The 57671-nt window shown below is 50.2% G+C and carries 47 protein-coding genes and 1 tRNA gene (1 of these 48 running past the window's edge); 6 read left to right on the forward strand and 42 right to left on the reverse strand.

Annotated features, from left to right (window positions below; genetic code table 11):
* Positions 1 to 429: 429 nt before the first annotated feature.
* The 41 genes from ACR0QV_RS00005 to ACR0QV_RS00205 all read right to left on the reverse strand — a co-directional run bounded on the left by ACR0QV_RS00005 (position 430) and on the right by ACR0QV_RS00205 (position 51661).
* Complete coding sequence (locus ACR0QV_RS00005) at positions 430 to 4290, reverse strand: hypothetical protein (RefSeq protein WP_432633993.1); 3861 nt, start codon at positions 4288 to 4290, stop codon at positions 430 to 432.
* A 178-nt stretch (positions 4291 to 4468) separates the two neighbouring features.
* Entirely contained in the window at positions 4469 to 5974 is a 1506-nt protein-coding gene (locus tag ACR0QV_RS00010) for a hypothetical protein (protein ID WP_432633994.1), read from the reverse strand.
* Between the two features lie 48 nt (positions 5975 to 6022).
* Positions 6023 to 7468, reverse strand: coding sequence for a hypothetical protein (locus ACR0QV_RS00015; protein WP_432633995.1), 1446 nt, complete (start codon positions 7466 to 7468; stop codon positions 6023 to 6025).
* Positions 7469 to 7479: 11 nt separating this feature from the next.
* Positions 7480 to 7752 (reverse strand): hypothetical protein, encoded by a 273-nt coding sequence (locus ACR0QV_RS00020; protein WP_432633996.1) that lies wholly within the window; start codon positions 7750 to 7752, stop codon positions 7480 to 7482.
* A 13-nt stretch (positions 7753 to 7765) separates the two neighbouring features.
* Entirely contained in the window at positions 7766 to 9292 is a 1527-nt protein-coding gene (locus ACR0QV_RS00025; protein ID WP_432633997.1) for a hypothetical protein, read from the reverse strand.
* Positions 9293 to 9321: 29 nt separating this feature from the next.
* Positions 9322 to 10947: a hypothetical protein gene (locus ACR0QV_RS00030; RefSeq protein ID WP_432633998.1), complete on the reverse strand. Its 1626-nt coding sequence runs from the start codon at positions 10945 to 10947 to the stop codon at positions 9322 to 9324.
* 137 nt (positions 10948 to 11084) lie between these two features.
* On the reverse strand, positions 11085 to 11633 hold the full coding sequence (locus ACR0QV_RS00035) for a hypothetical protein (RefSeq protein ID WP_432633999.1): 549 nt from the start codon (positions 11631 to 11633) through the stop codon (positions 11085 to 11087).
* A gap of 3 nt (positions 11634 to 11636) precedes the next feature.
* Complete coding sequence (locus ACR0QV_RS00040; protein ID WP_432634000.1) at positions 11637 to 12767, reverse strand: hypothetical protein; 1131 nt, start codon at positions 12765 to 12767, stop codon at positions 11637 to 11639.
* 1 nt (position 12768) lies between these two features.
* Positions 12769 to 12942: a class III signal peptide-containing protein gene (locus tag ACR0QV_RS00045; RefSeq protein ID WP_432634001.1), complete on the reverse strand. Its 174-nt coding sequence runs from the start codon at positions 12940 to 12942 to the stop codon at positions 12769 to 12771.
* A gap of 3 nt (positions 12943 to 12945) precedes the next feature.
* Complete coding sequence (locus tag ACR0QV_RS00050; RefSeq protein ID WP_428054047.1) at positions 12946 to 13638, reverse strand: response regulator; 693 nt, start codon at positions 13636 to 13638, stop codon at positions 12946 to 12948.
* Positions 13639 to 13665: 27 nt separating this feature from the next.
* A complete protein-coding gene (locus ACR0QV_RS00055) occupies positions 13666 to 14787 on the reverse strand; it encodes an ATP-binding protein (RefSeq protein WP_428054045.1) in 1122 nt (373 codons plus the stop codon).
* Positions 14771 to 16675: an ATP-binding protein gene (locus tag ACR0QV_RS00060; protein WP_432634002.1), complete on the reverse strand. Its 1905-nt coding sequence runs from the start codon at positions 16673 to 16675 to the stop codon at positions 14771 to 14773. Before ACR0QV_RS00060 ends, ACR0QV_RS00055 begins: the two co-directional genes overlap by 17 nt.
* Before the next feature lie 120 nt (positions 16676 to 16795).
* Positions 16796 to 17746: a DsbA family protein gene (locus ACR0QV_RS00065; RefSeq protein ID WP_432634003.1), complete on the reverse strand. Its 951-nt coding sequence runs from the start codon at positions 17744 to 17746 to the stop codon at positions 16796 to 16798.
* 18 nt (positions 17747 to 17764) lie between these two features.
* Positions 17765 to 18034, reverse strand: coding sequence for a hypothetical protein (locus tag ACR0QV_RS00070; RefSeq protein ID WP_432634004.1), 270 nt, complete (start codon positions 18032 to 18034; stop codon positions 17765 to 17767).
* A 15-nt stretch (positions 18035 to 18049) separates the two neighbouring features.
* Positions 18050 to 19159, reverse strand: coding sequence for a HAMP domain-containing protein (locus ACR0QV_RS00075; protein ID WP_432634005.1), 1110 nt, complete (start codon positions 19157 to 19159; stop codon positions 18050 to 18052).
* A 16-nt stretch (positions 19160 to 19175) separates the two neighbouring features.
* Positions 19176 to 20615: a hypothetical protein gene (locus tag ACR0QV_RS00080; RefSeq protein WP_432634006.1), complete on the reverse strand. Its 1440-nt coding sequence runs from the start codon at positions 20613 to 20615 to the stop codon at positions 19176 to 19178.
* A gap of 11 nt (positions 20616 to 20626) precedes the next feature.
* A complete protein-coding gene (locus ACR0QV_RS00085) occupies positions 20627 to 21517 on the reverse strand; it encodes a type II secretion system F family protein (protein ID WP_428054032.1) in 891 nt (296 codons plus the stop codon).
* Positions 21518 to 21519: 2 nt separating this feature from the next.
* Positions 21520 to 23145, reverse strand: coding sequence for a type II secretion system F family protein (locus tag ACR0QV_RS00090; protein ID WP_432634007.1), 1626 nt, complete (start codon positions 23143 to 23145; stop codon positions 21520 to 21522).
* Positions 23146 to 23171: 26 nt separating this feature from the next.
* Positions 23172 to 25493: an ATPase, T2SS/T4P/T4SS family gene (locus ACR0QV_RS00095; RefSeq protein WP_432634008.1), complete on the reverse strand. Its 2322-nt coding sequence runs from the start codon at positions 25491 to 25493 to the stop codon at positions 23172 to 23174.
* A gap of 5 nt (positions 25494 to 25498) precedes the next feature.
* Positions 25499 to 26245, reverse strand: a complete 747-nt coding sequence (locus ACR0QV_RS00100; protein WP_432634009.1) for a hypothetical protein — start codon at positions 26243 to 26245, stop codon at positions 25499 to 25501.
* 13 nt (positions 26246 to 26258) lie between these two features.
* Entirely contained in the window at positions 26259 to 27020 is a 762-nt protein-coding gene (gene cpaB, locus ACR0QV_RS00105; protein WP_428054024.1) for a Flp pilus assembly protein CpaB, read from the reverse strand.
* Positions 27021 to 27061: 41 nt separating this feature from the next.
* Entirely contained in the window at positions 27062 to 27547 is a 486-nt protein-coding gene (locus ACR0QV_RS00110; RefSeq protein WP_428059965.1) for a TadE family protein, read from the reverse strand.
* A gap of 11 nt (positions 27548 to 27558) precedes the next feature.
* Positions 27559 to 27780, reverse strand: coding sequence for a hypothetical protein (locus ACR0QV_RS00115; RefSeq protein ID WP_428054020.1), 222 nt, complete (start codon positions 27778 to 27780; stop codon positions 27559 to 27561).
* 26 nt (positions 27781 to 27806) lie between these two features.
* Positions 27807 to 27992 carry a hypothetical protein gene (locus ACR0QV_RS00120; protein WP_428054018.1) on the reverse strand — a complete coding sequence of 62 codons (186 nt, stop codon included), beginning with the start codon at positions 27990 to 27992 and terminating at the stop codon, positions 27807 to 27809.
* Between the two features lie 3 nt (positions 27993 to 27995).
* The gene (locus ACR0QV_RS00125; RefSeq protein ID WP_432634010.1) at positions 27996 to 28970 is read right to left on the reverse strand and encodes a hypothetical protein; all 975 of its coding nucleotides are present in this window, start codon (positions 28968 to 28970) and stop codon (positions 27996 to 27998) included.
* A gap of 98 nt (positions 28971 to 29068) precedes the next feature.
* On the reverse strand, positions 29069 to 33724 hold the full coding sequence (locus tag ACR0QV_RS00130; protein ID WP_432634011.1) for a hypothetical protein: 4656 nt from the start codon (positions 33722 to 33724) through the stop codon (positions 29069 to 29071).
* Between the two features lie 814 nt (positions 33725 to 34538).
* The gene (locus ACR0QV_RS00135; protein WP_432634012.1) at positions 34539 to 34826 is read right to left on the reverse strand and encodes a GIY-YIG nuclease family protein; all 288 of its coding nucleotides are present in this window, start codon (positions 34824 to 34826) and stop codon (positions 34539 to 34541) included.
* Positions 34827 to 34955: 129 nt separating this feature from the next.
* Complete coding sequence (locus ACR0QV_RS00140; RefSeq protein ID WP_432634013.1) at positions 34956 to 36497, reverse strand: GGDEF domain-containing protein; 1542 nt, start codon at positions 36495 to 36497, stop codon at positions 34956 to 34958.
* 4 nt (positions 36498 to 36501) lie between these two features.
* Positions 36502 to 37707: an extracellular solute-binding protein gene (locus ACR0QV_RS00145; RefSeq protein WP_428054010.1), complete on the reverse strand. Its 1206-nt coding sequence runs from the start codon at positions 37705 to 37707 to the stop codon at positions 36502 to 36504.
* Positions 37708 to 37721: 14 nt separating this feature from the next.
* Positions 37722 to 38741, reverse strand: coding sequence for a tRNA (adenosine(37)-N6)-threonylcarbamoyltransferase complex transferase subunit TsaD (gene tsaD, locus ACR0QV_RS00150; RefSeq protein ID WP_432634014.1), 1020 nt, complete (start codon positions 38739 to 38741; stop codon positions 37722 to 37724).
* Positions 38738 to 40123, reverse strand: coding sequence for a S41 family peptidase (locus ACR0QV_RS00155; RefSeq protein ID WP_432634015.1), 1386 nt, complete (start codon positions 40121 to 40123; stop codon positions 38738 to 38740). The genes tsaD and ACR0QV_RS00155 overlap by 4 nt, the downstream gene beginning before the upstream one ends.
* Before the next feature lie 16 nt (positions 40124 to 40139).
* Complete coding sequence (locus ACR0QV_RS00160; protein ID WP_432634016.1) at positions 40140 to 41309, reverse strand: murein hydrolase activator EnvC family protein; 1170 nt, start codon at positions 41307 to 41309, stop codon at positions 40140 to 40142.
* On the reverse strand, positions 41294 to 42079 hold the full coding sequence (locus ACR0QV_RS00165) for a hypothetical protein (protein ID WP_432634017.1): 786 nt from the start codon (positions 42077 to 42079) through the stop codon (positions 41294 to 41296). The genes ACR0QV_RS00160 and ACR0QV_RS00165 overlap by 16 nt, the downstream gene beginning before the upstream one ends.
* Positions 42080 to 42082: 3 nt before the next feature.
* Positions 42083 to 43453: an alkaline phosphatase gene (locus tag ACR0QV_RS00170; RefSeq protein ID WP_432634018.1), complete on the reverse strand. Its 1371-nt coding sequence runs from the start codon at positions 43451 to 43453 to the stop codon at positions 42083 to 42085.
* A gap of 8 nt (positions 43454 to 43461) precedes the next feature.
* Positions 43462 to 44913: a glycogen synthase gene (locus ACR0QV_RS00175; RefSeq protein WP_432634019.1), complete on the reverse strand. Its 1452-nt coding sequence runs from the start codon at positions 44911 to 44913 to the stop codon at positions 43462 to 43464.
* Between the two features lie 2 nt (positions 44914 to 44915).
* Entirely contained in the window at positions 44916 to 45947 is a 1032-nt protein-coding gene (gene scpB / locus ACR0QV_RS00180) for an SMC-Scp complex subunit ScpB (RefSeq protein ID WP_432634020.1), read from the reverse strand.
* A 15-nt stretch (positions 45948 to 45962) separates the two neighbouring features.
* Positions 45963 to 46724, reverse strand: coding sequence for a segregation and condensation protein A (locus ACR0QV_RS00185; protein ID WP_428053994.1), 762 nt, complete (start codon positions 46722 to 46724; stop codon positions 45963 to 45965).
* Positions 46725 to 46740: 16 nt separating this feature from the next.
* On the reverse strand, positions 46741 to 47379 hold the full coding sequence (locus tag ACR0QV_RS00190; RefSeq protein ID WP_432634021.1) for a site-2 protease family protein: 639 nt from the start codon (positions 47377 to 47379) through the stop codon (positions 46741 to 46743).
* A 259-nt stretch (positions 47380 to 47638) separates the two neighbouring features.
* Positions 47639 to 48901: a hypothetical protein gene (locus tag ACR0QV_RS00195; RefSeq protein WP_432634022.1), complete on the reverse strand. Its 1263-nt coding sequence runs from the start codon at positions 48899 to 48901 to the stop codon at positions 47639 to 47641.
* Positions 48902 to 49895: 994 nt separating this feature from the next.
* Positions 49896 to 51023, reverse strand: coding sequence for a hypothetical protein (locus ACR0QV_RS00200; RefSeq protein ID WP_432634023.1), 1128 nt, complete (start codon positions 51021 to 51023; stop codon positions 49896 to 49898).
* Positions 51020 to 51661 (reverse strand): CpXC domain-containing protein, encoded by a 642-nt coding sequence (locus tag ACR0QV_RS00205; protein WP_432634024.1) that lies wholly within the window; start codon positions 51659 to 51661, stop codon positions 51020 to 51022. Before ACR0QV_RS00205 ends, ACR0QV_RS00200 begins: the two co-directional genes overlap by 4 nt.
* A gap of 90 nt (positions 51662 to 51751) precedes the next feature.
* Between ACR0QV_RS00205 and ACR0QV_RS00210 the strand changes: the two genes are divergently transcribed.
* The 3 genes from ACR0QV_RS00210 (at position 51752) to ACR0QV_RS00220 (ending at position 54510) form a co-directional block, all read left to right on the forward strand.
* A tRNA-Arg gene (locus tag ACR0QV_RS00210) sits at positions 51752 to 51824 on the forward strand.
* A gap of 174 nt (positions 51825 to 51998) precedes the next feature.
* On the forward strand, positions 51999 to 53555 hold the full coding sequence (locus ACR0QV_RS00215) for an NAD(P)/FAD-dependent oxidoreductase (protein ID WP_432634025.1): 1557 nt from the start codon (positions 51999 to 52001) through the stop codon (positions 53553 to 53555).
* Between the two features lie 10 nt (positions 53556 to 53565).
* Positions 53566 to 54510: a UDP-glucuronic acid decarboxylase family protein gene (locus ACR0QV_RS00220; protein ID WP_432634026.1), complete on the forward strand. Its 945-nt coding sequence runs from the start codon at positions 53566 to 53568 to the stop codon at positions 54508 to 54510.
* A 27-nt stretch (positions 54511 to 54537) separates the two neighbouring features.
* Here the strand turns inward: ACR0QV_RS00220 and ACR0QV_RS00225 are convergent, their stop codons facing one another.
* A complete protein-coding gene (locus tag ACR0QV_RS00225) occupies positions 54538 to 56145 on the reverse strand; it encodes a hypothetical protein (RefSeq protein WP_432634027.1) in 1608 nt (535 codons plus the stop codon).
* A gap of 121 nt (positions 56146 to 56266) precedes the next feature.
* Between ACR0QV_RS00225 and ACR0QV_RS00230 the strand changes: the two genes are divergently transcribed.
* The 3 genes in view from ACR0QV_RS00230 to hflX are tightly spaced (at most 8 nt apart) and all read left to right on the forward strand, a layout consistent with a single transcriptional unit that may run on beyond the window.
* A complete protein-coding gene (locus ACR0QV_RS00230) occupies positions 56267 to 57028 on the forward strand; it encodes a YebC/PmpR family DNA-binding transcriptional regulator (RefSeq protein WP_432634028.1) in 762 nt (253 codons plus the stop codon).
* An 8-nt stretch (positions 57029 to 57036) separates the two neighbouring features.
* Complete coding sequence (gene ruvC / locus ACR0QV_RS00235; protein WP_432634029.1) at positions 57037 to 57606, forward strand: crossover junction endodeoxyribonuclease RuvC; 570 nt, start codon at positions 57037 to 57039, stop codon at positions 57604 to 57606.
* A gap of 3 nt (positions 57607 to 57609) precedes the next feature.
* Positions 57610 to 57671: the start of a GTPase HflX gene (gene hflX, locus ACR0QV_RS00240; protein WP_432634030.1), read on the forward strand. It continues 1183 nt past the right edge of the window; the window shows 62 of its 1245 coding nt (coding positions 1-62); its start codon is at positions 57610 to 57612; its stop codon lies off the right edge, out of view.

Below are 57671 nucleotides of genomic sequence, written 5' to 3' on the forward strand. Positions count from 1 at the left end.
AAATGTCCTTTTTTTGTCATTCCCGAGTGTCGTAGTCGGGAATCTGTTGTGGCTGTTGTCCCTCTCTTACTAAACGACAGATCCCCGACAGAAACCTTCGGGGATGACGACAACGGCAAACGACAGATCCCGTATAACAACACTACGGGATGACGACAAAAACAAAAAAGGCCGTTATAAAAATTGGAGGTCATCCTGAATTTAGTTCAGGATCTACCGATTGGGATGTTTGTCGTTTCTGTTGTTTTTTAACAACCTATAAGGTAGATTCTGAAAACCTTGCGGGCCGCCAGTTCAGAATGACCCCTATTATAATAACGACGGTTCCCCGAACCCTGCGGGCCGCCAAACACTACGGGATGACGGCAAAAAGAACAAAGAAAAAACCCCGGGAGGTTTTATCCCCCCGGGGTATTTGATATTCACTACTTACTCTATATCAATTTTATCCACATCAAGCGTGTCATTAGAATCATAGGTACTGGTCGTGGATTCACCAGCCACACCGTAATATTTGCCACACACTCTATTGTTGCTGTTGCTCGGTTTTGCATTTTTACCGTTAATGCACAGCGCACCAATATAGCGCAAAGCATCTTCTACGGGCATTACACCATCTCCTAAACCGCACGGGTCTGCCGCACTTTCGTTAAACAAGTGCATATACTTCGTTAAATAGGCTCTGCGGTTCAAGGCGTCAATCGTCTTGTTGGAACTAGCCGCCAATTCCTGCTTGGTTACGGATTCTTTGCGTTGGAAACCAACCGCTTCCGCAATGGCGTGCAACGGATAGGCTTTTGGAGCACTGGCGTTGGTTACCCAACCACCGCGTTCCAAGGCAGACAAATAACCGTCGCGGCCAGTCTGGCCAATAAACGGCACATCCGCCTTATCGCCCGTTCTCATTTCGTTCCAGTTGTAGCGGCCATAGTGGTACGGTCTTACACTATCCATAGCCTTCACGGTTGCGCCGTTACCCTGCTTTACTGCACCGCAACCCAAGAAGCGTCTATCGGCAATAATCAACTTTTTAAGTTGAGCCTCAGACATATTGGCTAAGTCCAAGTTCTTGGAGTTCTGCAACGTAAGCGGAGCCGGGAAATACGAGGAATCAGCGCTCGTATAGGCGGCAAACGCACCAAACGTATTTCTCCACGGAGCGCGCAATTTCATCATTTGCGGGTCGTAAGAGTTATACCCAATGGTTTTACCCAAAGAGCAGACTACTTCCAACGGAACCTTTGCATTTTTATCCTGCGCGTAGGCCACCGTCATAGCGTCCACCAACTGCGGCACACTTACTTTGCCGGAGTGTACGAACTTGGTATTCGCCGCCTTAAAGGCTTGGGAAGCGTTCGTGCTGGCAATTACGCTGTTAATATAATCTGCCGCCACATCTTGCTGTAACAAGGGGGCAGAACCGCCACCACGGGCCACCCCCACCGCCAAGCACTCTTTGGTGTTTACGGCGTCGTTAAACGGACGGGCACCGCCTTTACCGTTCACAGAAAGCGTCGGGATGTTAAGTAAGCCCGTGCGTTCTTGGTATTTAGACGGAATACCTTTATTGCCGTTCATATTATCCGCAAACTGCAAGATTTTTTCTTGCGGGTTCTGCGGTTCAGGTTTCGGGTCCTGCTGAGGCGGTACAGGTTCCGGGTCGTTTTTATCATCCAAGTTCACCGGGAAACCGACATAATTGTTACCGCCGTCGTCATACACGCAGGTAGCGGTGCTGACTACACGGCCCGGGCGGTCTTGGCCCAAGACTTTCGTAACATTACCCTTCTCGTCGCGCTGTTTGATAACACCGTTTTGGCAACCGCCTTTATTAATGCTTTCGCCGTCCACGGACAGGCTGTCGCACTGGCGGATTTCCCACGTGATAATCGTGCGGCGGGACGGGTTCGTTCTATCACCGCGCAACGCTTTGATATTGGCGGAGTTAGCAATTACTTGGTAACCCGTGGCCAAATCCTTGGCCTGGCGTTCCGTACCCAACGAGTTGGTTACAAAACCGTTACCCGTCATTTGCTGGCTCCACGAACCTTTATACGGTTTGATATCCATATGCGGGATATCGTAATACTGGCCTTGCGCCATACCCGTAGAGGTGGTAATCGCGGACGCTACGTCGTTATCGTCGCCCTGAATCATATACGAAATCAGGAAGCGGGACTTCATAGCATTGTAAGCCTGTTCACCCGTCATACCGTTGGTAAACGTCAGGTGAGCATACGGCATACCGTCAATCTTGGCGCCTTGGCTGGAAACCGTGGCGTGGTTTTCGCAGGTGATACGCACCAGCGGATACGGGCAGCGCGCACCGGTTACAAAGCCTTTGCCCTGTTTGGCGCCTTTGGTGGAAACCGTCAAGGAATCTTTGGCGTCGGTTTCGCCCGCATCTTTCATTACGCCGCCTTTGCGCAACACACCCAAGAATTTGGTGTATGCAATAGGCGTATTCAACTCATCTACATCTTCGGGGGCTACTTCGTTGCCGGAAGCGGCTTCGGCAGTCGCCGTGCCCGTGGAGGCCTGGGTAGCCGCGGGTTTATCTTTTCTAATCTTTTTATTCTTAATAGCAACGCTTTCCACAAACAACGGCACAAAATCAGTGCGTTTCGTCATTGCCGGGATGTTGCTGTTAAACGTGGTACCTCTATCAATGTAACCCACCACCAATTCTTGCGCTTGTTTGGTAGGCGTCATTTGATAATAGGCCGCCAATTTGGCAGTAGGAATACCTACTACATAGTGGAACACGGTCCATTTGCCGGCATCTTTGGTGCTGTCAAAATCAGCCTTATAAATACCGTCTTTGGCAAAGGTGTTGCAGTCGCCTGCTTCGGCAAACGTGCCTTTGTTTTTACCAAAGAGTTTGCTCCACATTTTGCCAAACGCACCGCCAAAGCCGTTACTCAGGCAGTCCACACGCTGGGCAATCGGGCCCAAGGTTGCTTCGTTCGGGCTACCGGAACTCCACGGGTTCTTTTGACCGTCAGAGCCAGTATAGTTAAACAAAGCCCAGCAAGAAGCCTTGCCGAATTTACCCTTGTTCATACAATCAGGGCACTGTTCCCAATCCTTGGCCGTATATTTACCGCATTTAGATTCTTTCCCTTCGCCAGCGGCCGCACCGAACATTTTACCCATAGACCAATCGTCGGTACCCGTCAGCAAGCAGGAGAAAATACCGTTCAGGAAGCCCTGCAACAGTTTATCTTTCCATTTAATCCAGTCCCATTTGCGGTTAAAGTTGGCTTCCCACTCTTTCTGGGCGCGGGTTTTCATCATATCCCACCACCAGGGTTCTTTGCCGTTGTAGGTAAATTTGCGGTCCAAATCGCCTTTACCGCCGCCGGGGCCAAAACTACCGCCGCCCAAACCGCCGATTTTGCCGGGTTGGACAGGCTTCATCTGCGCGTCCATCAACGCCTGCATAGCGTTGGCTTTGGACATAGCGTCTTTGGAGCGTCTGGCTTCGGCCGCGGACCCATTACCAAAAGAGGTTCTGGACGGTTTACCCGCCGCCTGCAAGGGCTGCAAGGAAACCGGCTTGGGGCTGTTGCGCTGGCCGGAGGCACCCACTTTGCGGGCCGCCGTTTTCATACCGCCGCCCCACATACCTACGCCCAATCTGCTACCGCCGCGGGTGGCTAAACCAGCGGAAGAAAGCGGATTGATTTTCGTAGCCGCACGGCGGAAAGCCGCACGCGTGGCAGGAGCCGCGGCACGTTTATAAATGTTGGTGTTATTCTCTTCCACTTCCGTGCTGGTAGAGGATTCTTGCGAAGCATCGTACCCGTCGTGGTAAGGCGGAATAGAATCATTGGTTACTTCGTCCGAAGCGGTGGTGTCGTCGCCCATTTTAATCAAACTGAGCGAATCGCGCCCCGCAAACTGGGCGATTTGACCGTCCGGGTTGCCCGTGGCGGTATCAAAGCCGTACCGTTCGGGGTCAAACACGGATTCCTCACTCCCGGGAGTAACCATAGGTTCTTCGCTCACTTGTCCGCTGTACTTGTACAAGAACGGCAGTAACAAGAGCGCCACCAAAGCGGCGATGAAGAACGGCGCGTCCCGTCTGGTTCTCTCAAAGAGAGTTTTTCTGGGTTTGCCGTCGCTCCCGATTTTGGAGGAAACACGATTAGCAAAAGATTTAGAACCCATAGGCTTGCTGTTCTTAATCTTATCGCTAAAGGTAAAACTGTCTTTATTATCCTTCTTGGCGTCAGACGGGCCTAAAAAGGGGAATAAAGACTTCTTTTTATCTTTTTCCTCTGGCATAAGTGCCTCCTATTAAAATAAAACTGCTGGGCTGAGGCCCCTTTTTACAGGGCCGGGGGATATTTTTATCCCGATACATAAATAAAGAAATCCGTTGTTCGGAACTGGATACCCATTCCGTAACAACTTTCTTTATGCGTACTCCCTTACTTCTATTATACAATTAAATCCGCCTTTTTCAAGGGGTTAATTTTGTATCCTGCAAATGGCCCCCGATAGACGAGCCCCACTCCGGCTCCGGGAAGAAATCCGCCCCGCGGGCGAAAGTGTCATTAACCGTGGCTTCAATGTCCGACGGGCGGACGCCCTCGTAATCGGCCGATTTTTTGCGCGCCGCCATACAGGCTTCCTGCTCTTCCAGCGTGGCCAAGGTTTGGCAGCGTTCCTTTTCCTGCTCGCAATAATTGGAATACGTATCGTATTTATCTTCCAAGCGCAGGGTGGTGCATTTTTCGGTTTGGGCGTTCTTCATTTTTACGCCGCAGGTGCTGTTCAAATTGGAATAGGCCTTTTCAACCGCCTTGCAACTGTTGCGGATACCCGCCAAATTATTGGTAAAATTGCCGTTTACGTCGTCGCAACTGGCGGGAAAGGAACCGGGCAAACTTTTAATGGCTTCGTAGGAACTGGAAATTTGCGCGTCAATGCTCCCCCCCGTATCTTTCAGGGAAGCGTTGCACATTTCTTCCTGGTGCAGGGCCATTTTGATACTGTCCATTTCCGCCACTACGCTATCGGGGTCAATGCCCATCCCTCCGGCCATACCCGAGGAATCAAACACGCGCTTGGGCATTTCCGCCCCGTTAAAGCCCGCGCCCGCCAGCATTTTGCTAAGCCCGGGGTTCTTGGCGCGTTTGGCCGCCATACTCGTTAGCCACACATAATATAAGTCCTTGCGGGCCTTGTTGGTGTCAAAATCCGAATTAATGTTAAGCGGGGTCATTGCACCGCCGTTTTTGAGCGTTTGCGTAAGCGCGGTAACGCCCGAATCCACACTGCGGGCTTTATCCACGGCGTGCATAAACCAGTCTGACCCGCTACCGCCCGCAATATTGGCGTTGGCAATTTTTTTAAGCGTTTGGGTGGAATCAAACCCGTCCTTGGGGTTGCGCGCGAGGGCGGAGGAATCCGTGCCGAAATACACCTCGGCCTGCTGGGTGGAATTGGCCTGCGTTTTGGCTACGCCGTTACCGGGGACCACCACGCCCGGGCGCTTGATACCGTCGCCCGTATCCACCTGGCTGTATGCGGTGGCGAGGGCATCGCCCGTGCGGCCTTGGCGGGCCAAAGAAGCATTTAAGGCACGCAAATTGAACAGTTGGGAGGCCTTAGCCTTTTCCAGTTGTTCCTTTAACGAGCCCGAATCACCCGCGAACACATTGGAACCGTCGGGGTCCGGGCGTTCGCCGTTCATAATTTTACTATGCTCGTTCCAGGTTAAAAGCGCCTTTAAAAAGGATATATTTTCCGTTTCCTCGGCGGAGTAGCCCATTGCCCACGCCAAATTGCGCAGGAACGGGATTTTGCCCACGGGAACCACGGAACCTAAAAACAGTAAAACCAAAAAAACCGCCGCCACAATACGCACATTTTTGGAGCGCGCGAGATTTTTAACCTCTTGCCATAAAAGCGGCAAGGGTTTTATTTCTTCTTCTTGTTCGGTCGGTTTATTTGGTTCTGCCATAATTTTCACGCAAAAGGGCGGGGACGGTTTACGCCCCCGCCTATAAGGTTATTTTAAAAGTTTGGAACCTTGCTGACGAGCCACATTTATTGCTTCGGCTTTCAGCATTGTTTTGCCTTTCGTCATAGCAAACTTTTTCATTACGCCCGTTACTTTGCCCATAAATTTGGTAAGAGGGCTGTTTTTACCTGCAAAAGCGGCTACAATCGTAAAGCCCAATGCGGCTGTACACAAGCCTGCCAAAATCCCCGCCACCAAGGGGAGCGAACCGCCCCCAAAGCGAGAAGCAAACTGCCCGGCTTTTACCAAGGTGGTAATACAACCTGCCATTGCCGCCGCAATAATACCCAAACCAGCGACAATAGACCACACTCCCACAGGAGTAGCATTTCTTCCAGCCCGAATTAAACTATACCCAAAAGTAATAGCTACCGCTGTGGCGGCCACGCTGGCCAAAAGCAAGGCTGTAAGCGTATTGCGGGCTTTTTGGCGTTTTTTGGCTTCATCTTCGGTTTTTTTGGTTGCCTGTCCGACGGCTTTCAAGCGTTGGTTGGTCGGCGTGCTAAAATCGGCAGAACCCGTCGTGCCGACATCTACGCCGCCCTCTACGCGCATACCGCCCGAATTATTGGAGCCCGCTAGAAAGGCCGTGGCCCCCTCGTTCGCGCCGCGGTGGCTGTTTCCGGCCACATCGGCAGAGCGTTTGGCAATCGCTTGTAAGTCGTTTCCGCCGCGGGAAAATTTACCGTTGGAAACGGTCGTTCTTCTGCCACCGGCCATAAAGCCGGAATTTTGCACGCGGGCGCCGGAACCCGTATCCATCGCGGATACCAAGTTGGAACCGCTGGGCATTGCGCCCGAAAATTGGTAATCGCTTCCGCCAGCCGCGCCGTTCGCACGGGCACCACCCAAGGCGCCGGAGGCTTGGTTAAACACATTTCCGCCGGAAACGGTGCCCATAGAGGCGCGCGTTAAGGTATTTACCGGGCGGGAAGCATTATTAGCCGCACCCGCGCGGCGGGCCGCTTCGTTCACCGCCCCACCCGCAGAATAGCGGCGCGCTTCGCCGGTGGCGCCAGTTTCCTGCACGGTGGCGACGTTGGCGTTCATATTTAAGCCGTCGGAGCCGGATAATTGCACGGCCTGCCCCAAGGAGCCTGCCACATTGTCCACTTTATCCAGGCCAAAACGGCTGGCCGAGCCGTTATCGCCCAAGCGGGCTACATCGTCGGGGTTGGCCAGTTTGTTGCTGGAATCCACAATGTTAATAGAGGTCAGTTGTCCGTTTCTTTCCTGCAATCCCTCGTAGGACGAAGCCGAGCCCGCCACCGAGGACAAGGAACGGACCGCCAACTCCTGCTTGCCCTGTTCGGCACCCACGCCAAACAAGGTAGCCGAAGCCAAGCCGCCCACAGCAAGTGCGGTAACGGAGGTATTCAGCACCGTCAGTTGCACCTTGCCGGAGACGCTTTTTAAAAATTTAAACAAGTTCATAATTTTTCTCCTTACCGTTTAAACGCGTCCACAGCGTTTTGCACGCCGGACGGCTGCGCTTGCCGTTGCAAAGCGGCACGGCGGTAAGAGGCCGCTCTTTCCAAGCGTTCCTCCTCGCGCTGTTGCTCTTCTTTTTGAGCGCGCACCTTGGCGGTCAGTTGGGCACTTTCGTAATAAATTACGGCCCCCCACACCGCCCACAACGCTACCAGCAAAAGCGCAACTATGCGCCAAACAGCATTGTGTTTATTCCACGGCTCAATAATCAAATTTCCAATTTGCATAAGTCAAAATCCATTAATAAATTGGTGGCGGAGCCCCAGGCACGCCAGCCTGAAACGCACTGGAACCAGCCAACTGGGAACCACCCGCGGCACCACCGGCTCCACCGGAAGCGGACGAAGCAGAAGCACCCGACAAGCCCAATTTCTGGCCAATGAGTTTATAGAATTTCGCAAAAGCATTATGCAAAATAAACGAGACAGCCACACCTGCGGCCATTAGGCCGCCTACGATTATCACGGCTGTGGACATACCCGAGCCGCCCCATTTATGGGCAAACTGTCCGCCCTTAACAATCGCAGTAGCCGCAACAGCCAAAGCGGCAACCATCACAGCAACTGCCAAAATCGTTCCCCAAAGCGGGATTTTTTTGAGCAGAGGGATTGCAATCATTGCGGCCAAGCAGGTGGCAATCGCCTTCCAAAGCCATTTTTGCAGGTTTTGGCGGTCAATCATACGCTGGGTGGCTTCGTCCACCGCGCTTTGGGTCCAACTGCCAATACCGCGCAGGTTGGCTGCGTGTACATTGTCAAAATCCTTAGAGCCCTGCCCTTGGCCGATAGCCACGGTGTCGCCCACAATGCGCATACCGCCCGAAACCTTGGTGCTAGCCAAGAACGCGCGGGAGCCTTCGTTGGCGGAGCGGTTTTTGTTGCGGGCCGCATCGGCGGAACGCTTTTGAATAAAGACCAAATCTTTCCCCTCTTTGGAGGAGCGGGCATCACCTACGGATACTTCTTTATCCCCAGCCAAAGAGTTATCGCCCGGGCCAAAGTTGGCGCGGGAGCGCATTTGCATCCCTTCTACGGTGCGGTTGGCCTGCGCCTGCGCGGAAGCAAAAATGTTGCCTACTTCTGCGGGCGAACCTGCCGCGGCGGCGGCGCGGGAACTGGCGGATTTACCGCTGTCCTGAATTACAAAAGAAGAATTAAACGCCTGACCGTGCCCCGCGTTAGAGGAGCCTGCGCTGGTGCGTTTGGCACTCGCCAAGGTAGGAGTCCCCGGCTTGTCCGCTTCGCCTTGTGCATTGGCCTGCGCTTGGGCTTGCTCCTGCGCGCGGCTGATAACGTCCTTCATCCCGTTCATCGTACCCTGTATGGCCGCTAAGGGGTTGTTGTCTATCCGTTCCCCTTTACCGTCGTTGGCGTTCATCCCCAAGCCCTCGGTTGCGCCCATTTGATAGGCGGACGGCGTGGGAGACACGGACACAGAAGGAATTACGTCATCCTCCATAGCCTGCGCCTGTTTTTGCGCCAAGGTCATTTTTTCGGTCATTTCAATCGCCTTGGAGGGTTTGGCGCGGAAAGCGGATTCCACTTCGCCATTGGCCCCATAGGAACCGCCCGACGCACCCGCGACGTAAACCACCTCGCCCGGGTCGTACTGGGCGGCGGGATTGAAGGCCGTGTTGTCGGAGGGCGTATCCAAATATTGCCAAGCGGCAATACCCGCCACCCCCACCACGGCGGAAAGCCCCACCGCTTGCGCGGCGGAAAGAGCCATTTTTCCGGCCCGGCCTGTCAGCCATTTAAAGATATTCATAAATTCCTCCTAACTTAAAAACTAAATTTTTATACACGTTGCAACGGCGGATTTTGCAAGAACTTCATAAGTTCTTCGTGATCTTTCTGTTGCTGCTGTTGGCGATACTCTTCTGCTCTGCGCTTCATATTCTCTTGTCTTTTCTTTATCTCGTCCGTCCACCGCGACGTATCAAGTCCCCCGTCAGACGATTTTTGCATTGGCGTTACTTCCACCACTTCCTGCTTGCTATGTTTAGCACGGGAATTATACGCCGATACACGCGTGCTTTGGTATTGGCGGGACATTTTATCCGACCCTTGGGCCAAAGTAGGCTTCATCATTTTACCAAAGGCAACAGCCTCATCTTTCCGATCCGAGTTATATTGGTCATATTTTTGTTTATCTTTCTGATATTGCTCTTTGGCCGCGTTCCAACGCTGTTTATCCAACACCTGTTCCGAACCGTTGTCCGAAGAAGAGGTCATATAATCTTGTTTGCTAGGTTTCGTGGGCATCGTGGGCGCTGGTTTTTCCGGCTGTTTTTTCCCACCATTTTTCCACGCGTCGCGCACCGTACCTGTTCCTAAATCCGACTTACCCAAAGCGGAGGAAACCAAGGCTTTTTCATCGGGGGTCAAGGCGGAAACATCTTTGTTTAAAAGTTCTTTGCCCAATTCCGACGCATAATTATTGCCCGCCTTGTTGGCCGAGATATTGGCCATCCAAGTATCAATGCCTTGGCTTAACTGCTGCATACCGATATCCACCATCTTGGTAAGAACCTGTTTCCACAAATCGTTAGCCAAGGAGTTGCCAAATTTTTCTTCTTCCTTCTTTTTTTCGTCTTTACCTTTTTGATTGGCATCGTCAATCTTTTTATCCAAATTGCTCAAATCGGCAGACGATACGGGGGCGTTGGTATCCAAATTAAGGCCGCCCGCTTTGCTCAAATCCACGCCGCCGGTTTCGGAAAACGCTTCGCTGCCTTTAATCCCGGCACCCATTAACGCGCGTTTGGCGTTGATACTTTTGCCGTCCTTCAACCCGGCCGCCGCCGCACTGCCGCGCGCAAACTGGGACAAGGCCTTTTTGGCGTCCGTGTTCTTTAATTGCAAGGGCGCTTCGGTGCCTTTATCTTGGCTTTTATAGGGAGAAAAGTCCCCTTTGGGCGCGCCCCAAGTGGCACTGATACCGCTTCCGCCCGTGCCCCGCATACTGGCCGAACCCAACTGGCCGATTTGCGTAGGCGTTCTGGCTCCGCCACGGCCCGAATAACCGCGCCCGGAATAGCCGGAATAAGACGAATCCACAGCCGAAGATTCCGCCGAAGTATCGCTGGCCGCTTCTTCCTCGGCCTGTGCGGCATCCTCCGCCTGGCGTTCCTCTTTTTCGGACGAACTGTAAAGCATAGTAGAATTGTTGCCCTGCATATCGGGATATTTGGAGGCTAACAAATATTCTTCGGCCTCGTCGTTTACAAAGGGCATTTGCGCCAAATCGTACCCGCGGGAATTATAATCCTCAAAGGACGAATCGTCCGCCTTGCCCAAAAAGGAAGCTATTGTAATTAATGCCACAAACACCACCACCACAATCGCCCCCAAGGTATAGGCCTGTTTGCGGTCCATTTTATTCATCTTTTGGAAGACATTTCCCGGTTTTAACTTAAACATACAAAACCCCTTAACATAATAATAAAAACTACTCTTGTTGACCCGCACCCGGGGGTGCGCTCAAACACAGAGTTACATTTACCTACTTTTAGTATAGGCAGAAAATACCCCCTTGTCAAGGGTATTTTCCTATACCGTTACCGTCCTTCCGGGCGTTGGTACGGCGAAGGACGCTCGTTCGCACCTACATATTTGGTGCTGACGACCTCGCCCCCAGTCTCGCACAAATAGTTATAACCTTTTACGCATTTGGCGTCCTGCTGGCAAATTTGGTCGCGGTTGTATTTGCACAAAAAGCGAATCCGCGGCGGGCGCGTGCGGGCGGTAATAACCACCTTCGTCCAAGTGCCCGAGGTGTTAATGTCCAGTTTGAGTTCGTTTAAACTCAAAAATTTCCGCATACCGGGGTTATCAAAACCCAAGTAGTTTTCCACCTTTTTTTGGATGTCTTTCTGCAAAAAGCGTTTATCCCACGTGTTGGCGTAATAGTCCGTAACGTGCGACTGCAACTGAAAACGCCGCCCGGCGTAATACCCCGCGATTTCCATTTTTTGGCTCAAAATCAGCAACCCGAAGATTTTGATAATAAACAAAATGAAAATAACAAAAATGGGAAACAGCAGTACCACTTCGGTAGTGGCCTGCCCGCAGCGGGAGCGGAAGAGAGAAAAGTTCTTCATCATCATAAATTAAGGCGCCAGCGTTACGTTGTACTTAGGCAACGGGTTCGGCCACACGCAGTTGTTATTGGCGCGCGGGCACTGCAATTTAACGGTGGTACGCACAAACGGTTTATATTTTTGTTCCAAGTTAATATTAAAATGGTTTTTCGGCAACGTATAGTTTTGTTTCAGCAAGATACCGTGCCCGAACTGGCGCAAACGCGTGCGGGAGCCCGGGTCCAAATAGGCAAACTGGAACATCTTGGTCTTTACGTTTTCTTCCATATTAAAGTCCAAGTTATACGCGCCGTAGTGTGCGCCGGAACGGGACGAATCGGATAAGAAGAAGCGAACGTTATTTAAGTAAAAGGGTTGTGCGTTAAGCGGCAAATAGTTGCGCAGTTTAGCCGCGCTTTGGCGGGCGCAGTCGGAACGTTTGCAGTTGCTTACGTTTAAATAATAAACAGAGCGGTACATAACAGCGTTTTTGCTGTTTTGCTTATATACATACGTCTGGGAATCGTATGTAGAACCCACATACAAAAACATTTCCAAATAGTATTGGATGACGTTTTTGGCAAAATCCACACCCGGGATGTAATAATTTTCCACCAGTTCGCGGCTCATTACCGGCACCCACTCGCCGGACGACGGTTCCTTGGGTGATTCCTTTTCCCAATCCGCGCGGGGATAGTGGTTTTCGTCCTTGGTGGTAATGGCCGGGTCATAGTGCAGGCCCCAGTCGGTAGATTCGGCCTTAGGCGGCGCGTTTATGCCCGTGTTGTAATCCGGCCCGATAGCCGGGATACCGCCGCCGTGGTAAAAAAGTTCAAATACGCTCACCTTGGCGGGGCGGCCCTGGCGTTTGGCTTCGTCGGTGGCGTTGACCTGCTGGTCCTTGTAATACAGCATTACACGGTACGGGAGCGGGCCGTTTACCATACCAAGCGCGTTCAAATAAGTGCTGGCGGCAGATACCTGCGTATAGGCGGCGTTATCCAAGGCAAACTGCTCGCGCACCTTGGCCATAGATACCTTGGCGGTTTCAAACAGCAAATAAATAACCAAAATGAAAATAGGCGCAAGAAGCACCGAAGGCAACAGAATTTGTGCCTTTTTCTCTTGGAGTTTGTGTCTTATACGCTGCCAATTAAACATTTTAACTTGCCAGTAACTGCCCGATAAAGATAAACAAAAACCGCACAATGTGCGTGTGAAACGCCGTTAAAAAGGCCGAAAGCACCACCACCACCGTGGCAAGCATAAGCACATATTCAATAGTGGCTTGCCCGCGGCGGCGCAGTAATAAAACAGACGGCCTCTTTACCGGCATAGATTATTCCCCGTCCATATCGTCGGATACGGTTCTGCCTTCCGACGAAATCAGCCCCTTTTCAATGGCTTTTACCACCGCTTCCGTGCGGCTGCTTACGCCCAATTTATGAAAAGCGCTGTTCAAGTGGTTTTTAATCGTTTTTACGCTGCAACCCAACTCTTTGGCGAGTTCCTTATTGCTTAACCCTTTGCCCAAATAGTCCATTACCTTAATTTCGGTCTTCGTCAATGTGGCCTGGGAGGGCATACCGTTATCGCCCATTTTGCGCAGGCCGTGGAGGAGTTTGCCCATTAACTGCTGGGGAATCATTAACCCCTCGCTGGTAAATGTTTTAATAGAATTGACGAGTTCGGCGGCCGGGAGCATTTTGGACAAATAGCCGTTGGCCCCCGCCTGGATAGCGTCCAAGACGTGTGCTTCGTCCTCAAAACTGGAAAGCATCAGCACATTTACTTCGGGGCACTGCTGGCGGATTTGGCGCGTAGCGTTAATACCGTCCATCTTCGGCAGTTTGATATCCATTAAAACCACATCGGGTTTTAATTTTTTAGCCTTGGCAACCGCTTCCAATCCGTCGGCGGCTTCCCCCACCACCTCAATCCATTTCTCCCCGGTTAATACATCTTTAATCCCTTCCCGGAAGAGCGTTTGGTCGTCCGCAATCAGTACCGTTACTTTTTTCTTCTTGTTCATAGCAACTCCCCTACACGTTGTAAAATGTTACGAATTCATAATAGGCAGCGTAAAATTAAACGAAGCCCCTTTCCCCAAGCCCTCGCTATGGGCCCAAATGCGCCCGCCGTGGTTTACGACGATATCCTTAGCAATGGATAAGCCTAACCCCAAGCGGCCGACACGGCTTTTGTCGCCTACTTGCGTAAAACTGGTAAACAAATTGGGCGCCTGCTGGGGGTCAATACCGTCCCCAGAGTCCGCTACTGACACTTTAACATTTTTTTCATCTATTTTGCTAACAACAATTTCAATCGTGCCGTTGTCGGGCGTGTGGCGCACGGCGTTTTCCAAGATGTTGGAGATAACTTGGCGGATACGTTTTTCGTCGGCAAACACGGGCACGGCGCCGCAACTTTCAAACGTAACGCGGATGTTGCGCTTGGCCCCCTTGGCGCGGAAGATTTCCGCCGTCTTCTTTAAACTTTCCGTTAGTTCAAAGCGGGCTTTTTCAATGCGCAGTTTGCCCTTTTCAATGGCGGCCCAGTCCACCAGGTCCTTAATCAAATGCTCAATTTGGCCGATAGACTCGTCCATAAACATCATTTTTTTCTTTTGGTCGTCGTCGGGCGTGAGTTTCTTTTTGAGCATATCAAAACTCATTTTAAGCGTCATTAACGAGTTGGACAAGTCGTGCGACACAATGGAAAAGAATTTGGACTTCATATTATTCAGGCGGTCCAAATCGTCGTTACGCGTTTTTAATTGGGCGAGTAATTCCTTGTTGCTCTGTTCCAAGAAATACTTATCCAACGCGCGGTTAATGGTACGCTTTAAATAGTCAAAATCCACCGGCTTAATCAAAAAGTCATATACGGACTCCTGCATAGCCTCCATAATAGCGTTTAGCGAGGCGTAGGCCGTAATCATAATAATCTGCGTATCTTGGTTAAAGGAGCGGATTTTGCGGATGAGTTCCATACCCGTTTCGTCGGGCAGGTTGTAGTCCATTAAAATCACGTTAAAAAACTCGCTGGCGCACAATTCCAAGCACTCCGCCGCCGTGCCGGCCTGATAGACTTTATAGCCCTCAATTTCCAGCAAATCCACCAGCGTTTCGCGCAGGTTGTTATCGTCATCCACTACCAAAATTTTAACTTGCTTCTCCATAACTCGTGTCTCCGGGTTTTTTATAAATTTTCAGATAAATCTGGAAGCAGGTTCCCTTGCCTACCTCACTTTGAATAAACAGTTTGCCCTTGTGGCGGCTGATGGCCTTGCCCACCACCGCTAAGCCAAGCCCGGTTCCGCGGGCCTTGGTGGTAAAGAACGGCGCAAACATTTTATGGCGGACTTCCTCGCTGATGCCAGGGCCCGTATCGGCGATGTAAATGCACACCACGCGGCGGCCTACCTTGGTGCCCACGGTCAGCGTGCCCCCGCCGTTCATTGCTTCCACCGCGTTGGAAACAATGTTGCGGATGGCCTGTTTGATTTCCTCCGCATCCACCTTAATACGCACCGATTCCGGGTCCAGTTCGTCTTTAAGCGTAATGCCCGGGATAAACGGATACGAGAGCAAAATTTCACGCAGATAACTGTTCAAATCAATCGTACTTAAAATCAAATCGCGCGTGCGGGCATAGCCCAATACCTCGCTGATAATACTGTTGGCCTGCTTAATTTCCGCCTCAATAATGCCAAACTGTTTAAGCAACTTGGCATCGGGCGTGCGCACCAGCATTTTGATGAGGCGCGTGGCGTTGCTGATAACAGCCAGCGGGTTGCGGATTTCGTGGCTGATGATAGACGCCATTTGCCCGATAGCGGCCAAACGTTCGGTTTTTACCAACTCGCGTGTGGCGGCCTTTAATTCGTGCGTGCGCTCCTCTACGCGTTTTTCAAGTGCTTGGTTCATTTGCGCCAGTTCCGTTTGCGCGCCGATCAGTTCCTGCCTTCTGGCGTGCAACGCACCCGACATATCCACAAACGCCTGTGCCAGTTCGCCAATTTCGTTATTGGGGATATCCAAATCCTCTTGGCGCACAACATAATCGCCATTTTCGCGCTGTTTGACCGCCGCCCGGCGCAACCGCTCCAAGGGGCGAGTAATCGGTTTAATTACCCAATAACTCACCACCACCACAAACAGCAACATTACCAAAACCAAAAGCGTTACATCCCACAGAGAGTGGAAGGTGCTCTCTTTAAGCAACTGCAAGGTTACATCGGCGGGTTGGTCCACATACACCCGCCAACCGGAAAGCGGTAATTCCGCCGAGGCTACCAAAATCTTTTCGCCGGAGGATAACGTCAGTTCCCGGCTGTGCGCACTGCCCAACAGTTTGCTGATTTCGCGTACGCGGGCCGTCATTTCGGGCTGGGAATCGGTGGCTAGGCCGCCGGGAGCCCCGTTAAACGAAATAATCTGCCCTTCGCGCGTAGCAATCACGGCGTTCATATCCATTGGATAGACCTGCAACAACATCCGGCCCAGTTCCGCAAGGCCCGTTTCCGCCACCAAAACGCCCGATACGCGGCTGTCGTTTAGCCGCTGGCGGATAGGGAACGCCATTAACATAAAAAGCCCGTCTTCGGACGGATAAACGCCGCCCAGGTAATACGGCTTTTGCTCTTTTACGCACGCTTGTAAAACGGATTTGATTTCCTGCGCCCAATTTACGTTTTCCGCCCGCTCGCCGGAGGACAGCAACAACTTGCCCGCCGGGTCCAATGCCGCCAAATACAGGACGGACGGATCGCTGCGGCGCAGGTATTTTAAATCGGCACCGTTAATAAAATTGTGCCCGCCAAAATCGCTATGCAAATCCACAAAGACGGAAAAATACTGCGTGTTGTGCGTAATGTTAAAGCGCACCACCGCCGCCAAACGGCTGGCGACCGTTTGCTGTTTTTGCGAAATTTCATTTTTCAGCACGCGGCTGTTCACATCCATTAAGTGGTACCCGATAACGAGCACCGGAACAATGGAGATTAAAATCAGCACAAAAACCGCGTTGGAAAATAAACCGCGAAACAGACTTCCCTTTGTCTTCATAGAATTTGCATTTGTCCTTCAAAATATCCGGGCCGTAAGCCAAAAGCCAACCGCCGGGGTACTTTGCAAAACGGGGGCGGGGAAGTGTTTTCCCTGCCCCCGTAGATTGTAAAAATCAGGTTAGCAACTGCCGGCAGGAGCCGCGGCGGCCGCACCGGATTTGGCGGCGTTGGGGTTCAAGAACCCAAAGCCTTCAATTTCCGCGGCGGAACCGAAATCCAACTGAACTTTGCCTTCCCATACAAAGGACGGAGAGGCGTTAATGCCGTATTCCTGCGTATATTTGGCTTCGGCCTTCAAAAGTTCCACACCTTCGGTATCAAATTTCTTCATAATTTTTTTGGAGTTGATACCGGCTTCGTCCATCGCTTTATCCCAGCGGCTGGAACGGTAGTCTTTGTTGCGGATTTCCAAATATTTCCAGAATTTTTCCGGGTAGTATTTGGCAATTAACAGTTGGCGGATGTCTTCCTCCCACTCGCCGGAACCGTGCAGGCTGGAAAAGCCGTCTTTATCGCCGTGATTAACGATATAGCGCACGCGGATTTCTTTGCCCGCAGGCATTTTGCCGTCTTTTTGGGCTTGGATAACCAAGTTTTCGGCCATAACGCCGTAGGGGCATTGGGACATTACAAAAATTTCCATTACGCCCGGTTTGGCGGTTTTGTTGTTAAACACGCCTTGGCGGGTTTGGTGCGGCAAGATGATGTAGTCCGCATTTTCTTGGGCATAACCGTATTGCAGGTGTTTTTCCAATTTGGTGCGGATAGCATCGGTCTTTTTAATCAAATAAAGCGGCAGGAAACTGTAATCCAAGCCGGCCAATTTTTCATCAGCCGCGGCATCTTTATAAGATACCTTGGTTACAGACGGTTCCATTTCCAAAAACTGGGCAATACCGGCCGTCAGTTGGGGGGCTTCCTGACCCGCTTTGTATTCGTCCGATTCAATAATGACGAATTCCGCCTTTGCAGACGCTTTTTTAGCGGTTTTGGCCGCTTTTTTGGCCGGGGCGGCAAACGCAAGTCCCGCGACGGCACAAACTACTAAAATGGCAATGAGTTTTTTCATTAACCCTTGTTCTCCTTTTTATTTATCTTCCAACTCTACGTGTACCCCGCGGATACCGATAGAGCACAACAAATTGTAAGCCAGTGCAAACAGCACCGACGAAACCAAGAACAACAGCGTGCCTTGGATAGCGCGCATAATCAGGCCCATTACATAGGCAACCGTAAAGGAAGCGTCGGGGTTGAACATTTCCATAAACGCGCTTAACAGCATCACCACGAATACAGCCAATGGGAAAACAGAAAACAACAACGCTGAAATATTAATTTTTTTGATTTCTACTTTCATATCTTCTCCTAAATCTTATTTTTCGGGTTCCAGCACCAGCACAATGCGGTTTTTGCCGGCATCGTCGGGCAGTTGAACGGCTTTTACCAAACATTTTACATTTTTATTTACTACCGTGCCGCGCAGGACCTTGGTCGGGTTTTCAAGCGCTTCGCCCACGACTTGGATGATTTCCTGCTGGCGTCCGTCAAAAATATCCAACAAGTGTACTTTTTCTTTGCCCGGCACTTTCAGTTCAAAGTTAGTATATAAGATGTTGTTGTTTTCGTCAATAACCAACGCGCGGGAACCTTTCGGCACCGTTACGGCCAAAATGGTTTTCCACCAGCGCTGTTCCTTTTCCAACGTCATAATTTCCACGTTTTCCATACTCTTGATGTCTTCGCGGATTTTGACGAGTAAGCCAGAAACAGCCTGCGCCACGCCGCCAATTTCGTCCTTACGCGGCGGGAAAGAAAGCGTTAAATTATTAAGCGATACAGCCTCTACGCTATCCTTTAAGGCACCCAGCGGGCGGATAATTTTAAGCAGTAAGAACAAATACAGCACCCCGCCGATGAGCAAAATCATAATAAACGCACCGCACGCATAGCGCACCATAGAGGACTGGATTAACTTTTGGGCGTTTTCGCGCGAAACCGTTACGTTGACAACCCCGGCCACAGCGTTGCCCTTGGCCAAAAGCGGGATAGCCATATCGTAATATTCGCCGCTGGACGTTAAAATAGCGCGGGGAAGGCCGTCCCGAATTGCCTGTACGGCGGCGTTGGAATCAAATCCCACGGACGCATTGTAATCGGCATACGACATACCCAAAAACTTGGTGTTTTCGTGCCAGCGGATAGAACCGTCGTAGTTCAAATACACCAAACTGCGGATGCGGTTATCGTTACGTTGGAGGCCCTTCATAATTTCGGCCTCGCGGAAGGTAGCCGCGCCCTTGGGGCGGGAGGCCAACCACTGCACCAAGGACGGCGCACGGAAGCGGACCATTTCCACCATTTCGTTTTGGAGTTTTTTGTCAAAGACAAATTTGAACAAATTGTAATAGAACAGCCCGCCGATAACGGACGCATACACCGTTACCAGAACGAACCATAAAAGCCATTTGGATGTCAGTTTCATATCAAAAACACCGCTCCTATTTCATTAACTCTTCCAATTTGCGCAAACCCAAGTCCGCATCGCTGTTGCCCGGGTCCAGTTGCTTGGCCACAATCCAAGCCTGGCGGGCGCGTTCGTAATCGTCCTGGTTGTACGCATCCAACCCTTCAATAAATTTGGCTCGGGACGCGTTGCTGGCTTCCGCCGACACCGGGTTCGTGGTCGTACCCGTCAAGGTCGGCAAGGTTTCGTTTGCCCCTACCGTACCCACGGAGGAGCCGATTCCGCCCGTAGAAGCCCCGGGGATAACCGTACCGCCCGTCATACCGGGTACATTGCCGTCCACTACCACCGTTTCGGGCTCTTCCGGCAGGGTTTCTTCGGCCTTTTGTTCGGCTTTATTAGCGGCATCTTCCGCCTTTTTGGCGGCCTGTTCGGCCTTGGTAACGGCCTGCTGCGCTTGCTGTTGTTTTACGCGCAAATGGTTTTCCTTGGCGTTGCGGGCCCGTTTGATAAGCCCGTCCATCGTCGTCGTATCGGCACCCCATTTTTTGGCGTTCGTCCAGTACGAAACGGCTTGGTCAAAACGGTTTGCATTATACGAGCGGTTACCCGCCTGATAGTAGCCCGCGGCAATTTCGTTCTTTAACTGAGACATATATTTTTGCACGCGCGGGTCGCCGGGCTGGATTTTCGTAATGCGTTCAAACACGGCGTAAGATTCCACATACTGGCCTTTGTTATAAAAATCCAAGGCCTGCTTCATAGATTCTTCCACCTGCTGTTTGCGCAGTTTGTTTTCCGTTTCGGCAATTTTGGAGACGAGTTTCGGGTCGTCCTTGCGCATCAAAAGGGCGTTATACCACGCGTCCAAGGCGGCCTGATAATTGTCGTTTTGATAGGCTTCGTCGCCGCGGCGGGTATATTCCTTGGCAATATCGTAATCAATTTTGCGCTTCCAGGCCAAGGCCTTGGAGTTGCCGGGCTGAATCGTCAAAATTTCGTTTAATTTGTCGTTGGCTTCCACCAAGCGGCCGCTATCGTAGAGGCGGATGGTTTCTTGGAATTTGGCCTCAATCACTTCGGCTTCCGACGTGGTGCCGTAAGTGCCCATATGGCTGGCCTGTTTGGCGAGCGTTTGGGCCTGTTTAAAGTTCGGGTCAATGCTCAAAATGGTTTGGGCCATTTCCTGCGCGCGCTGGTAATCGCCGTATTTATACAGGCGATAGGCGTTTTCATACACCATACGAAGCGTATAGTTTTGGATGCGCTGTTTTTCCAGTTGCACCGTGGAAAGATACTGCTTCTTCTCTTCCACATCGTTCAAGGTGCCCATAGAAATTTTGCTCAAATCCAAGAGCATCCCCTCTTCCTTGCCGTGCTGGCGGACGGGGACTTCCTTGCGGAACGTATTGGCCGCTTGCAACCACGCGGGAGCAAGGGCTAAAACAAAAGCCAAGGTGAAATATTTTTTCATATGTTTATCCTCTAAAAACCTGCGCCGCCGCTGACCAAACCGCTAATCATCGGGGCTAAAATTAAAATAAAAATCGTCGGGAAAATGAACATAAATAACGGAAACAACATTTTGGTGGAAGCCTGCGCGGCCAACTTTTCGGCGCGGCTCAAACGGCGGGAGCGCAAGTCGGACGAGAAGTTACGCAGCAAATCCACCAAACTGGTACCGAGTTCATCGGACTGGATAATCAAACTGACCAGAGAGCGCACTTCGGCCACCCCGGTACGCGCGGAAAAGCGCTCCAACGCTTCCCTGCGGGAATACCCCAGTTTAATTTCGTTAATCGTTTTTTCCAGTTCCTCTTCCAAAATCGTTTTTTCTTTGGCAATTTTGATAATTCTTTCAAAGGCGGTCAAATAGTCTAAGCCGGATTCAATAATCAGGGCCGCCAAGTCCACAGTCGTGGAGAAGTTGCCCAGAATTTCCGCCTGACGCTTTTGGATTTTGCTTTTAATGAGCACGTCCGGCACCATAAAGCACAGCGGCACCAGAAAAACGGGCCAAATGGCCTGGAATAAAAGCATCATCGCCGCCGGAATAGCCAAAGAAGCGATAATTTTAGTATATAAAATATCTACGGGCTGCGGGTTATCGGGGCTGCCCAGTTGCATATGCAACTCCTCCAAACTCTTTTCCAAGTGGAAGTTATGCAGGCAGAACACCGCCAAGCGGTCCATAATTTTTTCTTCCGGTTTTAAACGCGCAAAACTGGAAGTGGATTTGAAGCGGCGGACCGCCACGTCCACGATTTCCTCTTTTTTGGGTTTAGGGGCCAGCAAGCCGAAAATCGTCAAGAAAACGGCAAACATCCCCACCGCCAACAGTAAATTGAGCCCTAACGTAAACGCTAAACTGTTCATAATTATACCCGCACTTCTCCCATTTTTTTAAGTACCTTCATACCGATACCAATCCAAATGACGCAGAACAAGAATACAAACATCCCCACCGGGCTGGTGTAGAACGAAATCATTTGCGACGGGTTGAAGATAAACATTACCAGCATCATTACAAACGGCATAATACTGACCACGATGGACTGGATTTTCTGCTGGGCGGTCATCGCCTGCAATTTTTCTTCCAGCTTGCTTTCTTCGCGGATGTTTTCCACCAAGCGGGCGAAAATAACCGTTAAGTTACCACCGACCTGGCGCTGGATAATAATAGCCTTGATAATATACGAAAGCATACGGCTTTCCACGCGGTCGGAAAGGCCGTCCAAGGCTTTTTCAAAGGGAGTACCCAACTGGTAATTTTTTACCACCAAGCCGAACTCGTCGGCAATCGGCGGGAGCATATCCTTGGACACGAGTTCAAACCCCTGCACAATGTCCATACCGGAGCGCAAGGAGTTGGAAAGCAAAATAAGCGAGTCCATTAACTGTTTGTTCACGCGTTTGCCGCGGCTCTTTTTAAGCGCGTCCAACACGGCCGCCGGCATACGGATACTGACAAACGCCCCCATCAGCACGACCATTAAGAAGACAAACACGCCAAAAAAGCCGCCCACCATTAAGCCCAAGAAGAGCCCAAACAGCGCAAACACGCCCACCGTACCAAACACAATGTATTTGATATCAATGGTTACGAACTGGCGGTTAAAATCCTCGGCCCACGCCACGCTTTTTTGGCGGTAATCAGCCACTAATTTGGCAATCGTGTCCTTTTTGCCGTCCAACAGCAAATAGACCGCAAACCCGGCCAACGCCGAGCCCAACAAGAGCATAATCAAACTGATAAGGCGTTCCGCGGCGGTCGTTTTGTAAATATCGGGTTTGGGCGGATAGGCCGGAATAGGCGCCGCAAAAAATTGGGAAAACAAATGGTTGGAAAGCACCACTACGCCGATAACGGACTGGCGGTATTTGTTTTCACGCTGGGAAAGCGGACTGGAAAAGGATTCAATCGTGCTGAAAAATTCGCTGTTCATCAGTTCCAGCGTAGAAAGCATAGAGCGCGCGCGGCCCTCCATACTGTCCTTCATAATAAGGGGCTGTTTGCCGCGCAGCAAATCTTTATTCAAGCGGTCCAAGGCGGCCACCAAGCGGATGCGGTCGCTGACGAACCCGCGGGACAGTTGGTCCAGCACTACGGGCTGTGTGGGGTCCAAGGATTTATCGGCGCGGTCCAAGAAATAATACACATTGGAAAACGCCTGTCGCCACAAGTCCACTTCGCTGTATGTTCCTTCGTTGGGCACATAGATAACTTTGTTTTTATCCATACGCGCCAGTTCGGAAGCGAACCACTTGGGCATTTGCACCACTTTACCGGCCGCCGCACCGCACTGGTCCGGCAGTTTATATACCTTTTTATCGGCGGGCAGGCTGACGTCAAAAAATTCCGCCATAATGCGCATTTTTTCCTGGGCGCATTGGATGCGCGCGCGGTCGTTTTTATTAAGCGCGCGGGCAAACACACTAGCGGGCGCTAACAAAAACGACAGCAACATAAGGGCCAAACACAACACTTGAATTTTCTTCGTCATAATCCTTGTTCTTTTAACTAAAATTTTTATGCCTTAACCGGAGCAGCAGGCGGCGGAGGCGGAGTTTGCTTTCCGGCCGCCATTTGCGCCTGCAAGCGGTGTACGGCGTTTAAGTCCGGGTCTCCGTCCGGGCCCACGGGCACGGCGTTCTTTAAAAAGATTTCCTTATCCACCGGCTGGCCTTTGGCCGCAAAGTCGCCAAAGAACGTCGGCAGTTCGCCCGTCGGCGCGAAAATACCCTGCACCTTGCCGTTTTCGTCCACGCCCGTCTGCACATAACGGAACAGGTCGGTGGATTGGATTTCGTTATCCTTTTGGCCGTGCATTTCGGTAATATAGGTTACCTTTCTGGAACCGTCCGAAAAACGCGACAACTGGACAATCAGGTTGACGGCAGAGGCAATCATTTCGCGGATTACATAAATCGGCAAATCGGCACCCGTCTGCATACACATTGCTTCCAAGCGGGACACACCGTCGCGCGGCGTGTTGGCGTGAATCGTGGTCAAAGAACCTTCGTGGCCGGTGTTCATCGCCTGCAACATATCCAATGCTTCGCCGCCGCGGCACTCCCCGACCACAATGCGGTCAGGACGCATACGCAAGCAGTTTTTTACCAAATCCTGAATCGTAATAGCACCCTTGCCTTCCACGTTTGGCGGACGGCTTTCCAAGGATACCCAGTGCGGCTGCTGCAAACGAAGTTCCGCGGTATCTTCTACGGTGATGATACGTTCGTTATGGGAAATATAGCCGGAAATAGCGTTCAAAAAGGTTGTTTTACCGGTACCCGTACCACCGCAGACAATAATGTTTTTGCGGATACGGACGCATTTTTCAATAAACGCCATACACTCCGGGCTAATCGTGCCGAAGCGGTAGTAATCTTCGGGGCCGAAAGGCTTTTGGGAGAAGCGGCGGATTGTCAGCGTCGGGCCGGAAACAGCCAGCGGCGCGATAATAGCGTTTACACGGGAACCGTCCTTCAAACGGGCGTCCACGAGCGGCACGGATTCGTCAATACGGCGGCCCAACGGAGCCACGATACGTTTGATAACCTGCACGACCTGCTCGTTATTGCGGAATTTGTATTTGGTTAAGGTCAACTTACCTTTTTGTTCAATAAAAATCTTATCAAAGGCGTTGACCATAATTTCGGTTACGGCTGGGTCGCGCATTAAAACTTCCAGCGGCCCCAAGCCCAAAATTTCGTCCAAGAGTTCCGACGAGAAGCGCGTGCGCTGGTCGCGCGAGAACTGCAAGTTGGGCTGCTTTTGCAAGATATCATCTACAATCGCGGCCACGCGTTTGCGGGTCTGCGCGCTGGCGGAACTTTCGTCGCTGACGACGATATGTTCAATTTCCAGCGTGTGCACTACTTCTTTATGGATTTTTTGTTTTAAATCGTCCCAGAAAGACAATTTGGTCTTTCCGGCTTCTTCTTCCGGCTCGGCCACGTGGCTTTCCGCCGTGGTGGTTTTGCCGTCGTCAAACAGCACCGGGCTCCAAATTTCTTTGGAGGCTTGGGCAAATTCTTCATCGGAAACAGAAGCCACCCAATCTTTGGGAGCCGGTTTTAAATCGCGGATTTTGGCCAACACCAAGCGCAAGCCCTTTACCCACTCGGATTGCGGGTTGGTGATAATTTCCACTTCCTTGCGGTTGGCAGTAGCCATTACATCTTCATCCCACGGCAAAAACACGTCCATTTCGCGCCCGAGGGAGGAATAAAAACGTTCCACTTCTTCATAGGGAATAGAACCGGGCATATCGTAGGCGTTGCAGATAATGCTCACGCGGTCCATCGGATAATGCTGTTCTTTATAATCGTTAAAAAGTTGGACGGTGGAATTTAAGTGCGTGCGCGTGGCTTGCGACACCCAAAAAATCTTGTCGGCTATATCAAACGAAAACGCCTGCATCGGAAAACTGGATTCCACATCCAAGAAAATATCAAAGGTTTGCGACAAACGGGATAAAATCGGAATTAAAATCTTCGGGCTGATGGCAGACACCTGCGCACGCGTATTGCCCAGCGGCAGCACGCCCACGCCCCATTGGGACATAGAAATTTTACCGCGGAGCAACCCCCCCACCACAGCGATAGAGGTATTGCCCAGCGTTTGCAAAATATCGGACACGCTGACCGGCTTTTTGATATCCAAATAGAAACTATGCTCCTGACGGGCCAAGGGGTCCAGCGGGACAATCAGCACCGGACGCTTTTGAATACCCGCCCAGCCAAGGGCCAAGTTCAGTACCAGCGTGGTTTTGCCGGCGCCTTCCTTAGGCCCGGCAAACGCGATAATTTTTGCTTCATTTTTAGGGGTGTCTTGTTCTTCTGCCATAAAAACTATTCCACAATTTCAACCGTAATAAACAGGAAGAGCGAGCGCTGCTCTTCGGTTACGTCTTTGTTTTTAAAGAGTAAGCCGATAAGCGGGATTCTGCCCAAGAACGGTACGCGGTCCTCGGACACGTTGCGGGAACTGTTCTTCAACCCGCCGATAACCAAGGTTTCGCCGCTGTTAATTTCCACGTGGGTTTCCACGTTGCGGTTCGTAAAAGAAGGAGCCGTAGCCGTACCGATTACCACAGTTCTGGAATAGTCCACCGTGGAAACTTCCAACTGGACCTGCAAGTCAATCAGGTTGTTGCGTTCCGGCATAATGGTAGGCAATACGTTAAGCAAAATACCGTATTCTTCCAACTGGGAGCCGACACCCTGGTTATTTACCACCGGTATCGGGATTTTACCGCCTACATTGATTTTGGCGGCGTTGCCGGAAGACGTTACAATCTTGGGATTGGAAAGCACCTGGGCGCGCCCTTCGGTTTCCATTAAGCGCAGGCGGGTAGCAACCGCCGTTTTGCGTTCAAATTCGCCCAAAGACAGCACACCGGGGATAGCGGCTTCTTCAAAGTCAAAGAGTTGGTTCCAAGAGAACCCCTTTACGCTCTGCATCGTACCGCTGATTTCCACCACATCGGCGCTGACCGCCACCAAGCGCGTTTGTTTGGCAAACGCACCCGACGGCAACAGCACGCCTAAAAGCAAGACGGCCAGAAAAACTTTTGCGATAAACTTTTTATTCATCATTGATTTGTCCTATTTATTGAAATAATTTTTCAAAAGTGGCTACTTCCATCAAGTAGTTCGTTACGTCGCCGTGCGAACGCAAGATGACCGTTACAGCCCCGTCAGACTGGGCAAGCGCCAACGCCAAATACTGCGCGTCGCGCGGGGAAAGCGACAAAGACAAGGCCGTCTGGTCGGAGTAGGCCGCGGCATCGTCCTCTTTGCTCTTCATCGCGCTGGCGGATTTAGCATCCAAGCCTTGACCCAAGTCGGAACCGACGCCCAACACCTTTACGTTCTGCAACAAGGTAACCGTTACGGTTTGGCGCTGGCCGCTCTTCATCGTGGCTTCAAACGTGAGCAAGATATCCACGTTATCATCCGGCTTAATCATACTGGCGGTGGCTATCGGCACATTGGTAAGCACGAAGCCTCTCATTTGCACCGGGATTTTGCTGGACAGACCGGCCTCGGGAGACAGCGAGGTTACGGCATACTTGGAAATCTGGTTGCCTTTGGGGATTTGGATACGCGCCACGGCGTTTTCAATAGATTTGAAATCAGCGGGCGTGGAGTAGGTGAAAGCATCCTTCTGCAAGTAAGCGGCCGGCACGGGGACGGGCTTAATATAGTCGCGCTTGATTACTTCGCGCTCTTTAATGTCGCGAATCGGCACAAAAACCTGCTGGATGTTTTTGGACGCATTAAGTTTCTTTTCCGCGCTGCTGACAATCATCGCGTACACGATGGCCGCCAAAATGGCTACCACCAACGGAAGCATAATTCCTTTTTTCATTTAGTCTCCTTAAAACTGCTTTAAAAATTAATAAGTCAAATCTATTTCGTATCCGAACTTAAATACGCCTTTTCAATCGGCATACGGGTAACGGATTGTATCCGGCGCAACCCCTCGCGCCGCGGTTCGGTGGCCAGAATATAACTGGTACCGGGGAAGATTAACCGCACGGGATACGTTACCGTTACAATTACGTCCTCGTGGCGGTGCTTTCTGTACATCGGGTCCACGCCGGTGGTTTCCACCTTTACGTTTACCCCCACCCGTCCGGCCTCGGAGCCGAAAACCTGCGTTTTAGCGTGGTTTATCTTCTGCGTGATGACCGTTCTGTCGGGTCTGCCGCTTGGCTTTTTTACGGCCACCAGCGAGCCGATACGGGCAAATTCGTAGGAAGCGTGGTTGATAATAATCGTGTGGTATGCGATGTTGCCGTATTCAAGCACAAAGAAAATCAGTAGCATAAATACGGGCAAAATCAGCATTAATTCCGCAGTTACCTGGCCACACTTCCTACGAAAAAGTTTCATACGGCTCCAAATTACATTTCGCTCATACTGCCGGTGATTTTGCCTTTTACCTGTTCAAACAAATCCGGCATAAATTTCTTAATGAGCACACCGGCCAAGCCGGCCACGCCCACGACCACGACGAGCATCAATACGTATTCAATCGTGTTCTGGCCTTCCTTTTTTTTCAGGCAGCCCAAAGCCTGCGCTTTCAAGGCGTCCATTTTGTTTTGCAAAGCAATAATAAACTTCATATAACGTCCTCCTGATTTTTTAAAATTTAATCTGCACTATAATCCGACAAAATTATTTTTGCCCCTTGGTCAAACTGCTGCGGCACCAAATGGGAATACAACACATAGAAAGAAATAAGAGCCGTTAAAAGCCCGGCCGCCGTTACGATATATTCTACCGCAGTTTGGCCCTTTTTGTTTAAAAAAGTTTTTCTTTCATAGGTGTTTTTCATATATTAAAACTGGATAGCCAGCGCAATCTGCTGCGAGGTGCCCAGCGCGCCAAACGGAGTAACGGCGTAGTCAATAGACGCCCCGTAACCAAACAATTCGGAACTGTAAATACCGAACCCGAAGGAAACCTTGGAGGTTTCGGCCAAGCCTAAATCGCCCACCCAAGAGTCCTTTTCGTTGGTACCCGTATTCGTGCGGGTATAATAACCTACGCGCAAATCAAAGCGGGCCACCTGCAATAAATCTTCGGGGATGTGGACTTCCAATCCCACGCCATAGCGGGCTTTATCGTCGCGGTATTTCATATATTCGCCGGACACGGTAAAATAACGGGTATTTAAGTCTGCGCCCAAGCGCAAACCGCGCGGCATTTCTTCTTTATCGCCGATGTTTACGAGCGCACCGCCGAGGCCCAACCAGTTGACCAGGCGCAACTTGGCCCCCACGTCAAAGCCGACGTTATCATAGCGGTCGGTATCCAATTTTTCGCTAATATATTTAGCCGTACCGCCGATTTGGAGTTTTTGGTTAAAGAACCCGCGGGCAATAGAAAGACCGCCCACAAAGTTCTGCACCGGAACGCCGACTTCGGGCTGTAATTCCCCGCGTTCGCCGCGGAAATCAAAGCCGTCCATATCCATATAGTTCAGCGTTACGCCGATAATGGTTTTGCCAATCGGCTGCAAATAAGCCAAGGTGCGCGCTTTATAACCCTGCAAATAATCCAAGTACGCAAATTGGAGTTCGCGCGTAGTGGCCGAAGCGGCCCCGGCCGGGTTCCAGAACAAGGCTTCCGGGCCGTCCGCAATAGACACATAGGCATTGCCTAAGGCCTGGGCTCTGGGGGAGCCGGCGTCAATCTTTAAGAACGCACTGGCGCTGGTACCGGCATTGGAACTGATAGATTCCGCCTGCGCGCCTGCGCTCAAAAGACCGACCGTTAAACAAGCGATTAAAACTTTTACTCTTATATTCATAAATCTGTTGTTGCCGGACACCCGGCCCTTTTATATTTACGGCATTAGCGGCACAAAGTCCGCAGGCCCTTGGGGTGTTGGCCCCAAGGGCTGTTAGGTTACGGAACCAAAATCTTTACAACTTTTTGGCAGTGTTCGCGTCCGTTCTGGGCTCTGAAATCCACGAGGCCGAAGTACACGCCACGGGCCACCTTTTTACCGTGCTGGTTGGTTCTATCCCATTTGCAGCGCAGAGCCGCGTTGCGGATGTTGGGGAACGCATCCAAACCGGTGCTATCCAGTTTTACAGAGCCTTCCGGAGTGTTATCCGGGTTGAACTGCAAACTGCTGCCCATTGTTACCTGGTAGTTATTGGCATCCACGCAGGTATAGTTGCTGTCGCGCACCAAGTCGCCCGCCAGGTTGAAGTATTTAATAGATACCGTACCAGGCACCGGCATTTTGGTAATTTCCAGCGTACCTTTGTTAGCCACGCGCAGCGGGTTCGGGTAGAAGAAGACCGTCTTTTCCCAGTCTTCGCAGACGAAGCGCCCGTCGCCAATGGCCACCGTGGCTTTGTGCAAGTTTTGATACTGGTAAGTATCGGCCACTTTTTCAATGCTCCACTTGGTGGCATCGGCAGAGATATCGTCCGTGCCCAAAATTTCACCAGTTACGCTGTCAATATCGGCGGTGTTAAGCGCCGTTACGAAGCGGAATGGATAAGTACCATCCGGCACTTCCTGCTGGGCGTAGTCGCGGCCGTCCCACACTTCTTCAATCAGCGTGGTGGCGGGGCGGATACCCACAATGGCTCTTACTAACACTTCGTGGATATCTTTCACTTCCGTACCCGTAGTGGGGTTACGCAAGGTGCCCTTTTGGTAATCGTAAATCGTGGTACCGGGTTTGAAGATTTGGATAGCCACCTTCATCGGCACAGAAATCTGATAACCAATCTTCATATCCGTATCGCGCTGGTTAAGCGCATAACCGTCCGCTTCCAACAAGTCAAACACTTTTAACAGGTCGGCGTTCAAGCGGATGACCTTAACCGTTTCTTGGTAGAGGTTCGGGTCCGGGTAGTTTTTGGCAATCAAGTGGACTTCGTAAATGCCCGGCTTGACGTAAATGCCGTTATTATCCGTACCGTCCCAATACACTTTGCGCACGGTGTTGGGGTCAAAGTTGCCCGTGTTGGCAATCGTCATCGTGGAGAGGTATTTGCATACCGCTCCGGCGGCGGCGTTGCGCGAGGTCAACTTGCCGGTGGTGTCGTAGCACATATTGGGCTTCAAGGCCACAATGGCTACTTCTACCGTTGCCGCGCGGGAAACGGAGAAATCAATTTCGTACGGCGGGATAAACACCGGGCCCGTAGAGGCGTTGAACAACTGCGGCGCATTGGGATAGACCGTTGTGGAGCCATCCAAGAAATACACCGAGCCGCGGGTAATGTTGATTTTGCTGGATACTTTATCCGTAGCGTACCAGAAATCTTCCTGTTTTACTTCGGCCGCCGTTTTGAACGGAGCGCCAACGATATATTTTTTAGTCGCACCGTTTTCTGTATAAGTTTCGCCGTCCTCCGCATAGTAGCGGTCAAACGGTTCGTTGGAGCGGGCCGAGATAAAGAACGGATATTGTCCGTCCGGCACCGTTTCATACGGGCAGTCCTTCAAATTCGTAGCGCCTTTGCAAGCGCCAGGCTGTTGGGTAGAGGTCGGATTGTAGAAGGATACAGCATCCCACTCCTCGGTAATCATAATCCCGTCGCCCGTCTTGGTAGAGGTGCGGTCAAAGGTTTTAACCGGCTGTAAGCGCACATCCACCACGCCCGAGGCCGCATCTTGGGCATCGGCCGGGTAGTTGGTAAAGGAGGTATCATTTACATAGATACATTTCGTAGCTTGCGCCGCCACTTTGGCCGGGTCCACATAGCCATTCGTAAACACGGCGGCATCCGTCGTTTTGTTACAAATACGGGGCGGCCAAGAGTTTACACCCGTGGAGAGCGTACCGATTTCGCGCTTCAAGGTTACATAGTATTGGAGTTCCGTCGTAACCGTGGAGCCCGCCACATAGTTCGGGTTTTCCACCACCGTTACCGTATCGCGGGTGTAGGGGTTAGCCGTACCCGTGAGGGTGGTATTCGTACCCACAGAAGGATTCGTCAAGGTAGCATACGCAGTAGTTTTGCCCGATTCATACACATCTACACTCGCCAAGTTGGCGGCGTAACCCGTCGCCCAGTAAGAGGCATTTACCACAAAGTCGCTGTAATCGCCACCTTTGGTGTTGTAAGCCGGGATGACGACATCTTTATTATAGATGTTGATTTGTACGTTCATCGCCTTGGACAACATATAGGAAATAGTGGCCTTAGCGTCGCTGTCGCCATACACGTCGGTCGTGGCAACGTCCACCAAGCGGTACATATCCACCGGGAACACGGCAGAGGCTTTGTTGGTTACCGCGGGGAACATAGCGTCTTTGCTTTCCACCACAAACATATAGGTACCGGGGGTTACCATACGGCCCTGGTCGTCGCGACCGTCCCAAGACAATGTATTCATCTGCTGGGCAACCTGCGTGATACCCGTTTTGGGCGTTAAGTATTTCACGTCCACACCCGCCGAGTTGGTAACTTTGGCTACCACATTGGCTTCGCGCACGATAGAATATTTAAAGATGAACGGGTCCAAACCGTAAGCGGTCGGGCTGGAACCCACGGTGGAATAACTGACCGGCTGGATAGTGATATCCACAAAGCCGCGTTCAATGGCCACCTGCCCCGTATAATAACTAAGCGTCTTTACGCCTGTAAATTGTTTATGGTTGTTAGCCGCACTTGCTGTACAAGTGGCACCCGCCGTAAAACTCGGCGTACCAGAACCGCCCAAGGCGTTGTAATAGCAACCGTTGTACGGGATTTCCGCCCACAGCACATAAACATAGTTGCCGTCCGGCATCGGGGCCCCATAAGCAAATTCTTCTGTGCAGGTAGCATCCGCACAAGTAGTGCCGGTGGACATTTTTTCGCCCTTGGCATAGGTGCGGGTACAACCCGCTTCTACCCCGCACAGGCCGTCCCATTTAGAGGTAAAATTCATACGGCTGGTGCGGTCCTCGGCGGAACTGTACACCAACGCCCCAGTACCCGCTGTAATCGTCGGCGCCGTACCCGTAGGTTGGGAAGAGTTGGTATCAATCGTATTCGTGCCGGAGGTGGTGCCAGCAAAGGTGGTACCGGGCGTGTAAATGTTCCAATACACCTTGGAGGCTTCCGTCGGCACATAATTAATAGAAGCGTACGCGGTGGATTTTTTATTCAGGCCCGTAACGGTAATATCCGTTAATTTCAAGGGGTCCAACGAAACTTGGCGCGTAACAGCGCGGGAGAAATCAATCCCCGGCCATTCGTCCTGCGTTTTGGCTTGGATAGCGGCAATGTAGTTGCCCGCGGGCAGGAGCATACCGCTATCGTTGCGGCCGTCCCACGAGTCGGACTCTACAATTTGCTTATCGCTCTCCACCCCTTTTATACCTTCGCCTACGCGCGGTTGCCAGTCAACCAAGGTGCGGACGATTTGTGCTTTGCCTTCAATCGGATCTGCCGTATTGGTCGCACCATAATTGGTATCGTCGCTATTGGAAGCATCCAAAATAGCGATACGAACATCTGCATCTTTGCTCAAACGATAGGCAAAGGTGTAGGGCTGAGCCGGCACGGCGGTAATATCCCCCACCACGGTAGGCGTACTGCGCACAGTATGTACGTTGGTTACATCCACCTGTATCGGGATTTGGTTTTCGCCGGGGTAGGCAATCGTGGAGTTAAATTCAATTTTATCTACGGCGACGTTATCGCCGGGGAAGTCCGTCGCCACGGTGGCGCGGAAGGCAAAGTCCCCGTTGGACTTGCCAAATTCGCCCGCAATTTCGTACGAGCCGTCCCACGCGGCGCAGAAAGTGATAGGGTCTCCATCTTCGGCACCATCGTTATTAAATACCATACAGTTTTCACCATAGGTACCGCAAATGCTTTCTGCATTAGCACTAGTAACATTAACTTTAGTAACATTAGTTGTTGCTTTTGTGTCCAACTTTGTGCAAGTGGCACTACCACTATTCCACTTACAAGAGGCATCGGTAGAGGATTTGGCACTGCAAGCCAAATTCCCGGTGCAAGAATACTGTGCGCTGGAACACGGGTTGCCACCACTAGAACCAATACAGTGATAAGAACCGCATTTGGTACTGTTGGTATCCGGATACAAATCAATAGAGCGGATAGCCGGAGTACCCTCCGCATCCTTAATGTTTTTACCGTTATAGTATTTTACGATATCAAAAGTTACATTTTGCAACGGAAACGCAATAGAATAAGTAGCCTGAGACATAGGTCTATTGGTGCAGACTACCTGCATACACAAGGCTAAACAATGGTTAGGATAATCGTTGTTTGCTACGGCAGACGGGTAGGGCTGGTCGTACTCAATCAAAGCCGAACTCACCCACGGGTCTTTTTCATTTTCGTTGGACCCTGGGTTAGGAGTCGTTACAAAACTGCGCTCTGTTTTAAGAGAGTTACCCCAATCGCAATACCGTTGCTGATCTGTACTAGCCCCGTTTTCATAATACACCCCCGCGTTTCTTACGTCGGCGCGTTGGGCAAACAGCGGCGAGCAAGCCGCGACTAACAACAAAGCCAAAACGGCGCGAAGCACCGTCCGGCCCGATAAAACCCGGAGTAAACTTTTGATTTTATTCATTGTGTATGTATCCATTTGGGGACTTAATTCCCGTCTCAAAATTATATTTTTACAAATCTTTTCCGCGCCTAAAACAATGCGCGCGGAACGGCGGCTGATTATAAAAATAAACAGACGCCGAACCTATACTCTTAAATTTTTGCAACTTTTGGGGCAAATGTCAACTGTTTTTTGCATTTTTCCCCGTCTTATTAGGGAAATGATATCATACCCTAATTTACTTAACGGCAAATTTGGTGCAAAAGCCCTTTAAAATTACAACATCAAACAGCCACAACCAACAACCCAATCGGTAGATCCTGAACACCCTGCGGGCCGCACCTTGCAGGCCGCCAATTCAGGATGACTTCCTTTATGATAACAACAGATCCCCGACTAGAACACTCGGGGATGACAGCGTAAAAGAAATTGTCAATAAAAGTCATACCGAAAGGTTTGCCGGCGCCGAGCGTACCCGTATCCGATGTTTTTCTTTTTTATAACAACGGATCCTGGACTACAACTTTCCAGGATGACAATCAACGTAAAAGGAATCATAAACAAAGGGCATACTGAAAGGTTTGCCGACGTAGAGCGTTCCAGTATCTGTTGTTTTCCTTTTTGTATAATAACGGCTATCCGAGCCCAGCGGGCCGCACCTTGCAGGCCGCCAATTCAGGATGACTTCCTTTTGTAATAACAACGGATCCTGGACTACAACCTTCCAAGATGACCTTATAATTCAAAACAACATCCATTTAAAATAAGGGGTCATTCTGAACTTGTTTCAGAATCTACCTTATGGGTCGTTCATTAAAAAGAGCAATTCCCCATATTATAAAATAATTTCGTCATACAAGTCGCACCACGTAGGATTGGAGCCTGCAATTAAATTTTCCTTCCACGCCCGGTGCCAATTTTTTAGTTGCTTTTCGCGGGTAATGGCACCCACAATATTATCAAATTGCTCATAATGTACCAAACGATTTACAGAATAATCACAAGTAAAACCTTCCAACAGTCTATTTTTATGTTCGTATATCCGGCGCACCAAATTGTTCGTTACCCCAATATACAAAACGCTGTGGGTGGAATTGGTAAGGATGTAAATGTAAGCGTTCATAAAATTGGTAACACAGTCTTTATTTATAACAACACAATAGGTAGATCCTGAAACAAGTTCAGGATGACTTTCCTTTGTAATAACGACAAATCCAAAAAACCTGCGGGGCAATCCTTACAAGCCCCCTTTCTACCGCATTTGGGAGCCGCGGGCCTTATCCGCGCCCTCACCCGCTTGCGCCACTTGGTCGGCTACTTCGCGGTACACCGCAAAACTGCCGCGCCCGTTCTGCTTAACCACATACAGGGCTTTGTCGGCCTTTTCCAAAAGAGATTCCGAGGTTTCCCCGTCAAACGGAAAGCAGGAAATGCCTTGGCTGATACTCAAATGCACGGCTTTTCCGTCGGTATAGCGGTCCGGCAGGGTAATGGCGCAAATGCGCTCTTTTAAACGTTTGGCGATAATTTTGGCTTCCTCGCTGTTGGTGCGCGGGAGCATAACCACCATTTCGTCCCCGCCGAAGCGGCAAGGCACGTCCGTTTGGCGCAGGCTGGTGCGAATCACGCGACTGACCTCTTTTAACGCCCAATCGCCGATTTGGTGGCCGTAGCCGTCGTTAATCTGCTTGAACCAGTCAATATCCATAATAATCAGGCACATCGTTAAATCAAAGCGTTTGGAGCGGTAAATCTCTTCCGCAAATTTTTCGTTGAAATAGCGACGTACCGGCAGTTTGGTCAGTTCGTCGTAATTAGAAAGTTCCTGCACGCGTTCAAACAGGCGGGCGTTGTCAATCGTCAGCGCCATTTGCGTAGCAAACTGCTGTAAGGAAATAAAATCCAAATACCCCACCTTGCGGCGGGACAAAATATTGTCAAACGCCAAAAAGCCGACTTTCGTGCGCTGGACTTTAAGCGGGATATAAATCACGCTGCGGGTGGAGCGGTAGGTGGCGGAGGAATCAAACACCTCTTTAAGCAAATTTTGCTCGGCGGGCGGCAAGGAAGCGCCGTCCTGGTGGGTTACCTGGCCGGAAATATCCACCCCCAACACGGACTTAATTTTATTGCCCTCGCCGTCAGTCAAATACAGGCGGACGCGGTCAAAGCGGAAGTATTTTTGTACACCCTTTAAAATAAGTTCCAGACCGTCATTTAAACGCAAAGACGAGGCAAAAATAGTAGATAAATCGTTCAGCGCGGTGGAAACATTTAAACGCTGGTTTTTGGCCTGGTCAATTTCCGTATTGCGCAAATTGTGGGAAATTTCCTGTCCCAAGGCCTTGATTAATTCCTTTTCCTCGGGTGTAAAACCGCGGTTCTTGCGGAAACGCTCCAAGCGCAGTACGCCCACCTTTTCCTGCATAAAACTGTGGACTTCCCCAGCCTTTAATTCCACACTCGGGCGCTGCCATTTTACCAATACATAAATGGCGGGATAACTTAAATCAGTCGTTTCGGCCTCGCCGTTTTGCAACAGTTGCTTTAAGAATACAGGCTCGTTTAAAACGGAAATATCCTCCTGCATATCCATACAGTATTCTTTCTTGCACATCATACGCAGGGATAACAGCGCGCGCTCCTGCTGCCAATCAAAAAAGTACACGCGGTCCAACTTAAACAAGTTACGCAAGGCGGGCAAGGCGCACTCCAACAGTTCCCGCTTGTTTTGGAACGACTGGTTCAACTGTTTGTGAAATTTATAGAGCGTATAAGATTTTTTATCAAACATAACGCTAGGCCTCGTAAATGGACAACAAATATTCTATTTCTTTGGCGGTTAAGTCCAAGTCCCTATCCAAGGAGGCTTGGCTGAAACGGCCCTCTACAATCTGCGTGGCGCACACGGCCAGCACGCGCTTTAAAATTTCCATAATCGTGCCCGTAATGGTGATATTGGGCAAGGTACGCGCAGAGGACAAAATATTGCTGTATGTGCTGAGCCGCTGGGTGGAGGAGAAAATAAACTGCTCAAAGGCGTCTTCAAACGCCGGGAAGGCGTCAATCATAGAAGCGTAATGCAGTTGGATATCCGGGCGGGCGCAGAATTTAATAAATTTTAAGGCGTTCTTTTTTTCTTGCGACTGGGTATTGATAAACAGGTTCATCCCGGACAGATAGGAAAAATACATATCGCCCGTCGTCGGTACCGGGAGCGTGCGCACGCGGATACCGCGCCGCGCGTTAAAGGTGCTTACGCCCTGTTTGCGGGAAATCATCATACTGGCCTTGCCGGAAACAACCGTCCCCAGCGAGCCGCGCTCGCGCAAAATGGGCATATAGTTTTTAAGGGCCAAATTGATGTAATCGCGGATACCCTCTTTAAACGCCTTCGTGCCTACTAGGGTTGTGCCACGGTCGGCTGATAAGAGGTCCGACCCGCGCCCCCATACGCACGGCAAGGCATTGCGCATAGAAAGCGAGCCGCGCCAATCGCTGTTTTGCATTGGGTAATAGCCCGGAACATCTTTAAATTGTTCGCGCAGTGCTTCGCAGGTGTGCAAAAGCCCGTCCCAAGTGGCCAAGTCCTGTTCAGGCTTGGAAGTTACCAATTTTAAATGGTCGGCCCGGTAGTGCAGCGCGCTTAAATCAAACCACCACGGATAAGAATAAATATCCTTGGTGCCCGGCTGGTAACAATGCGCTTTAAGCGGAACCAAGCAGTTGGCTAAGGATAGCCCGGGGTCCAGTTCTGACAAATTTTCCGCCACGCCCTCGCGCACCAACAGGGCGGTCCAGTAGTGCGGAATTTGAATCAAATCCGGCACTTCTTCCTCGTGGGTGGGGTGCTTTATGGTAAACATACGCCGCCAAAGCACATTGCGCGTAAAAACGCGTATGGTAACGTCTATGGACGGGTTTTCCTTTTTAAAAAGAGAAATAAACGAAGCGTAAACGTCTTTGCTTTTATCGCCCGCATCGGGCATCACCCACAAAATCATTTGGACTCCTTACATTAATCCCAACTGCGTACCTTCATATTGGGGTTAATGTCTATATTCTTTTTAACCGGCTTGCCGGTCTTTTCGGCGTGTTCCAATTTTTTATAAGCGGCCAAGGCAATCATAGCGGCGTTGTCCGAGGACAACTTGCGCTCCACAAAGTGGACCTCTATGCCCGCTTTCCGGGCTGCTTCCTGCATTTTTTCGCGCAGGAGCGAGTTCGCCGCCACCCCGCCGCCTACGGCAATGTGTTTTACCTTATATTTTTTGGCGGCCAACAGGGTTTTGGTTACCAAGGTTTCCACCATTGCTTCTTCAAAACTGGCGCAGACATCGGGAATAGAAAAATCTTTATGGTCGCGCAGGTAATAACTGACCGCGGTTTTGATACCGCTGAACGAAAATTCCCACGTTCCCGGCAACAGCGGGCGCGGAAAATGGATAGCGTCCCGCTTGCCCAAAAGCGCCTGCTTGGACACCTGCGGCCCGCCCGGATAGGCAAGGCCCAACAACTTGGCTACCTTATCAAAGGCTTCGCCCGCGGCGTCGTCGCGCGTTTTACCCAATACTTTATAATCGCCGTAGTTTTTAACGTACCACAGTTCCGTGTGCCCGCCGGACACCACTAACGCCACCAACGGAAATTGCAATTTGTTTTTGGCTTCGTTGCCTTCAAAATCGCACGCAAAAATATGCCCTTCCAAGTGGTTTACTCCTATTATAGGCACTTTTTTGAATTTTGCAAGCGTTTCCGCCGCCACACGCCCCACCATTAAGCCGCCGGGCAGACCGGGACCGCTGGCAAAGGCAACGTAATCAATCGGCTGGTCCTTTAAAGCCTCGCCAATGACGGTGGCAATTTTGGCGGCGTGGGCGCGGCTGGCTAACTCCGGCACGACTCCGTGGTATTTTTTATGTTCGTCAATTTGGGAATAAATAACGTTAGACAAAATCTCTTTGCCCCCTTTTAAAAGGGCGGCGGAGGTTTCGTCGCAAGTGGATTCAATACCTAAAATCGTAAAATCTTTCTTCATTTAGAGGCTTCCTTTTTTTCGGCTTTTTTATCATCCGTTTTAGCGGTGTTTTTTTTGTCCGCCTTTTGGGCTTTGCGCTCTTCGGCCGCCTTTTTGGAAGCGGCTTTGGCGTCTTCCAGGCTTACTTTACCCGTCATAATTTCCACGGCTTTATCCAGCACCGGGTCCGCGACGGTAAATTTCATATCGGGTGTTTTTTGGCCGGGCGTATGCACAATATTATTATACTGCATAAACACCTTGGCTTCCTTGTCCGCCGGGAAGATAACTTCCACATCCGGCACAATACCGCCCTCGTCAGCCTTGGATTTATCGCGGTAGTCGCGCTGGATTAAGCGGCCGGACGGCGTGTAATAATGCGCAATCGTCAGGCGCAAGCCCGCCCCGCCGGAAAGCGGCATCACCTGCTGTACGCTGGCTTTGCCAAACGTCCGCTGGCCCACGATAAACGCGCGTCCGTTGTCTTGCAGGGCGCCCGAAACGATTTCACTCGCGCTGGCGGAGCCTTGGTTGACAAGCAACGCCATCGGGATATCCGGGTAATCCGGCTGCGCAGAGGTTTTAAATTCTTGGTAATACTCGGGTTTGCGCCCTTGGGTATAGACAATCATTTCATCCGGCGCCAAAAAGAGTTTGGCGATATCCACCGCGCCCGTTAATAAACCGCCGGGGTTAAAGCGCAAATCCAACACCAACGAGGTCATCCCTTGTTTTTGCAAATCCTTTAACGCTTTTTTAATGGCTTCGGTGCTGTGGCCCGAAAAGTCCACCAAATACACATACCCGACTTTGCCCGGGAGCATACGGGAATAGACCACCTCGGGCACGATTTTTTCGCGCTTAAATTTAAAGTCCGGCAAATTCTTATATTCGCCTTTATCATCCTTGCGGCTAATGGTAATTTTTACTTTACTGCCCACGGGGCCGCGCATTAATTCCACGGCTTCATCCAAGGGCATATTTTTTACGTCCTTATCGTCCACCGCCACAATGCGGTCGCCCGGCATTACCCCGGCCTTAAAGGCGGGCGTGCCCGGCATAGGCGTCATTACCGTGATAAAACCGTCCAGCGCCTGCAAGCGGATACCCAAACCGCCAAAGTCGCCGCGGGTGTCGTTTTTGAGTTCCTTATAATCCTTGGGGTCCAAATATTGCGAAAAATCGTCCAGTTCCCCCACTACGCCCTTGATGGCGCCGGAAACAAGTTTATCCGTATCGGTAACCTCTACATAGTTTTCCTTGACGTATTCCAACACATCTACCAAGGTGCGCAACTGTTTTAAACTGTTATCCGCCGCCGCATACGCGTACGGAAACAGCGTCCCCATAAAAAACAATACCGCCGCCAACACGGCGTAACGACTTAATTTTTTTGATTTCATATCATCCTCTAAATAGTTATTTCAGCCACTCCTGCGGGTCCACCGCGGTAGTGCCTTGGCGGATTTCAAAATATACCGCACTCTTGCCCGTGCCGGAGGAGGACTGCGTGTCCTGCCCCGCCGTGCCGATTACGCCCTGCACCGGTAGTTTATCCCCCACCGAGGCGCTGATTTCCTTCAAAAATCCATAAATGGTAAAGAACCCTTTGTTATGGTCCACAATTACCACATTGCCATACGAGCGGAAAGGTCCGGCGTAAATCACGCTGCCCTCGGCCGCCGTGCGGACGGGCTCGCCCGCCTTGGCGGAAATTTTAATCCCGTCGCGGAAAATCCAAGTATTCAAATCGGCACGGTATTCCTTGCCGAATTTGCTGATAACCGTTCCCGCCACCGGCCACGGCAACGAGTGGCGCTGTGCGTCTATGCGCGGGCCTGTGGTGGATTTTTTGACCGGGGTCTTGGAAGCGGCGGCCTTTTTAGCGTCCGCCGCCTTGCGTTTGCGCTCAAACGAGGCGAGCAAATTGTTCAGTTCCGCGGCCGATTTATTCAGTTCATTAATTTCCTGGCGCACAGCGTCGGCCTTGCGCTGGGTAACGTCCAAATCCTTTTTCTTTTTATTAAACGATTGCGAAATGACGGCCTGTTCCTGCTTGATTTGGGAACTCTGCGCCATTAATTTTTTGTTGCGCTCCTCAAACGAGTGCAAGCGTTCCTTGGCTTCTTTATTTTCTTTTTTGAGTTCAGCGGCAAAGGCGGCCTTGTGCGTAACCATACGGTCCACAAAAATTTCCTGCTCCAAACTGTACCCGCCCGGGCAAGCCGCGCAAGAGGGCGTAAAATAATATTGGGTTAATTCCTCTTGCACCACACCCTGCCACATCGGCATACTGCGCTCCAATGCGGCGCGTTTATCCTCAATAGACAGCAAATTTTGCTCTACATAGGTAATGTCGGACTCTACTTTATTTTTGCGCTGTTCGGCGCGTGCTTTTTGGTTTTCCAAGGCGGAAATTTCCTGCGAAATCTGCTGCGCCTGTTTGCGGTATTTTTGCAACTCCCGCTCTTTTTCAGCCGCCGCATTTTTTAGTTTTTCCAACTCTTGCTTACGTTTGGCGGCCTCGTCGCAATAGAGCGGCGAGGCTAATACCAACAGAGCCAATAAAACGCTTAAAACTTTTGCCATTTAGATAACGTCCACCCAAAAAGCCCGCAAAAGGCTAATAATAACAACTGCCGCCCAAGCGAGGTAAACTGGCTGACGGCTTCAGTCAAAAAGCCCGTAGGATACACGAGCACCGCAAAAAACAGGCAGGAAGCCAGCCCGGCTAATACGCCGGAAACAGCCCCGCTAAAAAAGTGCGCGCGCGGCCCGGCTGACGGATAGGCCTCCACCAAAAACATAAAGGCCAAAAACAACAGAAGCGCAAACACAACAGCCAAATTTAACAGTTTGGCGCACAGCCCCACATAAAAAAGCAGTTGCGCGTGCTGTAAATTGTAATGCGGCGTTAAGAACGGATATTCCGCCGACAAATTATCCGCAAACGGGCGGATATTGTTAATGGCCTTGTAATTTAAATGCAGTTCGTAATACGCGGGCATTTTATTCTTGCCCATTAAAAGCATAGCATCGGCCAGTTGCGGGTTTTGGTGGCGGACGGCTTCCAGCGCGTCCTGCGGGGAAAACAGGCGAACTTCGGCGATGTCCTCTTTTTGGTTTAAGGATTCGCCCGTTTCCGCCAGTTTTGCATTGTCCGGCGTGCCGTTTACGGTTAAAATCATTTTAAACGAGCGGTTTAACTCCCGGTAATATGTATCCAGCCGCATATTTACAAACACCGCCGTTTGCAACAAAACTGCCACCGCAAACACCAGCAAAAAAAGTCTGCGGTGCAAGTGGAACAAGTGCTTGGGGGCTTTAACCGTTTTGGGCTCTTCCAAAAATTCTTCCATAAATTACCACCCTAACGCCGCCTTCATACGCGGCAAAATGTCCGTATTGTGGTACAGGCCGGAAAACTCGCCGGCGTCCTCGCCATAGGCCACGCTTAACAACGGCAAAGACGAGTGGGACGGCGTAGCCCACACAAGGCCGCGCTCTTCGTCCAACTGTTTAAAAAGGCCGTCCAAATCCGCCGGGTTTTTAAAGGCGGAAATATCCACTGGGTAACCCATAGCGGCGGTTAATTGTTCTTGCAAAAAGGCCAGGGTCCGTTTTTCAGGCGACAGTTTTTTTAACTCCTCCTTTAAATTGTACAAACTGCGCTTTTGGAGTAAAAACTGGTGATACGTTTTAAAGGAAGCGTAGTCCACATTGCCGTCATAGAGCACTTCGCCTTGGGCGGTTTTTTCCATTACTTTTTGCTGCCCCAAGTGGCGGTAGGTAAACGCGCCGAGGCCCGTGTCGTGGTCCGCATTTAAATAGACCAAGGTATCGGGCGTTTTGTCGGCATACGGCAACACATAGCCCAATAAGGTATCCAAGTTTTGCATTTCCTTGAACCACGCGCCCGCATCGTTGCCGTGGGCGGCCCAGTCAATTTTTCCGGCTTCCACCATTAAAATAAAACCGTTGGGGTTTTGGCTCAAAATTTCCACCGCTTTTTGCGTTTGCTCGGTAAGCGTGGGGATTTGCGGGTGCATATACATTTCTACCGTCATCGGCAGAGCCTGCTCGGCAAACAGCCCCAGCACCTTGCCCGATTTGATTTTGGACAGTTCCTTTTTGTTGGTGGCAATATGATAGCCTTTCTTTTTGGCCTGCTTTAAAAGTTTTTTATTTTCCCCGGTGGAAAAATATTTAAGGCCGCCGCCCATAATCACTTCCGGGCCGAAATCAATCATTTGGCGGGCAATCTCCATTTTCTGGCGGCGGTTTTGCGTATGGGAGGTAAAAGCCGCTGGGGTGGCGTCGGTAACATATACGTCCGTAACCACGCCGACGGACATCCCTTTTTCGCGTGCCATTTCCAGCAAGGTTTTGGCGGCCGCACCGTTGTAATCTTCGCCGATTACACCCGGGCGGGAAAGTTGGCCCGTAGCCATTTGCGTAGCCGCGGCGGCGGAATCGGTTACCAAGGTATCATAGGTGTTATTAAAGAACAGCCCCCAGGTACCGCCGTTTAACATCCGCTCCAAGTTGGAGGTTTTTTCGGGGTAGTCCGGCAAGTTCGCATAGCGGACGCCTTCGGTAAAAAAGCCGATAGCCTCCGGGCCCATACCGTCCCCAATCACCCAAATAATATTTTTTACGTTCCCGGCTAAGGCAGGGACCGACAGCAGTACGAAAGCCAAAAGTACAAATAAAACACGACGCATATTCTTCATTTTATCTCCTAAATCATTGTTTTGCGGTACAAATCCAAATAGGCCTGGGCCGATTTGTCCCACGATAAATCCTGCCGCATTGCATTGCGGACGAGTTTTGTCCACACTGGGCGGTTGTGCTGGTACAGGGCCAGCGCACCCTCCAAGGTGGCGTAAATACCATTTTCGGTAAAATTGTTAATAAAGAAGCCCGTGGCCGTATCTTCCTTGCCGGGTTCATAGCCCTTTACGGTATCCACTAGTCCCCCCACCTTGGACACGACGGGCAGCGTACCGTATTGCATAGCAATTAACTGCGAAAGGCCACACGGCTCAAAGCGCGACGGCATTAAGAACAAGTCCGAGCCCGCATAAATGCGGTGGGCCAAATCTTCATCCAAGCGGCCGTTGTAACTGACGGACGTGGGATTATTGCGCGCCAAACTTTGGTACGCCTTTTCCAGCATCGGGTCGCCCATCCCCAGCACCACAAACTGCGCGCGGTCTTTTAAGCGTCCAATCAAATTGACAACCACATCCAACCCCTTTTGATAATCCAAGCGCGACACTATGCCGATAAGCGGCTTGTCGGCTTCCTGCGGGAGTTTGCATTGCTGCTGCAAGGCCAGTTTGGCGGCCAATTTGCCCTTTACCACTTCGCTCACGTCGTAGCCAATGGGCAGCACAGGGTCCAATTCCGGGTCCCAGATATCGGTATCAATCCCGTTTACAATACCGCAAAAGTTTTTACTGCGGTAGCGCAAAAGCCCTTCCAAGCCAAAACCCATAGCGGGGTCGGTTTGAACTTCGCGCGCGTAGTTGGGGCTGACGGTATTGATGTTATCAGCAAACACGATACCGCTCTTTAAGAAACTAATTCCCCCGTAGTATTCAAATTTATCGGGCGTGTAATCCACCGGGTGGAAGCCCGCCTTGCGGAACGAGGAATACGGATAGTGCCCTTGGTAGGCAATGTTGTGAATTGTATATAAACTGCGGGTGCGGGTATAGAAGGCGTCCAACTTATACACCGTTTTTAAATAGGCGGGAATCAAGCCCGTCTGCCAATCGTGGCAATGGATAATATCGGGGCGGAAGCCGATAAACTTACACCCTTCCAGCACCGCGCGGCTAAACAAAATAAAGCGCTCATCGTTGTCGGGGTATTCGCCCATTTTGGTACGGTAGAGTTCGGGGCGGTCAAAATATTTGCGGTTGCCCACAAAAAACACCAGCACATTGCCCCAGTTAATATAAGAAAGCGAAACCTGCTCTATTCTATCCCCTATCGGGATTAAATACACGCCGGGAACCACCTTTAAAGAGGACACCCGCACAATGTTGCGGTAGTGCGGCAGGAACAAAAGCACTTTGTTGCCCTTGCGCATAGAAAACTGCTGGCAGAGCGCGCCCACCACATCGGCAAGCCCCCCGGTTTTGCAAAACGGAAACGCCTCGCTGGCGGCCAAAACAATATTCATAGTTATTTATCCTCCTGGTTTTCTTGCGCGGGTTGCGCGTCGGCGGGTTTGTTCTCCGCCTCTTCCCGCCGGGCCTGCAAAGAGGCCAACGCATTATCGGGCGCGGTTACCTGTTCGTTTACCTTTAAGGCGGGGTCCGTGTCTTGCGCGGGCTCCGTTGAAACCACGCCGACAGCCTCCACCGGGGCTTTTTCCTCGGCGGACAAGGCGGCCTGCTTTAAGAGTTCGGGGGCGGCGTCATTGGTAAAAATATCCCCGCGGTTGTAACTGTTGCGCGTAAAGAACGGGTCGGCGGACGACGCGTCCAGCGCCTGCAATTTTTCCTCGCCTTCCAATTCTTCCAGCGGAATAATGGCGGGCTCTTTAAGCGGCGGCAAGGGCTCGCCGAACGGAAGTTCCTCTTGCTTTTCGCGCAAGGTTTTGGAAGCAAACTCCTGTAAGTCGGGCAGTTCGGAAATTTTGTTCAACCCAAAAATGCGTAAAAATTCATCCGTCGTACCATAGACCATTGGGCGGCCAATGGTGTCTTTTTTGCCCACCACGCGCACGAGCCCGCGCTCCAACAAGCGTTCCAACGGGCCCGCCACATCCACGCCGCGGATGGCTTCCATTTCCGCACGGGTAAGCGGCTGTTTGTAGGCGATAATGGCCAAGGTTTCCAACGCGGCGTTGGAAAGTTTGGTCGTCATTTTTTCGTTATACAAGCGTCGCACCCAACGGCCAAATTCCGGCTTGGTGGACATTTGAAACCCGCCGCCGATTTCCACCACGCGGATAGCGCTTTGGCGTTGGGCGTAGTCTTCTTGGATTTCCAAAATCATCTCGCGCACGCGCCGCGCATCCACACCGTCAATTACGTCGGCAATGCGGGAGGGTTTTATTGGGCGGTCGGTAATAAACAAAAGGGTTTCCACTATCTGCTTAAATTCGCTCGTGGGCACCAGTTCAAAGGGCCGTTCGTCCGCCGGCTTTTCGGTCGCGGGCGTTGTTTGCGCCGCGGCTTGAACAGGTGTTACGTTTTCTTCGGTTGGCATAAGTCCTCCGGGCGGCTAATTAGCGTCGCCGTGCATAAGGGTTTTAAAATCTTTATCTTTGTTTTCCGGGTTTAAATAAATACGGATTTGCCCTTGCTGCTCATCCTGCCGGGCAATAATTTTTTTAATCTTCATCAGTTCCAGTAACGCCATAAAGCAGGTAATCACGCCGCGCTTTTTGGTTTCCCCCACAAAGATATCGTCCAACAGCACCCACTCGTGCTTTTTGAACATATCCACCACCTTTTGCATTTTCATTTCAATCGGAAATTCTTCCACGTTTAAAAGTTCAATGCGTTTGCGCTCGTCTAACCGTTCAAAGGCGCGCTTGACAGCGGATAACAAATCAAACAGTTGCAGGTTAATGATTTTTTCCCCGTCGTCAAAAATGGGAGCGGAGCGGTAAAAATTGTCCTTGTTTTCCTCAAACTTTTTTTCCAAAAATTTGCTGGCTTCCTTGTATTTTTGGTACTCCACCAACTTGGCAATAAGTTCCTTTACCGGGTTGGGGCCCTCGTCCTCGGTAGTCGGCGCCTGCGAGGGCAACAAGGTTTTGGCCTTGATTTGCATTAGCGTACTGGCCATTACTAAAAATTCCCCGGCCACCTCCAAGTTCAGTTCCTTCATTACGTTTAAATAATCCAGGTACTGCTTGGTGATTTCGGCTATGTTAATGTCGCAAATGTCCAAGTTATCTTTTTTAATTAAGTGCAATAATAGGTCCATCGGGCCTTCAAACACGTTGATATGCACATTAATCGGCGCAGGGTTAATCATTTTACGCTCCGCAAACCTACAAGGTTAAAATTTTACCTAACAATCCGACGATTATCCGGGTGGGCGGCCGCAAAATAAACTGCACCGCGCCCGTTAAAATAAGGGCGAAAACCACCCACATCCCAAAGCGGCCGAAAAACAGTTCGTACTTAAAGGCCGCCCGCATCGGAAGCAAGGCCGCCACCACGCGCCCGCCGTCCAAGGGCGGAATAGGGATTAAATTAAATACGGCTAAAAATACGTTAATAAACATCCCATATTGTAAAAATACAAAAACCTGTTCCAAGGTCTGCACGGTAAAATGGTTCTGCGCCAAGAGAAAAATCTTCATAACCAGCACGCAGATAAGGGCCAAAAGCAAGTTGCACGCCGGGCCCGCCACCGCCACCTTGCCCATATCTTTACGCGGGCGCGGGAAGCGCATCGGGTTGACGGGCACAGGCTTGGCCCAACCAAACAGCGGGAAATGCAAAAAGTAGCACACCGCAGGCACCAAGAGTGTGCCGACGGGGTCAATGTGTTTAAGCGGGTTTAAGGTTAGGCGGCCGGAGTGATAGGCGGTATCGTCGCCCATACGGTACGCCACCCAGCCGTGTGCAAATTCGTGCAGGATGATAGACAAAAACAAAATAGGTATAAAGATAATTACTTCCATATATTGTATTCTACTAATTTATACCCGTTCCTGCACGCGCGCCAAAGCAAAAATGCCCTATAAAAAGCGGGTAAAAAATATTATTTGCTGTTTTAGTTTAAATTAGTTACAATAAATTAACCTTAATTAATCATTAAGGTTTCAACTAAAGCAACGCAACCGAAGGCCGAAACGTGGGCAAAAGCAGCGCACGGCAGACCCTTAGGAACGCAAAACCCCCGGACTAAACCGGGGGTTTTGAAAATTAAACTTAATATGGCTACTTATTGGCTACGCAAGTAAGCACTTTTCCTGTGCCGGTTCCACTATTTGTGTGCCACCCATTTGAACAATGATAACAGCCATTATTGCATCCATTATCTTGTTTAGAAATTACACACTTATAAGAGCACGAAGAAGACCCGGGTGTGCAGTTTTTATCACACATTGCTTGATAATCAGTGCCGTAACAATTTGGCATACTCCGCCCTGAATACCGCCCTAATTGGCCTCCTATATAGGTTCCGCCCTGCCAAAATATGGCCATACCCGTACAACCACTACCACCTTTATCACCTGTACTTAAATATCCACCAACAAAAAATTCATAAGAATTTACACGTAATGAAGATATACAGGCAGATTCTTTACTTGGAGCAGATGACAGGCTGCCTTGGCAATCAGATTCTCTGGAATAGATACATTGCTCATTGGGGTCTGTGGTTTCGGAGCATAGTTTATAAGGCTGTCTATCCCCCGGACAATAATGGCACTCTACTAATACATTAGCATCCAAAATTTTAGGTTTAAAAGTACCCAAGCAAACGCCGTTTTTGCCAAGCACCATATTGCTGGGGCAAGTACACTCGCAAGACGAACTATCCCAAGTACCGCTAGTATGTACGCAATTTGCTTCGCCGGAAGGATTGCTGCATCCGGCCGTTTTGCTTTTGAGTAAAAACGAGGTATAAGTTTTGCCGTTTGTCTTTTTGTTCCCGGACGCATCATAATCACTCGCATATTGGTTATCCCACCACAGTTCTTCCCCAAGATTCGCCGTATTTTGCGCACTTTTGTTAATTTTGGCGGTGCCAGAAATTTCCATATTGTCCGTCTTTCCGCCCATTACGGGGATGTCATTGCCGTAAATCGTGTTGGTTACGTTACTTTGGTGGAAGTTTGTATCTTTAAAAGTTACATTACTAGCCATTATGCGCCTGGCGTTTACCGTGCCGCCGTTTTCAACCGTCAGTTTTTCACTCAAACGGTATTCGGGCGTATTCGTACTGCCTAACGCAGTTCCGTTTTGCACATTTACTTGTTTTAAGTACGCATTGGCCCCTTTGATTACGATATTCCCCACATTGGAACGGGTATTACAAAAGTTGAGTATCGGGGCTGTCGTAACGTGCGTAGAGTCTGCCGCGTCCAAATGGGCGAAGTTACCCACGGGGGCGGATAGGGTTGTTACAAACTGCATTTGTTCCGCATTGGCTACTGTAAATAACAGCATACAGGCGGAGATGAGTGTGATTTTTTTCATTTTTATCCTCGTTTAAACGCCTAAAACGGCCTTTTATACGCGTTTTTATACGGCGGATACATCCGGGTACATCCACCGCGATTTATCAAAATTTTAACAAAAAAAAAAAACGAAACAACCCCTTTAAAATAAGTCCTGCGGACGACTTATCTTTTTCCCCTCTTTTGACTAATGGGGCCACACTGTTTTTGTAATGTCGCCACCAACGAAACGACATCAATAAACAATACATTGTTTAGTCGTCATCCCCGAGGAATTTAGTCGGGGATCCGTTGTTTCGTAAGAGCACAACAACAGCAAAAGACAGATTCCCGACTACGGCACTCGGGAATGACGGCACAACAAAGCCGTTATAAAATAAAAGTCATCCTGAATTGCCGCCCTTTCCGCTAGGCGGCACCCCGTAGTGTTTCTGTACGGGGTCTATTAATAGTTTTCAGGATCTACTTCTTGGGTCGCTAGTCGTTGCCGTCATCCTGGAAAGTCGTAGTCCAGGATCTGTCGTTATTAAAAAGAGGAAAACAACAGATACTGGACAGAAACCTTCCAGTATGACCTTTATTGTTATAAACGACAAAACTACACAAGCGGTAGATTTGAAAACCCTGCGGGCCGCCAGTTCAGAATGACCACTATTTTAATAAAGACGTCCTTCCCGAAAGTAGTCGGCGTGGAACGCTCGGGAATCTGTTGTTATAAAAAAAGGTCTTCCTGCTTGTCATCCCGGGCGTGGACCCGGGATCCAGTCTGTTTATTAGAAAAGACCTTATTTTATTCTAGATTCCGGGTTCCCGCTCGTATGCGGGCCCCGGAATGACAACCACGGCAACAGCAGATCCCGGATAAAAACACTCCGGGATGACGACACTCCGCGGGCCGCAACCTTGCAGGGCACTCCCTAGTGGGCCGCCAAGCGGCTTGCCTTTTCCCCACCAACGCAAAAGCCCCCGGATAAAATTTATCCGGGGGTAATCCACGCAAATAAACCTATTTTTTAATGCGCACGCAAAAAGTCTTGCGCTTCCTCGCGCGTTTTCACTTCGCCCGCCCATTGCGCTTGGCGCACACGGTCCAGCGCACCTGAAATACGCCGCCCCGCAAGACCCAAATCTTTCAGTTCGCGCCCGCGCACAAAGCACGGCTCCAACGCCATCGGCGGCAAGCCGGGCAATACAGCGTTTAAAATTTCCTTTTGCAAGGGCGACAGCGAACCCAACGGGCTCATTTTTTCGCGCGTTACTTTCCACGCGCCTAAAATCTCTTGCGAAAATTCCTTCGGCAAGTGTAGCGAGCGCAAAAAATCCTCGCCACTTGCCCCCAACGTACATACCAAAATACCCATACGCTCTTGAATGTCCTGCGTGCGGAGCAAGGCATCGTGCCATTGGAGCCCCGGCCAAGCAAATTTGAGCATATCGTACTTTTCCATTAACAGGAAAATATTTTTGATTTTCTCTTCTTTCAGCACCTTTAAAAATTCACGGCTGAAACGCTCCCGGGTAAGCAATAGTAAATATTCCCCTTTCACGGCTTCTCGCAATAAACGCTCCGTTTTGGGGGCCAATCTCCACCCGAACCGCCCCGCAAAACGCGTAGCGCGCAACATACGCGTGGGGTCATCCAAAAAACTTTTATCGTGCAAAATGCGGATAATGCCGTTATCAATATCCTTTTGGGAGCCAAACGCATCGTACGTCTGCCCAAAGGTATCGGGCGAAATGGAAAAGCACCAGGCATTTACGGTAAAATCGCGGCGGAAGAGGTCGTCCTTTACCTTGGGCGAGAACTCCACCTCCGGCAACGCCCCGGGATACGGGTATTTTTCCTTGCGCATACGGACCATATCAAATTTAAGTCCGTCCGCCATATTCACGCGGAACGTGCCGAATTGCGAAAATTTCCGTTTTCCTCCCCCCCATTGCTTCACGCAGAACCCGGCTACGGATTCCTGGTTACCGCTAAAAGCAAGGTCAATATCCAGCGTGGGACGCTTTAAGTAAAAATCGCGCACTGCACCGCCAGCCACCCAGGCCGAAAGGCCCAGTTTTTTGGCGTAGGCTCCCACAGAGTATAACTGTTCCCGGTATTTTTTAGGTATATCGGAGGAGAGGTTTATATTCATAGCACCATTGGCGGCTTCGCGCCGTCCTCGCTCATCCGGTCAGCGAAGTTGCGAAGCAGGGTGCTGTTCAGGCCGCTCTTTAACACCTTGGCGGCGGCCACGGCGTATTCGTTGGCCGACTGGTTTTTGGTTGGCGTGGGCACATAAAACGGAAAATGATGTTCCCGCGCATAAGACGGCTTCAAACGCGTTACCGCAAAACCCAGCGCGGCAGAGGCCGCCGCTACGGCTTCGGATTCGTAGGACGCTTCTTCGTCCGCCTGCAAAAGCAGTTTCAATTCTTCCAGCCCGAAAACGGACACGGGCGGATAGTCCATATTTAATTGCTTTAACAAAACGTGTTTAATGGTTTCGTAATCGTCCCGCATACGCTTGGCCAGTTCGGGCTCGCGTTGGCGGTCTTTTTCGGAAAATACAAACACCAGAATTTCAGCCAGGGCGTCAAAATAAATCAAATCGCCGTCGTGGTGAAAGAATTCGCCGCACTCGGGGCAACGTACCAAATTTAATTCTCCGCCCATAACGGCGGTTTTCAAATCGGGGTCCTGGTCCGCCCGGATGAGCGACCAGTATTCTACATCAAAAGGTTCACACTTGTGGGGACAATGCGCTGTCCCTTCGTTTTTAATAGATTTCATATGTATAATTTAGCATAAATTGGCGCGGGCGGTCATTTTTGTAGGGCAAAAAATTTAATTAGTTTAGCAATTTGGTAAAATAGGAGTAACGCCCCGTTAGCTCAACTGGATAGAGTACCGGTCTTCGGAACCGGTGATACGAGTTCAAATCTCGTGCGGGGCAGTTTTCTTTCTAAAATGGTTTGCTTCGTTGTTGCTCGTCCGGTCGGACACCTCCGCGCTACCGCGCGGCCCTGCACAGTGTACCTCTATCCGCGCTACCCCTTATTTATTGTTCCCACGTTCAAAATATGCTACATTTTACGGGAAATAACCCCTTTTTAATAATGCACTTGCTATGAAGAAAAGAATTTTAATTTTGGGCGCAGGCCCTGCCGGGCTGACCGCCGCTTTAAAACTATCCCAAAACCCCAATTTTGAGGTTCACATTTTTGAAGAACTGGACCGAATCGGCGGCCTATCCAGGACCTTGCAACTAAAAGGATTCTCCTATGAACTGGGACCGCACCGCATTTTTACCAAAAACCAAGCGGTCAAGAATTTTTTAGAGGACTTACTGCCTACCCAAGGCAAACCCGCCAAGGACGACATTATGTTAAACCGTCCCTTACACCTGCCTTCCGGCGGGCCCGACCCGGAACAAACCGACAGGGTAATGCTGGTTAGGCGGCGGTTTTCCCGCATTTACTATAAAAAGCACTTTTTTGATTATCCCATTTCCCTTAGTCTCAAAACCATTATGAACTTGGGCCTGTGGGAAACCTTTTGCTGCGGGATAAGTTACCTTAAATCCCTAGTTATCCGCCTGCCGGAAGACAATTTGGAGAACTTTATTATTAACCGCTTTGGCAAACGGTTATATTCCACTTTCTTTGAACATTACACGCAAAAGGTATGGGGCAAACATCCCAAGGATATTCCGTCCTATTGGGGCTACCAGCGCATTAAGGGCGTATCCATAAAAAAGGTACTGGCAAATGCCGTCAGCCGTTTGTTGCACCTCAAAAGTAAGTCGCAAGAGGTTTCCCTCATTGACAGTTATATGTACCCCAAATACGCCTGCGGGCAATTATGGGAAGAAATGAAAACCCGCGCCGAACAAAATAACTGCGTTTTCCACCTAAACGCCAAAGTTACCGGGCTAACGCTGGACGGAAACCGCATTACCCGCGTACAAACCACAACCAACGGTACTACGCAGGAACATCCAGGCGACCTGATTATTTCCTCGCTTCCCATAAAGCACTTGATTAACGGCTTGTCCGGGGCGCCCGAAAAGATTAAACAAACGGCCAACCAATTAGAATACCGGGATTACATCCACGTTGCCTTTGTGGTAAAAAAGTTCAACCTAAAAAATAATACCGCTTGGCCGACCCTGCATAATATTGCGCCGGACAGTTGGATTTACATCCAAGATAAAAATATTACAATGGGGAGAATCCAAATCGTCAACAACTGGTCGCCTTATGTGCTGGGCAACCCGCAGGATGTGGCGATTTGTGCGGAATACTTTGCCACCCAGGGCGACGCCTTGTGGACCTTGCCGGAGGCGGAAATGATAGCCTTAGCCACGCGGGAACTAATTAAACTAAACGTCTGCTTAGCGCAGGATATTGTTGCGGTGCACGTCCAAAAGGTGAAAAAAGCCTATCCGGCCTATTTCGGCGGGTATAAGAATTTTGACCAAATTAAAGAATACCTAAACGGGTTGGATAATTTGTATTGCATCGGGCGCAACGGCCAACACAAATACAACAATATGGACCACTCGGTCTTCTGCGGGCTGCAATGCGCCCAAATTATTGAAAATAACTTGGATAAAAAATCCCTTTGGGAGTTAAACACCGAAAAGGAATACCAAGAATCTGCGGTAAATAAACCAAAGTGTTAGGAGCGATTTTATGAAGATTTTAGTAACGGGCGGTACGGGCTTTTTGGGCTCCAACTTATGCAAGTATTTAATCAAGCACGGGGCGGACGTAATTTGTTTGGACAACAACTATACGGGCCGTTTAAAAAATGTGGAAGAATTACTAAATAACCCGCATTTTACCTTTGTGGAGCACGACGTTATAAACCCCATAGATTTCAGTACGCCCCTGGACCAAATTTACAACTTGGCCTGCCCGGCCTCGCCGGTGCATTATCAGGGGAAGGCCGCCGTCAAAACCACCAAAACCTGCGTACTGGGCATTTTGAATATGCTGGACTTAGCGACGAAGCATAACGCTTCTATTTTGCAAACGTCCACCTCGGAGGTGTACGGCGAACCGCTGGTTCACCCGCAGGTGGAAACCTACCGGGGCAACGTAAACCCGATTGGCATCCGCGCTTGCTACGACGAGGGCAAACGCTGTGCGGAAAGTTTATGCTTTGACTATTACCGGGAGTACGGCACGCAGATTAAGGTGGTACGCATTTTTAATACCTACGGGCCGCATATGCGCGAGGATGACGGACGCGTAATCAGCAGTTTTATCGTGCAAGCCCTGCAAGGAAAGGATATTACGGTTTATGGGGACGGCTCGCAAACGCGCTCCTTTTGCTATGTGGACGATTTAATAGAAGGGTTGGTGCGGATGATGAATACGCCCGCAGACCTTACGGGTCCCGTTAATTTAGGTAACCCGCAGGAGTTTTCTATGAACGAACTGGCGGGACTGGTGCTATCCAAAATACAGACCAAAAGCAAACTTGTTTACCAGCCACTGCCGAAGGATGACCCGTCCCGGCGCAGACCCGATATTTCTTTGGCGCGGCAACAGTTAAAATGGTCGCCTACCATCCCTTTAAGCGAAGGATTAGATAAAACTATTGGTTATTTTAAAAAACAACTGGCTATGTAACACGCCCCGGTACCGCCGGGGGTATTATCATATTTTTTCCACGGGGCAAATTAACAACATACTGGGTGTATAGAGAGTTAAATTGGTGGTAAAACTTTTACAAGTTTTACTATCCCCCTTCAAGCCGTACGGGGCCAGCAAATTAGGGTGCAATAAGAGCCCCGGCACCATAGGCACAATGGCGTAAATCGGCCCTTGGTGTTTTTTAATCACTTCTTTTTGCTTGTCCTCAAAGTGGAAACGGTAGAAGTCGTCCGGCAAATTTTTAAACAGCCGTACATTCTCTTGCACTTCCAGCGGGAAATTAGCCGGGTTATATTTAAACCCGCTCATATAAGTAGCCTTTGGGTTTAAAAACGGAGCCAAATACGCTAACGGCTGAACCAACAGCAACACCAAACTATCATCCTCTATTTGGGGTTTATTCGTAAATACGATGGCTTTTTTGTAGAACGGGTTATGCCCGTAATCCGCAGAAACGGTAAAAACTTGGGTTACGGCAAAAATACTTAAAAAACCCACCAGCCAGTATTTCTTTTTAAACAGCACTTTGCAAGCCTTTACCACAAGCAGCCCGCACACAATTTCCAGCACAATGCCGTATCTTAATAGGGAAAATTTAGTCAGCCACAAAACATATGCCACCAGTGCATATACGGCCAACAGGAAAAAAGGCTCCGCTTGTTTAGCTCCCCGTGTGGCATACGGGAAAAACTTTTTAAGCCCGTAAATAGCGGACAGCAACAGGAGCGTAAAGCGCAAATCACGCACCGGCATTTCAGCCGCATATTCACTGGGAGAAAACGCCCAGTAAAGCGGGTAAAAAAGATAATGCAGCCAAGTTTTGGGCAAGAAACGGGAATCCGTCAAATAGAAATTATCAAAAAACGGAGATTTAAATATATCGTTATAAAACGGGAAAATCGGGTTTTGGTATAACGACCACCATTTCCACAAAAAGTACCCGTCCGCAAGCAAAAATCCCAACAGCCCGGAAAGCCCAAACAGCACCACAAACGAAAGTTTATTTTTTACCTTCGGCAAACTAAAAAATGCAATCACCGTCATTGCCGCGCAAAACGGCGTAGTGGTTAATTTTAGCCCCATTACCGCCCCGCCGATAAACGCCGCCCAATAGGCAAGCCCCGTCCGGGCCGGATTCTTACTAAACCTAATAACCAGCCAAAGCGAGCCGATACTGCCTATCGCCAGCGGAATATCATTAGTAGTGGTGCCAACTTGCGAGAGCATCCCCGCCCCCGCACACCCCAAAAAGGTGGCCCAGAAGGCCATTATTTTAGGGGTATCTTCCCCTTGGAATAAGTCCTTGGCAAACAGATACACCACCCAAATCAGCAGGCCGTAAGGCACGCCCATAAAAAAGGCCACCCAGTGCGGAAAATCCATAAAGGTCTGGAAGATAAAATAAAAGTACAAATCCGGGAACGAATTGTAAAAGGAGTGCATCCCCGCGGGGATAATATCTACCCCCAAATGTCCGTTTAACAGCGCAAAGGGGTTATACAAATGATAACTCAACATATCATAATTGATATCTTGTTCAAGGAAAACGCTGTATAATCCTGCGGCGGTGGCTAACACAACAGGCAATAAAATGGGTAGAATTTTTTTCATTAAGGTTAGTATTTTTAACTTTATGATATACGGCTACTATTCAAATAATATCATATTATATTCCTATACATAAAAATTTGGTAAAATAAAAGTATCTAAATTTGCAGTAAGGAGCGCACCTATGGGTGGACATTCGCATTGGGCCGGCATTAAACACAAAAAGGCCCTCGTTGATGCCAAAAAAGGCAAAGTATTTACTAAAATTTTAAGAGAAATCACCATCGCCGCTAAAATGAGCGGCGGTAACCCGGACCAGAACCCCCGCTTGCGTAAAGCCGTGGACGACGCCCGCGCCGCCAATATGCCGTTTGATAACGTCAAACGCGCTATTATGAAAGGTACCGGCCAGTTGCCCGGCGTTTCGTACGAAGAAATCACTTACGAAGGCTACGGTCCCGGTTCCGTGGCGGTCATCGTGGAATGCACCACGGACAACAAAAACCGCACCTTCTCGGAAATCCGCAAAATCTTCACCAGCCACGGCGGCAACACCGGCACTGCGGGCTGCGTGTCCTATATGTTCAAAAGCAAAGGGATGATTGTCGTTAAGAAGGAAGACATTTCCGAAGACGATTTGATGAACTTGGCCTTGGAAGCCGGAGCCGAAGACGTCCGCACCGTGGGCGACGTGTACGAAGTTATCACCAACCCGGATATGAACGAATTGGAAGCCGTCAAAAAAGCCATTGAAGCCAAAGGCATTACGCCCGAATCGGCCGATCTGACGATGATTCCGGATACCGAAGTCAGCATTACCGACGAACACACCGCCGAAACGCTGATGAATATGCTTGAAGCGTTGGACGATCACGACGATACCAAAAACGTCTATGATAATTCCAACATTGACGAAGCCATTATGGCTAAGTTAGAAGCCAAATAAGAGGCCTCTTGCAAGAGCATACGACCACAGTTTTAGGTATAGACCCTGGTTTAGACAGAACGGGATGGGCAATCCTCACACGGAACGCCCGTTCCGTTTTGTCTTTACGGGCCTGCGGGCTCATCCACACCGGGGCCGACCAGGAACTCCCTAAACGCCTTTCCTATATTTTTGACGAACTGACCAAAATTTTGCAAACCTACGCCCCCGACCAAGTGGCTATGGAGCAAAACTTCTTTTTAAAGCGCGCGACCACTATGGCCAATACGGTTATGACGCGCGGCGTGATTATTTTGGCGTGCGAGCAGGCAAAAAAACAAATTACCTTTTATCCGCCCAAGCGCGTCAAACTGATGATTTGCGGCACAGGCACCGCCGACAAAAAGCAAGTCCAGCGTATGGTGCAACTTACGCTCAATTTGGACAAAGCCCCCTCGCCGGACGATACCGCCGATGCGGTGGCTATCGGCATTTGCCATTTAAAAACGGCCCCACTGAACAATATGATTAACGTAAAGGCCGCCTTTTTAGCCAAATTAAAAGCCGCCAAAGAAGCCCAAATCAGTAAAAAGCGTTAGTTTATGGAAAACGTCATTTTGGCAGGCGTAACCCTAAAAACCGCCCCATACGATACCTCTTCGCT

Origin of the sequence: Candidatus Avelusimicrobium sp. (genome assembly GCF_050873505.1) — a bacterium.
Classification (GTDB): domain Bacteria; phylum Elusimicrobiota; class Elusimicrobia; order Elusimicrobiales; family Elusimicrobiaceae; genus Avelusimicrobium.

Coding starts and splice junctions, on each gene's coding strand:
- ACR0QV_RS00005 (WP_432633993.1), bottom strand. CDS start 4,290: ATGCCAGAGGAAAAAGATAAAAAGAAGTCTTTATTCCCCTTTTTAGGC.
- ACR0QV_RS00010 (WP_432633994.1), bottom strand. CDS start 5,974: ATGGCAGAACCAAATAAACCGACCGAACAAGAAGAAGAAATAAAACCC.
- ACR0QV_RS00015 (WP_432633995.1), bottom strand. CDS start 7,468: ATGAACTTGTTTAAATTTTTAAAAAGCGTCTCCGGCAAGGTGCAACTG.
- ACR0QV_RS00020 (WP_432633996.1), bottom strand. CDS start 7,752: ATGCAAATTGGAAATTTGATTATTGAGCCGTGGAATAAACACAATGCT.
- ACR0QV_RS00025 (WP_432633997.1), bottom strand. CDS start 9,292: ATGAATATCTTTAAATGGCTGACAGGCCGGGCCGGAAAAATGGCTCTT.
- ACR0QV_RS00030 (WP_432633998.1), bottom strand. CDS start 10,947: ATGTTTAAGTTAAAACCGGGAAATGTCTTCCAAAAGATGAATAAAATG.
- ACR0QV_RS00035 (WP_432633999.1), bottom strand. CDS start 11,633: ATGATGATGAAGAACTTTTCTCTCTTCCGCTCCCGCTGCGGGCAGGCC.
- ACR0QV_RS00040 (WP_432634000.1), bottom strand. CDS start 12,767: ATGTTTAATTGGCAGCGTATAAGACACAAACTCCAAGAGAAAAAGGCA.
- ACR0QV_RS00045 (WP_432634001.1), bottom strand. CDS start 12,942: ATGCCGGTAAAGAGGCCGTCTGTTTTATTACTGCGCCGCCGCGGGCAA.
- ACR0QV_RS00050 (WP_428054047.1), bottom strand. CDS start 13,638: ATGAACAAGAAGAAAAAAGTAACGGTACTGATTGCGGACGACCAAACG.
- ACR0QV_RS00055 (WP_428054045.1), bottom strand. CDS start 14,787: ATGGAGAAGCAAGTTAAAATTTTGGTAGTGGATGACGATAACAACCTG.
- ACR0QV_RS00060 (WP_432634002.1), bottom strand. CDS start 16,675: ATGAAGACAAAGGGAAGTCTGTTTCGCGGTTTATTTTCCAACGCGGTT.
- ACR0QV_RS00065 (WP_432634003.1), bottom strand. CDS start 17,746: ATGAAAAAACTCATTGCCATTTTAGTAGTTTGTGCCGTCGCGGGACTT.
- ACR0QV_RS00070 (WP_432634004.1), bottom strand. CDS start 18,034: ATGAAAGTAGAAATCAAAAAAATTAATATTTCAGCGTTGTTGTTTTCT.
- ACR0QV_RS00075 (WP_432634005.1), bottom strand. CDS start 19,159: ATGAAACTGACATCCAAATGGCTTTTATGGTTCGTTCTGGTAACGGTG.
- ACR0QV_RS00080 (WP_432634006.1), bottom strand. CDS start 20,615: ATGAAAAAATATTTCACCTTGGCTTTTGTTTTAGCCCTTGCTCCCGCG.
- ACR0QV_RS00085 (WP_428054032.1), bottom strand. CDS start 21,517: ATGAACAGTTTAGCGTTTACGTTAGGGCTCAATTTACTGTTGGCGGTG.
- ACR0QV_RS00090 (WP_432634007.1), bottom strand. CDS start 23,145: ATGACGAAGAAAATTCAAGTGTTGTGTTTGGCCCTTATGTTGCTGTCG.
- ACR0QV_RS00095 (WP_432634008.1), bottom strand. CDS start 25,493: ATGGCAGAAGAACAAGACACCCCTAAAAATGAAGCAAAAATTATCGCG.
- ACR0QV_RS00100 (WP_432634009.1), bottom strand. CDS start 26,245: ATGATGAATAAAAAGTTTATCGCAAAAGTTTTTCTGGCCGTCTTGCTT.
- cpaB (WP_428054024.1), bottom strand. CDS start 27,020: ATGAAAAAAGGAATTATGCTTCCGTTGGTGGTAGCCATTTTGGCGGCC.
- ACR0QV_RS00110 (WP_428059965.1), bottom strand. CDS start 27,547: ATGAAACTTTTTCGTAGGAAGTGTGGCCAGGTAACTGCGGAATTAATG.
- ACR0QV_RS00115 (WP_428054020.1), bottom strand. CDS start 27,780: ATGAAGTTTATTATTGCTTTGCAAAACAAAATGGACGCCTTGAAAGCG.
- ACR0QV_RS00120 (WP_428054018.1), bottom strand. CDS start 27,992: ATGAAAAACACCTATGAAAGAAAAACTTTTTTAAACAAAAAGGGCCAA.
- ACR0QV_RS00125 (WP_432634010.1), bottom strand. CDS start 28,970: ATGAATATAAGAGTAAAAGTTTTAATCGCTTGTTTAACGGTCGGTCTT.
- ACR0QV_RS00130 (WP_432634011.1), bottom strand. CDS start 33,724: ATGAATAAAATCAAAAGTTTACTCCGGGTTTTATCGGGCCGGACGGTG.
- ACR0QV_RS00135 (WP_432634012.1), bottom strand. CDS start 34,826: ATGAACGCTTACATTTACATCCTTACCAATTCCACCCACAGCGTTTTG.
- ACR0QV_RS00140 (WP_432634013.1), bottom strand. CDS start 36,497: ATGTTTGATAAAAAATCTTATACGCTCTATAAATTTCACAAACAGTTG.
- ACR0QV_RS00145 (WP_428054010.1), bottom strand. CDS start 37,707: ATGATTTTGTGGGTGATGCCCGATGCGGGCGATAAAAGCAAAGACGTT.
- tsaD (WP_432634014.1), bottom strand. CDS start 38,741: ATGAAGAAAGATTTTACGATTTTAGGTATTGAATCCACTTGCGACGAA.
- ACR0QV_RS00155 (WP_432634015.1), bottom strand. CDS start 40,123: ATGAAATCAAAAAAATTAAGTCGTTACGCCGTGTTGGCGGCGGTATTG.
- ACR0QV_RS00160 (WP_432634016.1), bottom strand. CDS start 41,309: ATGGCAAAAGTTTTAAGCGTTTTATTGGCTCTGTTGGTATTAGCCTCG.
- ACR0QV_RS00165 (WP_432634017.1), bottom strand. CDS start 42,079: ATGGAAGAATTTTTGGAAGAGCCCAAAACGGTTAAAGCCCCCAAGCAC.
- ACR0QV_RS00170 (WP_432634018.1), bottom strand. CDS start 43,453: ATGAAGAATATGCGTCGTGTTTTATTTGTACTTTTGGCTTTCGTACTG.
- ACR0QV_RS00175 (WP_432634019.1), bottom strand. CDS start 44,913: ATGAATATTGTTTTGGCCGCCAGCGAGGCGTTTCCGTTTTGCAAAACC.
- scpB (WP_432634020.1), bottom strand. CDS start 45,947: ATGCCAACCGAAGAAAACGTAACACCTGTTCAAGCCGCGGCGCAAACA.
- ACR0QV_RS00185 (WP_428053994.1), bottom strand. CDS start 46,724: ATGATTAACCCTGCGCCGATTAATGTGCATATCAACGTGTTTGAAGGC.
- ACR0QV_RS00190 (WP_432634021.1), bottom strand. CDS start 47,379: ATGGAAGTAATTATCTTTATACCTATTTTGTTTTTGTCTATCATCCTG.
- ACR0QV_RS00195 (WP_432634022.1), bottom strand. CDS start 48,901: ATGAAAAAAATCACACTCATCTCCGCCTGTATGCTGTTATTTACAGTA.
- ACR0QV_RS00200 (WP_432634023.1), bottom strand. CDS start 51,023: ATGAATATAAACCTCTCCTCCGATATACCTAAAAAATACCGGGAACAG.
- ACR0QV_RS00205 (WP_432634024.1), bottom strand. CDS start 51,661: ATGAAATCTATTAAAAACGAAGGGACAGCGCATTGTCCCCACAAGTGT.
- ACR0QV_RS00215 (WP_432634025.1), top strand. CDS start 51,999: ATGAAGAAAAGAATTTTAATTTTGGGCGCAGGCCCTGCCGGGCTGACC.
- ACR0QV_RS00220 (WP_432634026.1), top strand. CDS start 53,566: ATGAAGATTTTAGTAACGGGCGGTACGGGCTTTTTGGGCTCCAACTTA.
- ACR0QV_RS00225 (WP_432634027.1), bottom strand. CDS start 56,145: ATGAAAAAAATTCTACCCATTTTATTGCCTGTTGTGTTAGCCACCGCC.
- ACR0QV_RS00230 (WP_432634028.1), top strand. CDS start 56,267: ATGGGTGGACATTCGCATTGGGCCGGCATTAAACACAAAAAGGCCCTC.